This is a genomic window from Ferrovibrio sp., from assembly GCF_046297895.1.
GTDB lineage: Bacteria > Pseudomonadota > Alphaproteobacteria > Ferrovibrionales > Ferrovibrionaceae > Ferrovibrio.
On the sequence record NZ_JBKBHC010000007.1, the window covers coordinates 223212 to 278762 of the forward strand.

General features: G+C 64.7%; 56 protein-coding genes and 1 pseudogene (2 of these 57 running past the window's edge). 27 read left to right on the top strand and 30 right to left on the bottom strand.

From position 1 onward, the window contains the following. Positions 1 to 313, top strand: the 3' portion of a protein-coding gene (locus ACK4FK_RS14005) for an Lpg1974 family pore-forming outer membrane protein (protein WP_409745580.1). Its footprint begins 866 nt before the window's first position; 313 of the gene's 1179 nt are visible here — the last part of the coding sequence; the start codon falls outside the window, past its left edge; the stop codon is at positions 311 to 313. A 6-nt stretch (positions 314 to 319) separates the two neighbouring features. Here the strand turns inward: ACK4FK_RS14005 and ACK4FK_RS14010 are convergent, their stop codons facing one another. Beyond that, the gene (locus ACK4FK_RS14010; protein ID WP_409745581.1) at positions 320 to 709 is read right to left on the bottom strand and encodes an MAPEG family protein; all 390 of its coding nucleotides are present in this window, start codon (positions 707 to 709) and stop codon (positions 320 to 322) included. 58 nt (positions 710 to 767) lie between these two features. Continuing rightward, positions 768 to 2657, bottom strand: a complete 1890-nt coding sequence (locus ACK4FK_RS14015) for a methyl-accepting chemotaxis protein (protein ID WP_409745582.1) — start codon at positions 2655 to 2657, stop codon at positions 768 to 770. Positions 2658 to 2905: 248 nt separating this feature from the next. On the opposite strand from ACK4FK_RS14015, the gene ACK4FK_RS14020 reads away from it, so the two are divergent. Continuing rightward, positions 2906 to 4714 (top strand): ABC-F family ATP-binding cassette domain-containing protein, encoded by a 1809-nt coding sequence (locus ACK4FK_RS14020; protein WP_409745583.1) that lies wholly within the window; start codon positions 2906 to 2908, stop codon positions 4712 to 4714. A 4-nt stretch (positions 4715 to 4718) separates the two neighbouring features. On the opposite strand, the gene ACK4FK_RS14025 is transcribed toward ACK4FK_RS14020, so the two are convergent. The 6 genes from ACK4FK_RS14025 to ACK4FK_RS14050 form a co-directional block, all read right to left on the bottom strand. Beyond that, entirely contained in the window at positions 4719 to 5306 is a 588-nt protein-coding gene (locus ACK4FK_RS14025) for a PAS domain-containing protein (protein WP_409745584.1), read from the bottom strand. A 27-nt stretch (positions 5307 to 5333) separates the two neighbouring features. Next, complete coding sequence (locus ACK4FK_RS14030; RefSeq protein ID WP_409745585.1) at positions 5334 to 5918, bottom strand: PAS domain-containing protein; 585 nt, start codon at positions 5916 to 5918, stop codon at positions 5334 to 5336. A gap of 154 nt (positions 5919 to 6072) precedes the next feature. Next, positions 6073 to 7080 carry an ABC transporter substrate-binding protein gene (locus tag ACK4FK_RS14035; RefSeq protein WP_409745586.1) on the bottom strand — a complete coding sequence of 336 codons (1008 nt, stop codon included), beginning with the start codon at positions 7078 to 7080 and terminating at the stop codon, positions 6073 to 6075. Positions 7081 to 7103: 23 nt separating this feature from the next. Then, complete coding sequence (locus ACK4FK_RS14040; RefSeq protein WP_409745587.1) at positions 7104 to 7907, bottom strand: ABC transporter permease; 804 nt, start codon at positions 7905 to 7907, stop codon at positions 7104 to 7106. Next, the gene (locus ACK4FK_RS14045; RefSeq protein ID WP_409745588.1) at positions 7904 to 8830 is read right to left on the bottom strand and encodes an ABC transporter ATP-binding protein; all 927 of its coding nucleotides are present in this window, start codon (positions 8828 to 8830) and stop codon (positions 7904 to 7906) included. Before ACK4FK_RS14045 ends, ACK4FK_RS14040 begins: the two co-directional genes overlap by 4 nt. Before the next feature lie 608 nt (positions 8831 to 9438). Beyond that, a complete protein-coding gene (locus ACK4FK_RS14050) occupies positions 9439 to 9720 on the bottom strand; it encodes a hypothetical protein (protein WP_409745589.1) in 282 nt (93 codons plus the stop codon). 304 nt (positions 9721 to 10024) lie between these two features. Between ACK4FK_RS14050 and ACK4FK_RS14055 the strand changes: the two genes are divergently transcribed. After that, on the top strand, positions 10025 to 10600 hold the full coding sequence (locus ACK4FK_RS14055; protein WP_409745590.1) for a DUF938 domain-containing protein: 576 nt from the start codon (positions 10025 to 10027) through the stop codon (positions 10598 to 10600). 23 nt (positions 10601 to 10623) lie between these two features. Here ACK4FK_RS14055 and ACK4FK_RS14060 read toward each other — a convergent pair whose 3' ends face one another. Next, complete coding sequence (locus ACK4FK_RS14060; RefSeq protein WP_409745591.1) at positions 10624 to 11436, bottom strand: glutathione S-transferase family protein; 813 nt, start codon at positions 11434 to 11436, stop codon at positions 10624 to 10626. A 110-nt stretch (positions 11437 to 11546) separates the two neighbouring features. Between ACK4FK_RS14060 and ACK4FK_RS14065 the strand changes: the two genes are divergently transcribed. The 5 genes from ACK4FK_RS14065 to ACK4FK_RS14085 all read left to right on the top strand — a co-directional run bounded on the left by ACK4FK_RS14065 (position 11547) and on the right by ACK4FK_RS14085 (position 16164). Continuing rightward, on the top strand, positions 11547 to 12248 hold the full coding sequence (locus tag ACK4FK_RS14065; RefSeq protein ID WP_409745592.1) for a helix-turn-helix transcriptional regulator: 702 nt from the start codon (positions 11547 to 11549) through the stop codon (positions 12246 to 12248). Positions 12249 to 12340: 92 nt separating this feature from the next. Then, positions 12341 to 13420, top strand: coding sequence for a metal-dependent hydrolase (locus ACK4FK_RS14070; RefSeq protein ID WP_409745593.1), 1080 nt, complete (start codon positions 12341 to 12343; stop codon positions 13418 to 13420). Between the two features lie 262 nt (positions 13421 to 13682). Next, the gene (locus ACK4FK_RS14075; RefSeq protein WP_409745594.1) at positions 13683 to 13967 is read left to right on the top strand and encodes a hypothetical protein; all 285 of its coding nucleotides are present in this window, start codon (positions 13683 to 13685) and stop codon (positions 13965 to 13967) included. Positions 13968 to 14155: 188 nt separating this feature from the next. Continuing rightward, on the top strand, positions 14156 to 15484 hold the full coding sequence (locus tag ACK4FK_RS14080; RefSeq protein WP_409745595.1) for a hemolysin family protein: 1329 nt from the start codon (positions 14156 to 14158) through the stop codon (positions 15482 to 15484). A 344-nt stretch (positions 15485 to 15828) separates the two neighbouring features. After that, a complete protein-coding gene (locus ACK4FK_RS14085; protein WP_409745596.1) occupies positions 15829 to 16164 on the top strand; it encodes a hypothetical protein in 336 nt (111 codons plus the stop codon). Here ACK4FK_RS14085 and ACK4FK_RS14090 read toward each other — a convergent pair. From ACK4FK_RS14090 to ACK4FK_RS14140, 11 genes are all read right to left on the bottom strand, one after another. Continuing rightward, positions 16161 to 16319: a hypothetical protein gene (locus ACK4FK_RS14090; protein ID WP_409745597.1), complete on the bottom strand. Its 159-nt coding sequence runs from the start codon at positions 16317 to 16319 to the stop codon at positions 16161 to 16163. The two genes, ACK4FK_RS14085 and ACK4FK_RS14090, sit on opposite strands and share 4 nt — an antisense overlap. Then, on the bottom strand, positions 16282 to 16728 hold the full coding sequence (locus ACK4FK_RS14095) for a hypothetical protein (RefSeq protein WP_409745598.1): 447 nt from the start codon (positions 16726 to 16728) through the stop codon (positions 16282 to 16284). Before ACK4FK_RS14095 ends, ACK4FK_RS14090 begins: the two co-directional genes overlap by 38 nt. Beyond that, the gene (locus ACK4FK_RS14100; protein ID WP_409745599.1) at positions 16725 to 17453 is read right to left on the bottom strand and encodes a hypothetical protein; all 729 of its coding nucleotides are present in this window, start codon (positions 17451 to 17453) and stop codon (positions 16725 to 16727) included. The genes ACK4FK_RS14095 and ACK4FK_RS14100 overlap by 4 nt, the downstream gene beginning before the upstream one ends. Continuing rightward, positions 17450 to 18376 carry an IS1595 family transposase gene (locus ACK4FK_RS14105; protein ID WP_409745600.1) on the bottom strand — a complete coding sequence of 309 codons (927 nt, stop codon included), beginning with the start codon at positions 18374 to 18376 and terminating at the stop codon, positions 17450 to 17452. Before ACK4FK_RS14105 ends, ACK4FK_RS14100 begins: the two co-directional genes overlap by 4 nt. A gap of 513 nt (positions 18377 to 18889) precedes the next feature. Further along, positions 18890 to 19474 carry a peroxidase-related enzyme gene (locus ACK4FK_RS14110; RefSeq protein ID WP_409745601.1) on the bottom strand — a complete coding sequence of 195 codons (585 nt, stop codon included), beginning with the start codon at positions 19472 to 19474 and terminating at the stop codon, positions 18890 to 18892. 28 nt (positions 19475 to 19502) lie between these two features. Further along, positions 19503 to 20612, bottom strand: coding sequence for a chorismate synthase (gene aroC / locus ACK4FK_RS14115; protein WP_409745602.1), 1110 nt, complete (start codon positions 20610 to 20612; stop codon positions 19503 to 19505). 27 nt (positions 20613 to 20639) lie between these two features. After that, positions 20640 to 21485, bottom strand: coding sequence for an enoyl-ACP reductase FabI (gene fabI / locus ACK4FK_RS14120; protein WP_409745603.1), 846 nt, complete (start codon positions 21483 to 21485; stop codon positions 20640 to 20642). 152 nt (positions 21486 to 21637) lie between these two features. Beyond that, a complete protein-coding gene (locus ACK4FK_RS14125) occupies positions 21638 to 23083 on the bottom strand; it encodes a hypothetical protein (RefSeq protein WP_409745604.1) in 1446 nt (481 codons plus the stop codon). 63 nt (positions 23084 to 23146) lie between these two features. Next, the gene (locus ACK4FK_RS14130; protein ID WP_409745605.1) at positions 23147 to 23542 is read right to left on the bottom strand and encodes a hypothetical protein; all 396 of its coding nucleotides are present in this window, start codon (positions 23540 to 23542) and stop codon (positions 23147 to 23149) included. Between the two features lie 107 nt (positions 23543 to 23649). Next, positions 23650 to 25392, bottom strand: a complete 1743-nt coding sequence (locus tag ACK4FK_RS14135) for a cation:proton antiporter (RefSeq protein ID WP_409745606.1) — start codon at positions 25390 to 25392, stop codon at positions 23650 to 23652. Between the two features lie 182 nt (positions 25393 to 25574). After that, positions 25575 to 25865 carry an SCP2 sterol-binding domain-containing protein gene (locus tag ACK4FK_RS14140; RefSeq protein ID WP_409745607.1) on the bottom strand — a complete coding sequence of 97 codons (291 nt, stop codon included), beginning with the start codon at positions 25863 to 25865 and terminating at the stop codon, positions 25575 to 25577. Between the two features lie 217 nt (positions 25866 to 26082). Between ACK4FK_RS14140 and ACK4FK_RS14145 the strand changes: the two genes are divergently transcribed. The 6 genes and pseudogenes from ACK4FK_RS14145 to ACK4FK_RS14170 all read left to right on the top strand — a co-directional run bounded on the left by ACK4FK_RS14145 (position 26083) and on the right by ACK4FK_RS14170 (position 33564). Next, complete coding sequence (locus tag ACK4FK_RS14145; protein WP_409745608.1) at positions 26083 to 26970, top strand: SDR family oxidoreductase; 888 nt, start codon at positions 26083 to 26085, stop codon at positions 26968 to 26970. A gap of 4 nt (positions 26971 to 26974) precedes the next feature. Next, a complete protein-coding gene (locus ACK4FK_RS14150) occupies positions 26975 to 28594 on the top strand; it encodes an acyl-CoA carboxylase subunit beta (protein WP_409745609.1) in 1620 nt (539 codons plus the stop codon). A gap of 35 nt (positions 28595 to 28629) precedes the next feature. Then, complete coding sequence (locus tag ACK4FK_RS14155; protein ID WP_409745610.1) at positions 28630 to 29787, top strand: acyl-CoA dehydrogenase family protein; 1158 nt, start codon at positions 28630 to 28632, stop codon at positions 29785 to 29787. Between the two features lie 133 nt (positions 29788 to 29920). Next, entirely contained in the window at positions 29921 to 31885 is a 1965-nt protein-coding gene (locus ACK4FK_RS14160) for an acetyl/propionyl/methylcrotonyl-CoA carboxylase subunit alpha (RefSeq protein WP_409745611.1), read from the top strand. Between the two features lie 2 nt (positions 31886 to 31887). Further along, the gene (locus ACK4FK_RS14165) at positions 31888 to 32418 is read left to right on the top strand and encodes an N-acetyltransferase family protein (protein WP_409745612.1); all 531 of its coding nucleotides are present in this window, start codon (positions 31888 to 31890) and stop codon (positions 32416 to 32418) included. A 4-nt stretch (positions 32419 to 32422) separates the two neighbouring features. Continuing rightward, positions 32423 to 33564 (top strand): annotated as a pseudogene (locus ACK4FK_RS14170) (acyl-CoA dehydrogenase family protein). A gap of 6 nt (positions 33565 to 33570) precedes the next feature. On the opposite strand, the gene ACK4FK_RS14175 reads toward ACK4FK_RS14170, so the two are convergent. Further along, positions 33571 to 34800, bottom strand: a complete 1230-nt coding sequence (locus tag ACK4FK_RS14175) for a tetratricopeptide repeat protein (protein ID WP_409745613.1) — start codon at positions 34798 to 34800, stop codon at positions 33571 to 33573. A 181-nt stretch (positions 34801 to 34981) separates the two neighbouring features. On the opposite strand from ACK4FK_RS14175, the gene ACK4FK_RS14180 reads away from it, so the two are divergent. Then, a complete protein-coding gene (locus ACK4FK_RS14180) occupies positions 34982 to 35314 on the top strand; it encodes a DHCW motif cupin fold protein (protein ID WP_409745614.1) in 333 nt (110 codons plus the stop codon). Between the two features lie 7 nt (positions 35315 to 35321). Further along, positions 35322 to 36557, top strand: coding sequence for an MFS transporter (locus ACK4FK_RS14185; RefSeq protein ID WP_409745615.1), 1236 nt, complete (start codon positions 35322 to 35324; stop codon positions 36555 to 36557). Between the two features lie 4 nt (positions 36558 to 36561). Here the strand turns inward: ACK4FK_RS14185 and ACK4FK_RS14190 are convergent, their stop codons facing one another. After that, complete coding sequence (locus tag ACK4FK_RS14190; protein ID WP_409745616.1) at positions 36562 to 37128, bottom strand: PAS domain-containing protein; 567 nt, start codon at positions 37126 to 37128, stop codon at positions 36562 to 36564. A gap of 303 nt (positions 37129 to 37431) precedes the next feature. On the opposite strand from ACK4FK_RS14190, the gene ACK4FK_RS14195 reads away from it, so the two are divergent. Then, entirely contained in the window at positions 37432 to 38139 is a 708-nt protein-coding gene (locus ACK4FK_RS14195) for a phosphatase PAP2 family protein (protein WP_409745617.1), read from the top strand. Positions 38140 to 38156: 17 nt separating this feature from the next. Here ACK4FK_RS14195 and ACK4FK_RS14200 read toward each other — a convergent pair whose 3' ends face one another. The 8 genes from ACK4FK_RS14200 to ACK4FK_RS14235 all read right to left on the bottom strand — a co-directional run bounded on the left by ACK4FK_RS14200 (position 38157) and on the right by ACK4FK_RS14235 (position 46699). Beyond that, positions 38157 to 39890, bottom strand: coding sequence for a Na/Pi cotransporter family protein (locus ACK4FK_RS14200; protein ID WP_409745618.1), 1734 nt, complete (start codon positions 39888 to 39890; stop codon positions 38157 to 38159). A gap of 285 nt (positions 39891 to 40175) precedes the next feature. Continuing rightward, positions 40176 to 40850, bottom strand: a complete 675-nt coding sequence (locus ACK4FK_RS14205) for an amino acid ABC transporter permease (protein ID WP_409745619.1) — start codon at positions 40848 to 40850, stop codon at positions 40176 to 40178. A 1-nt stretch (position 40851) separates the two neighbouring features. Then, positions 40852 to 41532, bottom strand: a complete 681-nt coding sequence (locus tag ACK4FK_RS14210) for an amino acid ABC transporter permease (protein WP_409745620.1) — start codon at positions 41530 to 41532, stop codon at positions 40852 to 40854. Then, the gene (locus ACK4FK_RS14215; protein ID WP_409745660.1) at positions 41532 to 42266 is read right to left on the bottom strand and encodes an amino acid ABC transporter ATP-binding protein; all 735 of its coding nucleotides are present in this window, start codon (positions 42264 to 42266) and stop codon (positions 41532 to 41534) included. The genes ACK4FK_RS14210 and ACK4FK_RS14215 overlap by 1 nt, the downstream gene beginning before the upstream one ends. Before the next feature lie 52 nt (positions 42267 to 42318). Beyond that, positions 42319 to 43164 carry a transporter substrate-binding domain-containing protein gene (locus tag ACK4FK_RS14220; RefSeq protein ID WP_409745621.1) on the bottom strand — a complete coding sequence of 282 codons (846 nt, stop codon included), beginning with the start codon at positions 43162 to 43164 and terminating at the stop codon, positions 42319 to 42321. Between the two features lie 46 nt (positions 43165 to 43210). Then, positions 43211 to 44161, bottom strand: a complete 951-nt coding sequence (locus tag ACK4FK_RS14225; RefSeq protein WP_409745622.1) for an N-carbamoyl-D-amino-acid hydrolase — start codon at positions 44159 to 44161, stop codon at positions 43211 to 43213. 2 nt (positions 44162 to 44163) lie between these two features. Next, the gene (gene hydA / locus ACK4FK_RS14230; RefSeq protein WP_409745623.1) at positions 44164 to 45633 is read right to left on the bottom strand and encodes a dihydropyrimidinase; all 1470 of its coding nucleotides are present in this window, start codon (positions 45631 to 45633) and stop codon (positions 44164 to 44166) included. Between the two features lie 130 nt (positions 45634 to 45763). Next, positions 45764 to 46699, bottom strand: a complete 936-nt coding sequence (locus ACK4FK_RS14235; RefSeq protein WP_409745624.1) for a LysR substrate-binding domain-containing protein — start codon at positions 46697 to 46699, stop codon at positions 45764 to 45766. A 163-nt stretch (positions 46700 to 46862) separates the two neighbouring features. Here ACK4FK_RS14235 and ACK4FK_RS14240 point away from each other — a divergent pair, with 163 nt between their 5' ends. The 10 genes from ACK4FK_RS14240 to ACK4FK_RS14285 all read left to right on the top strand — a co-directional run. Continuing rightward, a complete protein-coding gene (locus ACK4FK_RS14240; protein ID WP_409745625.1) occupies positions 46863 to 47522 on the top strand; it encodes an aspartate/glutamate racemase family protein in 660 nt (219 codons plus the stop codon). A 5-nt stretch (positions 47523 to 47527) separates the two neighbouring features. After that, on the top strand, positions 47528 to 48178 hold the full coding sequence (locus ACK4FK_RS14245; RefSeq protein WP_409745626.1) for a flavin reductase family protein: 651 nt from the start codon (positions 47528 to 47530) through the stop codon (positions 48176 to 48178). After that, a complete protein-coding gene (locus ACK4FK_RS14250; RefSeq protein ID WP_409745627.1) occupies positions 48178 to 49590 on the top strand; it encodes an FAD-binding oxidoreductase in 1413 nt (470 codons plus the stop codon). Before ACK4FK_RS14245 ends, ACK4FK_RS14250 begins: the two co-directional genes overlap by 1 nt. Positions 49591 to 49617: 27 nt before the next feature. Next, entirely contained in the window at positions 49618 to 50541 is a 924-nt protein-coding gene (locus tag ACK4FK_RS14255; protein ID WP_409745628.1) for a dihydrodipicolinate synthase family protein, read from the top strand. After that, complete coding sequence (locus ACK4FK_RS14260) at positions 50541 to 51326, top strand: SDR family oxidoreductase (RefSeq protein ID WP_409745629.1); 786 nt, start codon at positions 50541 to 50543, stop codon at positions 51324 to 51326. The genes ACK4FK_RS14255 and ACK4FK_RS14260 overlap by 1 nt, the downstream gene beginning before the upstream one ends. A gap of 87 nt (positions 51327 to 51413) precedes the next feature. Continuing rightward, entirely contained in the window at positions 51414 to 51755 is a 342-nt protein-coding gene (locus ACK4FK_RS14265; protein ID WP_409745631.1) for a gamma-butyrobetaine hydroxylase-like domain-containing protein, read from the top strand. 97 nt (positions 51756 to 51852) lie between these two features. Then, the gene (locus tag ACK4FK_RS14270; protein ID WP_409745633.1) at positions 51853 to 53595 is read left to right on the top strand and encodes a fumarate reductase/succinate dehydrogenase flavoprotein subunit; all 1743 of its coding nucleotides are present in this window, start codon (positions 51853 to 51855) and stop codon (positions 53593 to 53595) included. A 29-nt stretch (positions 53596 to 53624) separates the two neighbouring features. After that, complete coding sequence (locus ACK4FK_RS14275; RefSeq protein ID WP_409745635.1) at positions 53625 to 53858, top strand: ferredoxin family protein; 234 nt, start codon at positions 53625 to 53627, stop codon at positions 53856 to 53858. Between the two features lie 7 nt (positions 53859 to 53865). Continuing rightward, positions 53866 to 54825 carry a HEAT repeat domain-containing protein gene (locus tag ACK4FK_RS14280; RefSeq protein WP_409745637.1) on the top strand — a complete coding sequence of 320 codons (960 nt, stop codon included), beginning with the start codon at positions 53866 to 53868 and terminating at the stop codon, positions 54823 to 54825. Between the two features lie 96 nt (positions 54826 to 54921). After that, positions 54922 to 55551, top strand: partial view of a Crp/Fnr family transcriptional regulator gene (locus ACK4FK_RS14285; protein ID WP_409745639.1) — the 5' portion only. It continues 159 nt past the right edge of the window; the window shows 630 of its 789 coding nt (coding positions 1-630); it begins with the start codon at positions 54922 to 54924; its stop codon lies beyond the right edge, outside the window.

Here is a 55551-nt window from a genome sequence, read left to right on the forward strand (position 1 = left end):
CAGCCTGCTGCTTGGCACCGGCGAGGTTGGCTCGCAAACCAACAACAACGGCACCACGCCGAATCTGTTCTACCGCGCCGAAAACCATCGTGCCGTGCCGGTGCTGGATGGCCGCATCGCGCTTGGCTGGGACGTGATCGAGGATGCCGGCGGCCTGGACGCGCTGGGAATCGAACTTGGCCTGCGCGCCCAGCACTGGATGGGATTGCAGGACTTTGTCTTCAGCACCGACACGCTGGTCGGTGCCGCCAATATCGGCAGCACCGACATGACCTTTGCCGGTCCCTATCTCAGCGTGAAGGCGCGCTGGTAGGCCGCATCATGTGACGATGCCATACAGCACCATGGCCATGCCGGCGAGGCCGCCGGCATAGGCCAGGGTGCGCAGCCAGGGCACGCCGAGGGTGTAGACCACGGCATGTGCCACGCGGCTGTAGAAAAACACCTGGGCGCCCAGCGCGGTCCAGGCATCGGCGCGGTTCATCACCGCCGCCGCCAGCACCAGGGCGGCAAACGGCACCAGGTTCTCCACCATGTTGAGATGGGCGCGGTGCGCGCGGCCGATCCAGCCGGTGCCGGGCGGAAAATCCTCGCGGTTGCCGGCCACCACGAACAGGCCGCGGCTGAAGATGAAGCCGAGCGAATAGGGAAACGCCAGCAGCAGGCAGAGTACGGCGCTGGCGATCAGCATCGTCATGTCGGTGGTCATGGCAGGCTCCGATTCGGGTTCCGGTGCCCGCCATGATCCCGCAAAAGCAGTGGCTTGACTAGGCCGTGCGGAAGAAACCGACCAACTGCGACAGTTCGCGCGCCTGGGCCGACAGCGACTGCGCCGAGGCCGAGGTCTGTTCCACCAGGGCACCGTTGCGCTGGGTCATCTCGTCCATGTTGCCCACTGCGGTATTCACTTCGTCCAGACCCGTGGCCTGCTCGCGGCTGGCCGCGGCGATCTCGGCCACGATGTCGGTGACCTTTTTGATTGCAGTCACGATCTCGGTCAGCGACTGGCCGGTGCGGTTCACCAGGCTCGCCCCGGTCTTGACCTGGGCATTCGATTCCGTGATCAGCGCCTTGATGTCCTTCGACGCATTCGCGCTGCGCTGCGCCAGCGCGCGCACCTCCTGCGCCACTACGGCAAAGCCTTTGCCCGCCTCGCCGGCGCGGGCCGCCTCCACACTGGCATTCAATGCCAGCAGGTTGGTCTGGAAGGCGATCTCGTCGATCAGCGACACGATGTCGGAGATCTTGCGTGCGCTCTCCTCAATCTGCGTCACGGCGGCAACGGCATCGCCCACCACGCTGCCGCCCTTCTCCGCCGTGTCGCGGGCCACCACCGCAAGCTGGTTCGCCGCCTGGGCATTGTCGGCATTCTGCTTCACCGTGGTCGTCACCTCGTGCATCGAGGCCGCCGTTTCCTCAAGCGCGGCCGCCTGCTGTTCGGTGCGGCTGGCCAGGTCCTGGCTGCCGGCCGAGATTTCGGCCGCCGCGCTGCTCTGCGCATCCACGGCGGTGGCGATGTTGCGCACCACGCCGGTCAGCGTGTCGGCCATGCCGTTCAGGTCGGATTGCAGGCTGGCGAACACGCCCTGATACTGGCCCTGCATGCGGCTGCGCAGATCGCCCTTGGCCAGTCCGGCCACGGTGGTCTGCACATTCGCGATGGCCTCGCTCAGGGTTGCCAGCATGCTGTTCAACTGGCTGCCGATCTTGGCGGTCACGCCAGCCAGCGCCGCGGTATCGATGCGCCGGCCCAGTTCGCCGGCCGAAGCCGCGGTCACCACCTGGCCGATGGCGCGGTCAAGGGCTGCTTCCTGTTCGGTGCGGGCTTCCTCGTTGCGCTTGCGCTCGGCTTCGATCTCGGCCTGCAGACGGTCGGCCGCCATGCCGTTATCCTTCAGCACGCTGACGGCGCGGGCGATGTCGCCCACCTCGTCGCCCCGGTCCTGGCCGGTCACGTCGGCATCCCAGTCCCGCTTGGCCAGTCGGCCCAGCGTATCGGTCAGTGCAGCCAGGGGCTGGCTGACGCTGCGCACCATGATCCAGCTCAGGCCCAGCAGGATCAGGATCACGACCGCGATGACACCGCCATTGGCGATCAGTAACTGGCGGAAGATCGCGTCGACATCGTCGATATAGATGCCGGTGCCGACGATCCAGCCCCAGGGCGCGAAGCCCTTCACATACGAGATTTTGGGCACGGGCTGGCTCAGGCCCGGCTTGGGCCAGAGATAGTCGACATAGCCGGCGCCGTCCTTCTTCACCACGTTGACGAATTCGACGAAGAGCCGTTTGCCGTTCGGGTCCTTGTTCTCGCTCAGATCCTTGCCGACGAGCTGTTTGGCGAAGGGATGCATCACCATCACCGGGCCCATGTCGTTGACCCAGAAGTATTCCTTTTCGTCGTAGCGCATGACTTCCAGGTCGGCGAGCGCCAGCCGCTTGGCATCGGCCTCGCTCAGTTCGCCCGCCTGGGCGCGGGCGTGGTAGCGCACGATCACGCTGTGGGCCACTTCGGCCAGGTTGCGCGTCTTGACCATGCGATCCTCAAGCAGGACGCCGTTCAGCCGGTGCAGGCCGATGGCGCCCACGAGGAGCAGGCCGATCACACTAATGCCGAGGATGATCCAAAACCTGGGCGCCAGGCGCAAATTCTTCATGTCGCTACCCCCTCCTTCTGGGGATGTCGCTGAAAAGATTGATATTTTCGGAGACGGTGGGGTAACGGGGTATGTTGTATTTGAACAATGATTATCTGTGCATGTTATTTTTTAGTAACTTTGATTAGTAAAATAATCCTCCTTATGAAGATGCTGCGTGTACGGAAGAATCGCCGCTTCCCGCCGCGGCCGGTCCTTCCCGCTGCCGCCGGGGGTTGCTATCACCCTGGCCTGATTGAAGGACTGCCATGGCCCCCCCGCTTCTGATCCTGCGCGACATCCACCTCACCTTCGGCGGCCAGCCCCTGCTGGACGGGGCCGAATTGTCGGTGCAGGCGGGCGACCGGCTCTGCCTGGTCGGCCGTAACGGTTCGGGCAAATCCACCCTGATGAAGGTGGCGGCCGGCATGGTACAGCCCGAAAGCGGCGACCGCGTGGTGCAGAGCGGCACCACCATGCGCTACCTGCCGCAGGAGCCCGATCTCTCCGGCTTCCCCGACACGCTGGCCTATGTGCTCGGCGGCCTCATGCCCGGCGACGACGCGCATCGCGCCCGCACCCTGCTCGAAGCGCTGGGCCTCACGGGCGCGGAAGATCCGAAAACCCTGTCCGGCGGCGAGGCGCGCCGCGCGGCGCTGGCCCGCGTGCTGGCGCCCGAGCCCGACATCCTGCTGCTGGACGAGCCGACCAACCATCTCGACCTGCCCGCCATCGAATGGCTGGAGTCCGAACTGAAGCGCATCCGCTCGGCGCTGGTGCTGATCAGCCACGATCGGCGCTTCCTCTCCAACCTCACCCGCGCCACGATCTGGCTCGATCGCGGCGCCACGCGGCGGCTGGACCAGGGCTTTGCCGCCTTCGAGGACTGGCGCGACGCATTGCTGGAGCAGGAGGAAACCGAACGCCACAAGCTGGACCGCAAGATCGTCGCCGAACTCGACTGGGTGCGCCATGGCGTATCGGGCCGGCGCAAGCGCAACATGGGCCGCATGCGCGCGCTGCAGGATCTGCGGCGCGAGCGCCGCGAACAGCGCAAGGTGGCCGGCAATGTCACGCTCACGGTGTCGGAAGCCGAAACCTCGTCGAAGCTGATCGCCGAGGCGAAGAACATCTCCAAGGCCTGGGGCGATCAGGTCGTGCTGCAGGATGTGTCGCTGAAGATCCAGCGCGGCGACCGCTTCGGCATCATTGGGCCGAACGGCGCAGGCAAGACCACATTGCTGAACATCCTCACCGGCAAGCTGAAACCCGATGCGGGCAGCGTACGGCTGGGCATGAATCTGGAACTGGTGGCGCTGGACCAGAAGCGCGATGCGCTCGATCCCGAAATGACGCTGCAATATGCCCTTGCCGGCGGCAGCGACAAGGTCACCATCAATGGCCAGCCGCGCCATGTGATGAGCTACATGAAGGATTTCCTGTTCACGCCGGAACAGGCCCGCACGCCTTTGCGCGTGCTGTCGGGCGGCGAGCGCGGCCGGCTGATGCTGGCGCGCGCGCTCAGCAAGCCGTCCAACGTGCTGGTGCTCGACGAGCCGACCAACGATCTCGATCTGGAAACGCTCGATCTATTGCAGGAAATGCTGGCCGATTATCCTGGCACCGTACTGCTGGTCAGCCACGACCGCGATTTCCTCGACCGCGTCTGTACTGCCGTGCTGGCTTTCGAGGGCAATGGACGCTGGCAGCTCTATGCCGGCGGCTATTCCGACATGGTGGCCCAGCGTGGGTCCGGCGTGCAGGCGAAGGCCGCGCCGGCGCAGAAAAAGGCGGAGGCGGATGACAGGCCCGCATCCTCAGCACCGCGTGCGGCACCGAAGCGCAAACTCAGCTTTAAGGAAAAACACGCGCTGGAGACCCTGCCCAAACGCATGGCCGACCTGCAGGCCGAGATCGCCGGGCACCAGGCGGCGCTGAACGATCCGCAGCTCTTCTCGCGCGACCCGGCGAAATTCCAGGCCGCCAGCGCCGGTCTGGAAAAAGCCACGTCCGAGCTGGCCGCTGCGGAAGACCAGTGGCTGGAACTGGAAATGCTGCGCGAGGAACTGGAAGGCTAGGGCTTCACTGCACCGGCCTTGCGGCCTGGCGCTGGCTCGGCACCAGCGGCGGCACGCCAAACCCTAAGTCGATGAAGCGCATGCCGTCGCCTTCCTCATACGAATCCGGGTCCATCGGCTGGCCGCGCATGTCGGTCTTGGCCAGGCCGGTGGCGCAGCACAGGATCAGGCTGGCGTCTTCGGCGCCATCCTCGCAATAGGGCGCGCCGCAGAATTCCACCGGCAGCACCGAGCCATCGGCGAAGCGCAGCCAGTAATAGATCACCACGCCGCAAGGCTGGGCGGCCTGGGCGATGGTGAGATGCGCGCGCCAGGAGCGGTTTTCGGCGCTGGTCAGGTCAAGATAGTTGAAGCCGGTCAGGTCATAGCCCAGATGGGCATTCACGGTGTTGCCGGCCATGGCCACGCGGATTTCGTCATGGCCGCGCAGCTCAAGCAGCACGCAGGTTTCAAAAAAGCTGCCCAGGATTTCCGGCGTGATGTCGCTGCGCTGCGGCAGTTTGCGCCCGCGGCGGCATTCATCCCACAGGGCGAAAAACTCCTTGGCCCGCTGCGACAGCGGCGCGGGCAAGGCATCCAGAAAACCGATCATCGCGACTCACTCAAGGGTATTGCTGATCTAATGGGTATGCTGCAGCCTGCGTGGTACATTCGGATTGGCCGGCGGAATGCCGAAGCCGATATCGATGAAACGCATGCCTTCGGCGATCATATAGGAATCCGGGTCGGCGACGCCATCGGCGGCAACACGGGCCAGCGGCGTCACGCAGCCCAGCAGCAGGTTGGGGATGGCATCGTCGTCACGGCAGATCGGCGCGCACACCACCTCCACCGGAAGTATGCTCTCGTTGGGATAGCGCAGCCAGTAATACAGCATGGCGCCGCAGGGCTGCAGGATCTGCTCCAGAACCAGTTCCGCGCGCATGGCGCGGTTATCCAGCGTGGTCATGTCCAGGTAATTGCCGCCGGTGGGATCGAAGCCGATCCGCTCGGCGATGCCGGGGCCGGCCTGCAGGATGGGCATGTCATCGCGGCTGCGGATTTCCAGCATCAGGCAGGTCCGTGCCTGTTCGCCCAGATCGGCCAGGTCGGCATCGTGGTATTCGGGCAGCGGGCGACCGCAGCGCCAGCGGTTCCATACCGCGAAGAACCGGCGGCTCGGCGCCGAGAGCGGTCCCGGCAGGCGTGCAAGGAAGTCGTCCATGGCTGTCCCCCCATGGCGCATGGAACAGATCCACCCGGCGGCCAGTATAGGCGCGTCCGGGCAGCGGGCAATTGCAAATAAAAATGGCGCAAACAAAAAGCGGCCGGGGCGTTTACCCCGGCCGCACGCCCGCAGGCTGTATTGATCGGCGTTTCTACTTCTTCACATTCTTCACGAACCTGTCGACGAAGGTCTTGTTCAGGTCGACATTGGATTTCGCCAGTTCCTCGTCGAACTGTGCCAGCATGTTGAAGGCGCTCTTCATGCCGCTTTCCGGAATCAGGCCGGTGCGTGAATAGGTCTCCAGCGAGTTTTTCACGGCAGCGATGTAAAGCGGCTTGTCGCCCAGGTAATAGGCCTCGGGCACGGTGGCGGCCACGTCTTCGGGCTTGGCGGTGGCCAGCCAGACCAGCGCCTTGTGGAAGGCGTTCACCAGCGCCTGGGTGGTCTGCGGGTTCTTGTCGATGAACTCGTTCTTCAGATACAGCACGGCGGCCGGGTTCGAGCCACCGAAGATCGCCTTGGTGCCGGCTTCGGTGCGCGAGTCGGCCAGGATGAACACGCTCTTGTCCATCTCCAGCTTGGAGATCACCGGATCGAGATTCGAGATCGCGTCGATCTCGCCCTTCTGCATCGCCGCCACCGAGCCGGCGCCGGCGCCCACGCCGATGAAGGCGCTGTCCTTGTAGTTGCCGCCGGACTTGGCGATCAGGTAGTTGACGAAGAAGTTGGTGGACGAGCCCGGCGCGGTGACGCCGATCTTCATGCCCTTGAGGTCGGCGGCCGTCTTCACCTTGCCCTGGTGTTCCTTCTTCACCGCCAGCACGATGCCGGGAAAGCGGCCCAGCTCGATCACCGCGCGGATATCCTGGCCCTTCTGCTGCATGCGGATGGTGTGTTCGTAGGCGCCGGTTACGGCATCCACGCTGCCGCCGACCAGGGCCTGCAACGACTTGGCGCCGCCGCCGAAATCGTTGATCTCGACATCCAGCCCTTCCGCTTTGAAATAGCCCTTCTGCTCGGCGATGGTGAGCGGCAGGTAATACAGCAGCGGCTTGCCGCCGACGCCCAATGTCAGCTTGGCCTTTTCCGGCGCGGCCTCTGTTGCGGCGGCCGTCAGCATGACGGCGGCGGCAGCGGCCAGAAGCATCTTGATCTTCATGTCGTTTCCTCCGTTTTGATAAGTCAGACGGTCTTTGCCGCCATGTCGGGCCGCCAGACCAGCAGCCGGTTCTCGATCATCGTCACCACGGTGTCGATCACGATCACGAAAACGGCGAGTATCAGCATGCCGGAAAACACGCCGGTCACGTCGAACACGCTTTCCGCCTCGTGGATCTTGTAGCCCAGGCCGCCGGCCGAGCCGAGATACTCGCCCACCACGGCGCCCACCAGCGCGAAGCCGACCGAGGTGTGCAGCGAGGAGAACATCCAGGTGAGCGCCGCCGGCCAGTAGACATGGCGCAGGAGCTGGCGCTCGTTCATGCCCAGCATGCGCGCATTGGCCAGCACGGTGGGGCTGACTTCCTTGATGCCCTGGTAGACGTTGAAGAACACGATGAAGAAGACCAGCGTGAAGCCCAGCGCCACCTTCGACCAGATGCCAAGGCCGAACCAGAGCGCGAAGATCGGTGCCAGCACCACGCGCGGCAGGGCGTTGGCCGCCTTCACATAGGGATCGAAGATCGCGGCCAGCAATTCGCGCCGGGCGAAGGCGAAGCCCACCACGATGCCGCCGATGGCGCCGAAGCCGAAGGCCAGCAAGGTTTCCAGCAGCGTGATGCCCAGATGGCGCCAGATCTCGGTGCCCGAGAAATCCTTCACCGTGCGGGCCAGCACGTCCAGCGGCGTGGAAAAGAAGAAGGGCGGCATCAGCGGCTTGCCGTCGGCCATCGGCACGGTGGTGAGCAGATGCCACACCACCAGGAAAGCCAGGCCCACCAGTACCTGCAGCACCAGCAGGGTGCCGCGATTGATCGGCGCCTTCATTGTTGCGCCTCCTCGCTCATCTCGTAGGTTTTCTGCACTTCCACGCGCAAGCTGGCCCAGATCGCCTTGTGGATCTGGTGGAAGGCGGGTTCGGTGCGGATTTCGGCGATGTCGCGCGGGCGCGGCAGGTCGACGCGGAAATCGCCGACGATGCCGGCGGCCGGACCGGCCGACATCACGATCACGCGGTCGGCCAGCGCGATGGCCTCTTCCAGGTCGTGGGTGACGAACAGCACGGCCTTGCGGTCGCCGCCCTGGTCTCCGGTCTGGTCGCTGGCGGACCACAGCGACAGCAGCAGGTTACCCATGATCTGCCGCGTCTGCGCATCCAGCGGGCCGAAGGGTTCGTCCATCAGCAGGATCTGCGGATCGCGGATCAGCATCTGCGCCAGCGCCACGCGCTTGCGCTGGCCGCCCGACAGCATGTGGGGATAGCGGTCGGCGAAGTTCTTCAGGCCCACGCGGGCCAGCCAGGCACGTGCGCGCTCCACTGCTTCCGCGCGTTTCACGCCCTGCGGCTCCAGCGCCACGGCCACGTTGTCGAGCGCCGTCTTCCACGGCATCAGGGCATCGGCCTGGAACAGGTAGCCGGCCCTGGCATTCAGTCCGACCAGCGGCGCGCCCAGAATCTCGACGCTGCCGGCCGAGGGTTTCAGCAGGCCGGCGGCGGCATTCAGCAGCGTGGACTTGCCGCAGCCGGTGGGGCCGACGATGGCGACGAATTCATGGCGCGCCACGGCAAGCTCGATGCCGGCCACGGCGCGATGGGTGCCACCGGTCTGCAATTGAAAGGTGATGTCCAGCCCGGCGAAGCGCACCGCCTGGGCGGCGGGGTTCGGCCGGGCGAAGGCGGCGGGCGCGCTCCCGGCGAATGAAGACTGGCCTGATGAAGACGGGCTCGAGGGCATGGCCTGAACGGACAAGGCCGGTTTCCTTCCCAAAATCGTTGTTGCGCCTACGAAAAAGCGGAAGGCGCAGACTAGCCAGCCGTCGCCGGTCGAGTAAAGGGGGGCAAAGTCAAAGGGGGCAAAGTCGAAGGGCCAAAAGCCAGAGCGGCGGCATGAGCGGCTGGCCACGAAACAGGCCGGCGCCGGCGCTGCCCGATCCGGCGCGCTGGGGTTGGTTCCGGTTCATTCCGGTTCGCCCAGGTTCGTTTCGGTTCGTTCAGGTTCATTCGGGTTCATTTCAGCCCGCCTGGGTTCGCCCGGGTTCGTTTCGCATAGCGCCGCTTATGGCCGCGTATCGGCACATATCCGCGGCGATCTGGCTGGGGCGATCTGGCATCGGGAAGGCCGTTTTCTGTTGCCCAAAGGGCACTGGGAGTACGGTTTTGGGGCTGGTTCCGCCCCGTCCGGCCCGAAATTCGCCGTTTACGGAGCAAAACCCGTATGCCGGCCCGGCGGGGGATGCCGGCGCCGGCATACGTTTTTATGCAATCTCACACTCGACTGCTCTGCCGGGTGGGGCGGCATTGAGAACAAATATAGTACATTCCATGGATTTGGCAAGGGCGCCATTGTTCCCTCCGCCCTCACACCGCACGCAGCAGCACCTGCGCCGCGCCGGCGGCGATGCGGATCGTGCCGTCAGACAGCCGCACGCGTTCCATGGCGTTGTCGATCGGGCGGTCGTCGATGCTGGTTTCGCCCAGGGTGATCAGCCGGCGCGCGGCATCGCGGTTCACCGCCAGGCCGGTCAGCACCAGCAGTTCGGCCAGCGACACGCCTTCGGCCAGATGCGATTTCTGCAATGCGACCTGTGGCAGGCCGAGGTCGGACGCCGGGTTCAGTTCGGGATTTTGCGGGGTTTGCATGAGAGGTCTCCTTGAGGGCCGGGTTCTGAGCCACCGGGCCGGAGACCTTCTGTGATGTTGCAAGCCGCCGACCTCGGCGGCTGCAATGGTTCAGACAATGACCAGCGCGCCGCCCGTATGGGAGGAGGTAAAATACTGCCAGAAGCGGTAGGTCGCGGTCATGGCACACAGTCTAAGCGCCCCTCCGCGCCGCCGTCAACCGGGCTTCGCCCCGGGCGGGCGCTTTGCCGCAGCCCTGTGATCCCGGTTACGATGGCAAGCATGAACCAGACCGCCGACCCGCGCCGGCCACGCCCCGGCCACCTTGCGCAACCGCGAGGCCATCCTGGCCGTGCTGCGCGATGTCTTACCAAAAGAAGGCCTGCTGCTGGAGATCGCCAGCGGCAGCGGCGAGCATGCCGCCTTCATGGCACCGCTTCTGGCGCCGCTGCTCTGGCAGCCGAGCGATTATGAGGCCGAGGCCCTGCCCTCCATCGATGCTCATGCGGCCGACAGCGGGGCCACCAATATCCGTCCGGCCCTGCGCATCGACGTGACGGCGGCGGACTGGCCTGTTGCAAAGGCCGATGCGCTGCTCTGCTGCAACATGATCCATATCGCGCCCTGGGCGGCGGCCGAAGGACTGGTGGCCGGTGCGGCGCGCGTGTTGAGTGCTGCAGATGCGCCGCTCATCCTCTATGGCCCGTTCAAGCGCAACGGCCAGCATACCGCGCCCTCCAACGTCGCCTTCGACGACAGCTTGAAGGCGCGCAATCCGGGCTGGGGCGTGCGCTGCCTCGATTTTGAAGTCGCGCCGCTGGCCGCGCGGCAAGGCTTTATCCGGATGCAGGCGGTTGAGATGCCGGCCAATAACCTGACGGTGATTTTCCGCCGCGGTTGATGCACAGAGGCTGACCGAAGAGATCAGGCCGCCTGCGAGGCCGTCTCCGCCATAATTTTTTCCGGTTGCCCCTTCTGACAGGCGCGCCAGGCGAAGCGCGGATAAAACCGCTCCATCATGCGCTCGACGTAATCGACCAGATTGTGGAATGCCTCGGCGCGGCGGCGCAGGGCATTGTCGAAATACGGCGAGAGGATGTTGGCGAGCTGGGCGAAGACAATGGCATCGGTGCCGGTGGCGCGTTCGCCGAACAGATAGGTCTTGCCGCCCAGCAGCACCGAGAGCGACCGCAGCGAGCGCGCGCCCAGCAGCAGGATCTCGTCATGGCTGTGGCGCGTGATGCCCACGGCGAACAGGTTGGCCATCACCTTCTCGCGCAGGGCGCGGCGCAATTCGCTGCGCTGCGGTTCGGGCATGGCGTCAAACCAGCGGGCCGGGCCCTTCTCGAAGCTCGCATCGTCGGCATAGCGGAAGTAATTCATCACCCAGCCGAGCTGGTTCTCGGCCATGCGCTCCACCGCCCAGGCTACGGCACGCTGCTCGGGCGACAGGCAGGCATCGAGATCAAGGCCGTATTTCTGTTCGATATAGCTGCGGATGAAGGTGGAATCGGCCACCGTCACCCGACCATCGGGGACGTCGCCGTCGATGATGAAGGGCAGTTGCCCCTTGGGCGAGTCGGCGGGCTGGGCGCGCACATGGATATAGGGCAGGCCGGCAAGCTGAAGCTGCACCTCGGTCTTCATCGTGTAGGGGCTCACCTCGGGCAGGCCGAAGGCGGGGCCGCCACCATGCAGGCGGATCGGCTGGCGGGCGGCGGGCGGCAGATGGGTCATGGCGGCTCCGGAAGCGGGCGGGGAGGAGAACGGCGCAGCGCCGTGGAAAAACCTTGTAGCGAACCCCTGCTGCCACCATGCTGTCAGCATTGCTCCGCTAGACATGGCCCATGCGAAAAGCCGACCGCCTGTTCCAGATCGTGCAGATCCTGCGCCGCGCCCGCCGCCATCCGGTGACGGCCGAGGCGCTGGCGCAGGAGCTGGAGACATCCAAGCGCAGCGTCTATCGCGACATCGCCGCCCTGATGGCCCAGCGTGTGCCGATCCGCGGCGAGGCCGGCATGGGCTACGTGCTGGATCACGGCTTCGACCTGCCGCCGCTGATGCTCACGCCCGACGAGATCGAGGCGGCGGTGCTGGGCGCGCAATGGGTGTCGCGCCGCGCCGATCCGCTGCTGGCGCGCGCGGCGCTGGACCTGATCGCCAAGATCGGCCAGGCCGTGCCCGAACGCCTGCGGCCCTATGCCGCCGAACCGGCGGCCACCGCGCCGCCGAGCTGGAACCTGCAGCCCGATGCCATCGACATGGCGCAGACGCGACAGGCCATCCGCACCGGGCGCAAGATCGCGCTGGATTACCGCGACGAGCAGGGCCGCGAGACCAAGCGCCTGATCTGGCCCGTCACTATCGGCTATTTCGACACCGTGCGCATGATCGTGGCCTGGTGCGAGCTGCGGCGGGATTTCCGCACTTTCCGCACCGACCGCGTGCTGGGCGCACAATTCCTCGACGAACGTTATCCCGAACGCCCCAGCCTGCTGCGCGCGAAATGGCAGAAGGCGCAGCGCAGCCAGCCGTCCTGCGAGGCCTGACACCCTGAAAACCGGTGCCTTGAAATTCATGGGCGGCATGCCAGATTGTCGCGGCATGTCCTTGTTCCCTTTCCTGCATTCCGGTTCTTCCGATGGATAGCGTCACCCAACTTCTGTTCGGCGGCGTCGTCGCCCAGGCCGGCGCGCGCCGCATTCTCGGCCGCCGCGCGGTGGCCGCCGGCGGCCTGATGGCCACCCTGCCGGATCTCGACGTGCTGTCGGGCCTGTTCGGCCACGAGGCCATCACCGATGGCTGGCTGTATCATCGCGCCATCACGCATTCGATTCCGGCCACGCTGGTCTACGGCACGGCCATCGGCTGGTTGATCTGGAAGGCCGAGCGCCTGCGCCGCAAGCCGGCCGACACCGAGGAGGACCGCAACCGCCGCCATTGCTGGATGTGGCTCGGTGCGCTCTGCTGCGTCACCCATCCCGTGCTCGATCTCTTCACCGCCTATGGCACGCAGCTTCTGGCGCCCTTCAGCCAGGCGCGCTTTGCCATCGACGCGATGCCGATCATCGATCCGCTCTATTCGCTGCCGCTGCTCGTCGTGTTCCTGTTCGGGCTGTTCAGCCGCGAGAAGGCACGCCATGTGCAGCGCATGGCGCGCATCGCACTGGTCTACGTGGTGCTCTACACCGCCATGGCCTGGGGCGTCGGCCTGCACATGCAGGACCGCGCGCGCCAGGAGTTGCGCGCGCAGTATCCGGTCCAGGCCGATGTGGCGCGCATGGCCGCCTATCCGGTGATCTTCCAGCCCTGGTGGCGCCGCGTCGTGGTGGATCTGCCCGATACGATCCTGATCGGTTTCGCCTCGCCGTTCGCGAAAGAGCCGATCCGGTGGCAGAGCATTCCGCGCCCCGACCGCAGCGCCGCGCTGAAAGCCGCCGAGGCGACCTACGAGGCCGGCGTATTCCGCTGGTTCGCCGACGGCCGCCTGCACTGGACCCTGAAACCCGATCCGCGCCCCGACAATGCCGGCGGCCTGATCGCCGAGGCGCGCGACTATCGGTATGGCATGCCGGGCGAGAGCATCCTGGGATTCTGGGGCCTGCGCTTCCGCCTGGATGCGCAGTATCGCGTGCTGGGTGAACCCGAAAGGCTGGCCGAACGGCCCGGATTCAGCCGCGCGGGCTTTGCCGAATTGTGGAACGGCGTGCTGGGGCGTTGATTCCGTTGGCCAAATCGGCCTGGGTCGCGCCTGACTGGCTTATTGGGACAATCCACGCTATAATAATGCTTATTACTGATGCCGGCCGTCATTCATCCTGCCGGCGCATGCTTCGTCGGACAAGGCCGCGAGGCACGCTCATCACGGCCGTTGTTGCCTTCACGCCATAAGGCCGCCGCGCGCATTTCCGCCACACTGTCCGTTATGCTTGCCGTCCATCGTCGGCAGGGCGAATAGCGGCCGTTGCCAACCGAGGATCTATATGTCGACTGCCACCGCCTCCGAAGTCGCCCGCCTTCGCGCCGAAGAGCGTTTCAAGAAAACCGCGCTGCGCGAGCGCGAGGCGGCGGAAGCGCGCCGCCACGAGGAAGAGCGCGGCCGCGCGGAAACCGCCAAGGTCGAGCGCCTGCGCGCCTTGCGCCTGGCCCGCGATGCCGAACAGGCCGCGGCAGCCGCCCTCCGTCTGGAGGAAAAGCGCGCGGCGGCCGAGCTCGCGGCGCAACAGCCGGCCCCGGCGAAACGCCAGCGCCGCAGCGCGCAATCCTGACGTCTTCCGCATACATTCCTATAACGGCGGCATCCCGTAACAGCCGGCCCTAGCAACGGGCCGGCCGCTCGCCTATATTCCCCCGGCTATGCCAGACCGACCTTGTCCGGGCGTTTCGCCCGCTCTCGCCGGCCGCGCCTGTCTTTCCGCTGCCCCGTCCCGAATCCTGCTCCGCCTGAAGGCCCGTCATGCTGGCGCTTGAGCTGCTCCTCATCGCCGCGCTGATCGTGCTGAACGGTCTGCTCGCCATGTCCGAACTCGCCGTGGTGTCGGCGCGGCGCGCGCGGCTGGAGGCTCTGGCGCGCAAGAAAGGCCCCGCCGCACGCGGGGCGAAGCTGGCACTGAAGCTCGCCACCGAACCGGGCCGTTTTCTGTCCAGCGTGCAGATCGGCATCACCTTGGTCGGCATCCTGGCCGGCGCCTTCTCGGGCGCCACGCTGGCCGACCGCTTCTCCACCTGGATCGAAGCCACCTATCTGCTGGCCGAACCGATCGCCGACGGCATCGCCTTCACCGTTGTGGTCGGCAGCGTGACGTATCTGTCGCTGATCATCGGCGAACTGGTGCCCAAGCAGCTTGCGCTCAAAAAGCCCGAACCCATCGCCGCCGCCATGGCGCCGCTGCTGGCGGGCCTGGCCTGGATCGCCAGTCCCGTCGTGTCGCTGTTGGATGTCTCGTCGAAGATCGTGCTGCGCCTGCTCGGCGCTGGTGCCAGCAACACGGAAGCCGTGACGGAAGAGGAAATCCGCCATCTGGTGGCGGAGGCCGAAAGCGCCGGCACGGTGGAGCCGGCCGAGCGCCAGATGATCGCCGCCGTGCTGAAACTGGGCGACCGCGCGGTGCGCAGCGTGATGACGCCGCGCCACGACGTGGACTGGCTCGATCTCGACGCGCCGCATGACGAGTTGGTGCAGCGCCTGCGCCAGACCATGCATCTGCGCCTGCCGGCGGCCCATGGCTCGATCGACGAGCCGGTCGGCATCGTCGGCGTGAAGGACGTGTTCGATGCGCTGCTCGATGGCGGCCGCGACCAGATCGCCACCCGGGGGCTGGCCAGCTTCGTGCAGCCGGTGCCGGCCGTGCATGAAAGCGCCGATGTGCTGGATGTACTGACGCTGCTGAAGGCCTCGCCGGCCGGCATGGCCTTCGTCGTGGACGAGTTCGGCAGCCTGGAAGGCGTGGTGACCGCCAACGACATCCTGCAGACCATCGCCGGCGATTTCGCCTTCCCCGACGGCGAGGCGCCCGGGCTGATGCAGCGCGAGGACGGCTCGTGGCTGATCGACGGCAGCCTGCCGCGTGAGGACATGGCAGAAAAACTCGGCCTGCACCTGCCCGAGGAGGAGGGCCACACCGTGGCCGGCTTCCTGCTGGCCCGCTTCGGCCGCCTGCCGGTGGCCGGCGATGCGGTGGAATGGCGCGGCTGGCGTTTCGAGGTGATGGACATGGATGGCCGCCGCATCGACAAGGTGCTGGCGGTGCCGCCGCGCGAGCCGGTAGCGGCGCACGATTCCTGATCCCGGTCCTGTCCTGATCCCGGTCCTGATCCCGGCAGTTTTGGGAAACCGCAGGATCTTTCCGGTAATTTTCGGTCGCGAGGGGCTCGCCGTGAAATCCGGCGGTCCTGTATGGACGGCAGGGATTCGGGCAAAAAAAGGGCGATTATATACTTTGCAAACCACAGGACTCCGGGCCTGCGTTAACCACTCTCTCGTGGCCTGCAGTCCTAACCTGTGGTTTATTGACTTGCGGTTGTGTTAGCGCGACCGCAAGGCGATCCATAGCCGCTATCAGCAGATCAACTTTCGACTTTGCGTCGTCTTTCCTGTCACACATTTCGATCTCCTAGGGGGTGGGCATCATGAGTGCACTGTACGCAATGCGCTATTTGGGGCAGACCGGCGTTGGGATGGGCTCGGTCTATATCGGCAAGGGCGTGATCGTTGGCGTTGATGTTGCCAACGGCCGATATCATGGGACTTACAAAGAAGAGAACGGTCGCGTCAAAGCGACGCTAACCTTATCTGCGCCGCCCGGCGGGGCCGTGCTTGTGACAGGCCAGCAACTGCCAGCGGGTCAGGCGATTCCGCTCACAGCGGACTGGCCGGCGAATTTCGCAAACGGCGCTGCGCAAACCGTTTCGGTTATGGGGAACCCTGTGCAAGTCACGTTCGAGAAAATCGGGGACGTGCCCTAAGCCTTCTCGCCTGCGCCTTTCGGCTCGGGCTTGGTTTCCGCCAGCTTCTTCAGCTTTGCCTCAAACGCCGCTTCGTCCGTGTCGCACTCGGCACGGCGGGCGGCGGCTTTGAACTTGTCAGCCTGACTTTTTCCGCTTTTCTGGTTGTTGCTCAACGGAAATTACCTCTTTGAATTCGCCGCGCAGGCCGCCAGGAACCCACCAGCACTTCTTATCACCCCGCTCAATGATGGTCCGCATCTCAGGCCACCACTTTATTAGGTGCCCGCACTTGTAGGCGAGATCGAACTCACTCCACTTGTGAGTACAAAAGAAGCCGACGAGTCCACACTTGCGAAACGCCGCAATTTGGTGCGGCCTTTTGGCGATATTCTTATCGCCGGTGATGACGACGCTCCCGCCGAATCTCTGGAATGCAGCGGCCCAAAATTCATCTTCGGCAGATGCTGGGGCAAAACTCGGCTCCCAGTGGAACTCGTAACCAGTGTCTTTGAATCCGCTGTTTAACATCCGAACTACGCGTTCTGGGATGTTTGCGTCGAGGGCTACTTTGACCCTTCTCAAGCTGCCACAACGTTTGGAATAGGCTCATCAAGTGCTTGCTCGAAATTCACAGCTTCAAGCACTTCTTTCGCCGTTATTCCAAACGCTTCCGCAACAGGGTCGGCTTTACGGCCCTCCACGCGCCATGCGTCCCGCAGCGTTTCTGTCGGGATCCCCTTGGCAATGATGGGGCGACCAAATGCACGAAGCGGATCGACAACAATCTCGGGGAATCGATCCGGCATTGGTCGCCACTGCTTAGCCAAATGGGAGGTGGCGTCGAACTCTATTCCCGGCACCAAAGATTGTTTGATTGCTTCGTACATGACGTAGTTTCGAGTAGTGAGAGAGCGCAGACGGGGATCACCCTCAGCCTTCGCTGCCTTACGGAGCGTCTCCACCACGAAAACATCGGCCTTGTCAGCAGCAAGGAGAACCTTGCTGAGCGCGAAAGGGTGATCGGTCTTAAATTCTGCCTTTAGCTCTTCCGCAGCCCTGCGGAGGCTGCCAACTTTGACGCCGTATTCGCGGAAATGTTCAACGAAGCGAACCTCCATCAGATCAAGGAAGCTCAGCTCTTCATATCCGTCTACAGGTTCAAAATCGCGGGTCAGCAGAGGTCCGACATTCCTGCCGGGGTAACCCTTCAGCCAGCCATAAATTCGGCGCGCACTGCCCACCCGTATGAGGCGGGCCGCCTCTGGAACGGTATAGAAGCCAACTACAAGCGGGTTCCTGCCCTTCACGTGCGCGCCTCTTGCGAGTCCCGGTAGGTCAAACGCCTCCCGATAATACCACGTAGGGCAGTTTGTGCACGGTCAATATCAGACCGCTCTCGTTCACTGTAGCGAAAGTCAAATTCCGCGAGATAGCGGTGCAAATGCTGCTGGCCGCAGTGCTGGTAAACACCCTTCATGCCACGCTTGAAGATGCTGAAAAAGCCCTCAATCGTGTTCGTGTGAATCTCACCGCGACCGTATTCGCCCTGCTGGTGGCGCACCACGCCATGGGAAGCGAACTCCCGGCCTAGCTTCGTGTACTGAGAAGCCTCGTCGGTCATCAACTGCGCTTCCTTGGCAAGGTTCTCACGGACAATCGGGGCAAGCGTGGCGGCTTTCAGATCGTCAACCACGATGCTACGGGCACGGCCAGTGCTACGCTCTACCAGAGACAGCACCTTGAACTTGTGGTGAGCGCCACGGCCCTTCTTCTGGCCCTTGGGCTTCACGGTCTTGTCGTTGCCGATGAACGTCTCGTCCACTTCCACAATGCCGCCATCCTGACCGAACGGGGCCAGATCGCCGGAGCGCAGGGCCTCACGGATACGATGGTGCATGAACCACGCGGTCTTGTACGTCACTTCCAAGGTCCGGTGCAGTTGATGGGCGGAAAAGCCCTTCTTGCTGGACACGACCAGATAGACGGCCTGAAACCACTTATGCAGCGGGACATGGCTGGACTCGAAAACCGTGCCGACTTTGACCGTGAACTGCTTCCGGCAATGGCCGCACTTCTTCAGGCCCATGCGGGCGGTCTTGCCCTTGATCTCGCCAATACGGTCGCAGGCTCCACAATGCGGGCAGGTCGGGCCTTCCGGCCAAACGATGCTTTCCAGCTTGGCGAAAGCCGCCGCTTCATCGTGGAAATATTCTTTCGTAAGAATGCTCATGGTCGTCTCGCTTTCTGACCATGATCCTATCGTTCCGGCGTGGGTTTGTAAAGTATATAATCGCCAAAAAAAGGGGCCGCATCAGAGATGCGGCCCAAGTCTAGGGAGGAAACGCCCGAGAAGGGCATGCAACAAACCGGAAGCTTGTTGCGATGCACAAACTAATCCCTTCGCCTTTGCAGCGCAAGAGGGAAAAGCCGTGTCGGCTGTCACATTAACAAAAACATATACTTGGGACATTTTTTGAGCCGAATCGGGCGCTTTCGCGACAGATTGTTAGCCTGCATTCTATTGTGCGGGCGCGAAAAACCGGCGAGTGTTGCGCCCGGAACACAGGCAGCCGTTTTTTTGATCAGCATGTGACAGGGCGACAGAAGGCCGTAGGCGGACGAATCGGCCGGTCCCATCCGACCCGCAGGCGGTTTCGGCCCGACAACAACGGGGCAGCATAAAAGCCCGCTCCGGACGAGGGAGCGGGCCTGCGATGCGCCCTGATTTTGCGGGCGGGGCCGGTCAGCGGAAGCTGCCGTGGTATTCGTCGTTGGGTCGCATCTCGATGGCGGCCGCCATGCGGTTGGACATGTTGAAGAAGCTGATCGTGGCGGCGATGTCCCAGATGTCGCGGTCGCTCCAGCCGGCATCGCGCAGGCCCTGACGATCAGCCTCTACGATCTTGTCCGGGCTCTCGGTCAGCTTGGTGGCGAATTCGAGCGCCGCGCGCATCTTGGGCGTCAGATCGGCGGCGCGCCAGTTCATCACCATCAGCTCGCCCAGCTTCGGATCGCCCGAGAGCTGGCGCACGGCGGCGCCATGGGCGGTGAGGCAGTAGAAGCAGTGGTTGATGCTGCTGACCACCACGGCGATCATCTCGCGTTCCAGCTTGGAAAGCCCTGAGGGCGCCAGCATCAGTTCGTTATACATCTCCGAAAAGCCGCGCAGCTTCTTGGCATCGAAGCTGTAGCTGAGCAGCACATTCGGCACGAAGCCGATCTTCTCGTCGCATTTGGCGAAATAGGCCTGGGTGTCGGGATCGAGATCCTTGCGCGCAGGCACCGGGATGTTCAGCGCATGGGGATGCGCGGTCTTGGGCTGGCTCATGCTGTTTCCTCCGTTGCTGGAGGAAAGCCTAGCGCGGATCGAAGCCCTGTTTAAAGCCCCCGACCTGGCCGCGATGGCGCAGCAGGTGGTCGGCCAGCACCAGCGCCAGCATGGCCTCGCCCACCGGCACGGCACGGATGCCAACGCAGGGATCATGCCGGCCCTTGGTGACGATCTCGGTCTCAGCACCGAAACGGTCGATGGTGGCGCGCGGATTGAGGATCGAGGAGGTGGGCTTCACGGCGAAGCGCACCACGATCTCCTGGCCCGAGGAAATGCCGCCCAGGATGCCGCCGGCCTGATTTGACGTGAAATCCGCGCGGCCATTCTTCAGCCGCATCTCGTCGGCATTCTGCTCGCCGCTCAAACGTGCTGCGGCAAAGCCCGCACCGATCTCCACGCCCTTCACGGCGTTGATGCTCATCATGGCGGCGGCGAGATCGGCATCCAGCTTGCCGTAGATCGGTTCGCCCAGCCCGGCGGGGATGCCGGATGCACGCAGCTCAACGACGGCGCCCACAGAGGAACCCGCCTTGCGAATGCCATCCAGATAGTCTTCCCATTCCATGGCCATCTTCGGATCGGGGCACCAGAAGGGATTCTGCGTTACGCTGTCCCAGCTCCAGTTCGCCGGGTCGATGGTTTTCTCGCCCACCTGCACCAGGGCGCCACGGATCTGCACCTGCGGACCGATCAGGGTGCTCAGCACATTGCGCGCCACCGCGCCGGCCGCCACGCGGGCCGCCGTCTCGCGCGCCGAGCTGCGCCCGCCGCCGCGATAGTCGCGGATACCGTATTTGCTCCAGTAGGTATAGTCGGCGTGACCGGGACGGAACTTGTCCATGATCTCGCCGTAATCCTTCGAGCGCTGGTCGACATTCTCGATCAGCAGCGAAATCGGCGTGCCGGTGGTCTGGCCCTCGAACACGCCCGACAGGATCTTCACCTCATCGGGCTCGCGCCGCTGGGTAACGAAACGCGAGGTGCCCGGCTTGCGCTGATCCATCCAGTGCTGGATGTCGGCTTCGCTCAGCGGCACGCGCGGCGGCGCGCCGTCGATCACGCAGCCCAGCGCCGGCCCGTGGCTTTCGCCCCAGGTGGTGACGCGGAAGAGCCGGCCGAAGCTGTTGTCAGACATGGCGGCTGTTATCCGGCATAGGCCTGCTTACTCGGCCTTCTTGCCGCCGAGCGACAGCAGCAGGTCGGCCACCTGGGCGGCCTGGTCGGTCGCCACCATGCCGACGGCGTGATAGCCGCTGTCGACGTGATGGGTCTCGCCGGTGACGCCCGAACCCAGATCCGACAGCAGATACAGGCCGGCGCCGCCAACCTGCTCGATGGTCACGTTCTGGCGCAGGGGCGCATTCAGTTCGTTCCACTTCAGGATATAGCGGAAATCGCCGATGCCGCTGGCCGCCAGCGTCTTGATCGGACCGGCCGAGATGGCGTTGACGCGGATGCCCTTCTTGCCGAGATCGGCGGCGAGATAGCGCACGCTGGCTTCCAGCGCGGCTTTCGCCACGCCCATCACGTTGTAATGCGGCATCACGCGTTCGGCGCCGTAATAGGTGAGCGTGATGGCGCTGCCGCCATCGGTCATCAGCTTCTCGGCGCGCTGCATCACGGCGGTGAAGCTGTAACAGCTCACGTTCATGGTCAGCGCGAAATTCTCGAAGCTGGTGTCGATATAGCGGCCCTTCAGCTCGTTCTTGTCGGAAAAGCCGATGGCATGGACCAGGAAATCGAGTTTGCCCCAGGCCTTTTCCAGCGCAGCAAAAGTGGCGTCAATCGAAGCGGGGTTGGTGACGTCGCATTCCAGCACATGCCGGGCGCCGATGGTCTGGGCCAGCGGCTTCACGCGCTTTTCCAGCGCCTCGCCCTGGTAGGTGAAGGCCAGTTCGGCACCCTGGGCATGCACCGCCTTGGCGATGCCCCAGGCCAGCGAACGGTCGTTGGCGACGCCCATGATAAGGCCGCGTTTGCCATGCATGAGCGGTTGCGGTTGCGACATGAATCCCCCGGTAAGGCTGTGGCGAAACGGCCGGTGCAGCCGCTCGGGCGCTCCTGGCGCGAAACACAGGTATGAAACACTGGGCGGCGAGAGTAGCCCAAAGCCGGGTTTTGGCCAAGTCGCCTAAGCCATTATGATGAAAAAGAAATCGGCTACGGATCGGGTTGGTATCCTGGCTGCTGCGACAGGAGCATCTCCCGCATGGCGGCGACCTCGGCTTCCCGATCCGGCCGTGCCTGCTCGTGAAGGTGCTGCAGCAGGTCGCCGGCATAGCCGTCTTCAGGCGGCAGCATGAAAATCCCATGTGGCACCGCGCGGATGCGGCGGCCCATCTTTTCCCGCAGCGGCGGCAGCAGCCCTTCGGCCTCGGCGCGGTCGAGCGCCTGCGCCGTCACCGGCCCCAGATCGCCATCCACCAATACGGGGCCGCCGCGATAAGGCCCGCGCGCCGCCTGTTGCGGCCGTGGCGCGGACTGGTTGGGCCATAACAGGTCGTTCAGGCCATCCTGCATCAGTTTGACGAGTTCGTTTCCGGCCTCGCCGATATAGTGGGGCGATTGTTTCATCGCCTTGTACCAGTCATCGAGTTCGCGGCCGAAGGCGCGCAGCGAATCCTCGCGCTGGATTTCCTGGCGATGGCGGCGCGAATCTTTGGGCAGGTCGCGCTGCGGCAGGCCACGCAAGGGCCGGCCGGTGGCATCGGTATCCTGCGGCGCATTGCCATAGAGATGACGATAGGCGCCGCTGACCAGGCGAAAAGCGTCGTCATGGCGCGGATGCTGGGATTTCAGATAGGCGTCATGGGCCTGCAGGGCATGCAGATCGGCGCGCGACAGATCGGCGGGCTGCTTGCCCAGCGTGAAATCCAGCCAGCGTTCCGGCGCGGGCGGCAGTGCACTGAGGCGCGCTTCGAAGGATGTCGTGCTTGCCTTCGCATCGCCGCGCGGCGCGTCCGGGGCTTGCTGCTGCTGCGGATCGCCGTGAAAACCCTCGATCTCCATCAGGCCCTGTCTGGGCAGGGTTTTCGCCTGCTCGGCGATGGTCTCGCGCAGCAGCTGATCGCTGGCCGGTTTCCAATCCTTCTGAGCCCAGTTCTGTATTTCCCCGCCGGGTATATCGAACAGGTTTATGCCCGACGGTGCATCGGGCAGGCTGATGAAAGCGCCATAACCCCAGTTGCTGCCGCTGCTGGGTTGCAGCACGGCGGGGAAATAGGCCTCTTTCGGCACGCCATGCGCCTCAAAGACGCTGCCATGGTAATCCACGCTTTGCTGGCCGGTGATGCGGTGGTCGCCGGCCTCCGACAGATTGCGTTCGCGCTGCGCCAGATCGGCGGCGGCGACATCGCGCCGGATGGCATCGCGCTCGGCCTCGTTCAGTGGCCTGCCGCGCGTCTCGCGCACGAAGCGTTCCAGCCGACCATTGGCGGTGCGGCCCAGTTCGCCGCGGTTGGCTGCCGCGTCGCGCGCCAGCCCGGCATAGGAATCCTGTTTCTCCAGCGCGGCCCAGTAGCCATCGATGTCGTTGTCTTTCAGGCGGGCGCGGGCGGCATCCAGTGCGTTGCGCTGCTCGGTGGAAGAGGGGCGGCGAGTGGGCATCGGAGTATACGTCCTTTCAAATGATCTCTATTTGTTCTGAAGGGCAAAAATAAAAAACGGCCTTCACCGTGCGAAAAGCGCGAATGTGGATATGACGATAAAAGCCAGGAGGTACATGCTGCTCCAGGGCAGCAACAGCAGGGTGCCGGCAACACCAAGGCCGATCCAGTAGGGCCGGCGCCGGCCCGCCACCACGAAGCGGCGGATGGCAAGAGCGGTCAATCCCAGCGGCAGTCCATAGGCCGGTACACGGATGGCCCAGTAAAGCGGGCTTTCATAGCTGGAGCCTTCCGTGACGAGACCGACATTCACTTCGACAATGACGATGTAGCAGGCCAGAAAGGCGAGGCCGAGCAGACTGGCGAGCAGGATGGTCAGCAGCCCCCAGCCTCGGTTGACGCGGGCTGGCGGCGACCCTGCTGCTGGTGACGATGCGGCGTCCGGGCTGAGGTCTGGCATGGGCTCTGCTGGTTAACAGATGCCTGAATATACGGGTAGTCTGATCGATTGTCAATACATAAAGAGAACAAAACTGGATATTATTCCTGTATTCAGGCCCAGCCCGCTCATTCCGCCGGTTGCTGTCCGGTGCTGCGGGCCCGCTCCAGCCGTTGGCGTATCGCATCCTCGGGCAATCCAGCCTGCTCAAGCGCCAGGGCGCCGAGCTGCAGCGAGGCTTCGGCGGCCTCGGCGATGACCTGGGCCGCACCCAGCTTGCGCAGATGCTCGGCATGGCCGTGGTCGCGGGCGCGGGCGAAGACCGGCAGATGCGGCCAGGCGCGATGGGCGGTGGCGACCAGATGACCGGCGGCGGCCGGATCGTCCAGCGTCACCACCAGGGCCTGGGCGTGGCCGGCCGACAGCTTCTCCAGCAGTTCGACGCGGCTGGCATCGCCATAATGCACCGGCCGTCCGGCGCGGCGTTCGGCCGCCACGGTTTCGGCCTGGGCATCCAGCGCCACCCAGGGAATCTGTTCGGCATCCAGCAGGCTGGCGATCATGCGGCCGACGCGGCCGTAGCCGCAGATCACCACATGGCCCTCCTGCCGTTCCGCATTCTCGCCGATGCCATGCGTCGCCTGCGCGACGCCATCGGCCAGCGTCTGCGCCATCCGTCGCGCCGCCTGGGCGATGAAGGGCGTGGCCAGCATGGAGAGCGAGACAACCAGCAGCATGAACTGCGCCGTCTCGGTTGGCAGCAGGCGATACCGTTCGCCCAGGCCCACCACGACGAAGGCGAATTCGCCGCCCTGGCCGAGCAGCAAAGCCATTTCCAGCGCGGTGCTGCGGCTCTGGCCGAACAGCAGCGCCAGCGCGGCGATGATGACGCCCTTGACGACGAACAGGCCGGCCACCGACAGCAGGATCCACAGCGCATGATCGGCGGCGACGCGCAGGTCGATGCCCATGCCGACCGACAGGAAGAACAGGCCGAGCAGCAGGCCCTTGAAGGGCTCGATGCTGACCTCGACGGCATGGCGGTATTCGCTCTCCGCCAGCAGCAGGCCGGCCAGGAAGGCGCCCAGCGCCATGGAGAGGCCGGCGATGCCGGTGGCCGCCGCCATGGCGATCACCACCAGCAGGATCAGCGCCATGAACATCTCGGGGCTTTTGGCGCCGCCGGCCAGGCGGAACAGCGGCCCCAGAACGCGCCGACCGATCACGATGATCGCCACGATGGCGGCGATGGCGATCGCCAGCGTCTCGCCCACCTGCAGCATCATGTTTTCGCCGCTGATATTGCCGGCGGTGGCGAGGAAGCCGATCATGAACAGGATCGGCACCACGGCCAGGTCCTGCATCAGCAGGATGGCGAAACTGGCGCGGCCGACCGGCGTTCCGCCGCGTCGGCTTTCGATCAGAAGCTGCATCACGATGGCGGTGGAGCTGAGCGCCAGGCAACTGCCCAGGATGATTGCCGCCGGCGCGCTGTTGCCGAATGCCATGGCGATGCCGCCGATGGCGGCGGCGGCGACCAGCACCTGCGCCAGGCCCAGGCCCAGCACCAGTCGCTTCATCTGCCACAGCCGGTCGAGCGAGAGCTCCAGTCCGATCATGAACAGCAGGAAGATGATGCCGAACTCGGCGATCAGCCGCACGCCGGCGATGTCACCGATGGTGACGTATTGCAGCCAGGGCAGGCTGTCGGCGAACAGCGCCAGGCCATGGGGACCGATCAGCAGGCCGACGGCGAGGAATCCCAGCACCGGGCTGAGCCGCAGGCGGTGGAAGACCGGCACGACGATGCCGGCCGCAGCCAGGAAGACGATCAGCTCGCGGAAATAGGGGATGGTCTCCGAATGCTCCATGCCTGACCTTCGCTTACCCGGGCCGGATCGTCAAACAATGGCTTCGGCGGGATGTCGCCCCGCCAATCCCGTTCGGCGCCGCGGGCTGGCCGCGCGCAAAGGCTGGACATGAAAAAAGCCGGGGAGCGCCGCCGCCCCCCGGCTTTTGACTGCTGCGGCCTTATCGCCGCCTGCCGCTTGGTTCAGCCGAGGATCGACTGCAGTTTCATCGCCACGCCCATGTTGCCCTTCACCTTCAGCTTGCCCATCATGAAGGCGGTGGTGGGATCAAGGTCGCCACTGCTCAGCGCGATGAAATTGTCCATTGAGATAGTGATGGTGCAGTCGGCCTCGTTGTCGTCGTTGCTGACGGTGCCGGCATTGCCGTCGACGAAGATCTGGCCGTCGTCGCCGAAATCGAATTTCACCGTGGCGTCGATCGCGCCCGGCTTCACGCGCTGGCTCATCTGCTGGGTGATCTGGTCGAGCGACATGTGGCCTCCCTGGCTCGTGTGAATCGCTGAGAAATGATGCAGGTTTCCGCTGGGGCATCGACAACGCAAATCGACAACTGCGAATTGACGCAACGTCAACAGCCACGCGGCTTTGGCGGCACCCTATATTGACGTTTACGTAAGCGTCAAGTAGCGTCGCTGCAACGCATAAAAACAGCATGCAGTCTTGTTTGGCTGCTGTCAGGGAGTGAAACGGATGGCGGCGGGTTCGGGTCCGTATCGTTCGGTATTTCGCGATGGCCTGTTCGCCGGTCAGACGGTTGTGGTCACCGGCGGTGGCTCGGGCATCGGCCGCTGCACAGCGCATGAGCTGGCGAAACTGGGGGCGACGCTCGCGCTGATCGGCCGCAAGCTCGACAAGCTGCAAAGCGTGGCCGAGGAACTGCGCGCCGACAATCCCGGCTGCGACGTCGACATCTTTTCCTGCGACATCCGCGAGGAAGACAAGGTGGCCGAGACGGTGAAGGCCATCCTCAAACGCTTCGGCCGCATCGACGGCCTGGTCAACAATGCCGGCGGGCAGTTCCCCGCGCCGCTCAGCCAGATCAGCCAGAAGGGCTGGGATGCCGTGGTGCGCAACAACCTCACCGGCGGGTTCCTGATGGCGCGGGAATGCTACACTCAGTGGATGGCCGATCACGGCGGCGCCATCGTCAACATCGTGGCCGACATGTGGAACGGCATGCCCAATATGGGCCATTCAGGCGCGGCGCGTGCCGGCATGGTGAATTTCACCGAGACGGCGGCTTGCGAATGGGGCGTCTCGGGCGTGCGGGTGAACGCCGTGGCGCCGGGCTGGATCGCGTCCAGCGGCATGGACACCTATCCCGACTGGATGAAGCCGCTGATCCGTGGCATGCGCGACCATGTGCCGCTGCAACGTCTGGGCACCGAGGCGGAGGTCTCGGCCGCCATCGTCTACCTGCTGTCGCCGGCGGCCGGTTTCATCTCGGGCACGACCTTGCGTGTGGATGGCGGCGTGCCCAATGCCCGGCGGCATTACCCGCTGCCCAAACATGACAAATCGCAGGCTTTCGACGGCTTTCACCGTTCGGTGATGCCCAAGGTCCTGCAGGAGAAATAATCCGATGGCGGTGCTGCGCTCGCAGATCGACACAGGCTCGGAAAACTTCCGGCAGAACCGCGCCGACATGCTGAAGCTGATCGAGGGCTTCCGCGCCCTGGAGCAGCGCGTGCGCGATACCTCCGATGCCCGCAAGCCGGTATTTGAGAAACGCGGCCAGCTTACGCCGCGCGATCGCCTGGCCCATGTGCTGGACCGCGGTGCGCCCTTTCTCGAAATCTCCACGCTCGCCGGCTACAGGATGCATGACGACGACGGCGCCGAGAACATCATGGGCGGCGGCTTCATCGCCGGCATCGGCTGCATTGCCGGCATCCGCTGCATGGTCACGGCCTCCGATTCCGGCATCAAGGGCGGCACGATCGCGCCGATGGGCCTGCGCAAGAGCCTGCGCGCCCAGGAGATCGCCTTGCAGAACAAGCTGCCGGTGGTGAATCTGGTGGAATCCGGCGGCGCCAACCTGAATTACCAGGCCGAGATCTTCGTCGATGGCGGTCGTGGCTTCGCCAACCAGGCGCGGCTGTCGGCCGCCGGCATTCCGCAGATCACCGTGGTGCATGGCTCCAGCACCGCCGGCGGCGCCTATGTGCCAGGCATGAGCGATTATGTCGTGGTGGTGAAGGGCCGGGCGAAGATTTTCCTGGCCGGGCCGCCACTCTTGAAATCCGCCACCGGCGAGATCGCCACCGACGAGGAACTGGGCGGCGCCGAGCTGCATGCGCAGGTGTCCGGCGTGGCCGAATTCCTGGCCGAAGACGATGCCGACGGCCTGCGCATCGCGCGCGAGATCATGGCGCGCCTGCCCTGGAACGAGCGCGGCCCGCAGCTTCGGAAAAAGAGCTGGACCGCGCCGCTTTATGATCCCGACGAACTCTGCGGCGTGGTGCCGGTGGATTACCGCAAGCCCTATGACATGCGCGAGGTGGTGGCCCGCCTGGTCGATGGCAGCGAGGCGGTGGATTTCAAGCCGCTGTATGGTTCGCATACCGTCTGCCTGCAGGCCGCCATCGAGGGCGAGGCGGTGGGCATCATCGGCAATAACGGCCCGATCGATACCGAAGGCGCGGTGAAGGCGGCGCAGTTCATCCAGCTTTGCGACCAGGCCGATATGCCCATCGTGTTCCTGCAGAACACCACCGGCTACATGGTGGGCAAGGACGCGGAACGTGGCGGCATCGTCAAGCACGGCTCGAAAATGATCCAGGCCGTGACCAATGCGCGCGTGCCCAAGCTGACGCTGCATATCGGCGCCAGCTTCGGCGCCGGCAATTACGGCATGTGCGGCCGGGCCTACGATCCGCGCTTCATCTTCGCCTGGCCCAACAACCGCATCGCCGTGATGGGCCCCGAGCAGGCCGCCGGCGTGCTGGCCATTGTGGCGGAGGAAAAGTTCCGCCGTGCCGGCGTCGAACCCGATCCGGTGGCGCTGGACGGCATGAAGGCGAAAGTCATCAGCAAGATGGAGGCCGAGAGCACGGCCCTGTTCGCCACCGCGCGGCTGTGGGACGACGGCCTGATCGATCCGCGCGACAGCCGCCGCGTGCTGGGGATGTGCTTAAGCGTCTGCCGCGAAGGCGATGCGCGGGTGGTCAAGCCGAATGCCTTTGGCGTCGCCCGCATGTGACAGAACAAAAAAGAAAGACCCGAGGAGCGCAGAGAATGGACTTCACGCCGGAACACAAGAGCATCCACGACAACATGAAGAAGTTCATCGAGGCGGAGATCAATCCGCATGTCGATGAATGGGAAAAGGCCGGCATCTTCCCCGCCCACGAGCTGTTCAAGAAGATGGGCAACATGGGTTTCCTCGGCATTCACAAACCGGTGGAATATGGCGGCCTCGGCCTCGATTATTCCTACCACATGGTGATGACCGAGGCGCTGGGCTACATCAACTGCGGCGGCGTGCCGATGGCGATTGGCCTGCAGACCGATATGGCGACGCCGGCGCTGGCGCGCTTCGGCTCGGACGAGCTGCGCAAGGAATTCCTCGCTCCCAGCATCAGTGGCGACTACGTCGCTTGCCTGGGCGTTTCCGAGGTCGGCGCGGGTTCCGACGTGGCCGGCATCAAGACCACGGCGAAAAAGGACGGCGACGATTACGTCATCAACGGCGGCAAGATGTGGACCACCAGCGGCACCCAGGCCGACTGGATGTGCCTGCTGGCCAATACCGGTGAAGGCCCGGTGCACCAGAACAAGTCGCTGATCTGCGTGCCGATGAAGACCAAGGGCGTGCAGGTGGCGCGCAAGCTCGACAAGATGGGCATGCATTCCTCGGATACGGCGCAGATCTATCTCGACGACGTGCGCGTGCCGCGGCGCTACCTGATCGGCCAGGAAGGCCACGGCTTCATGTACCAGATGGTGCAATTCCAGGAGGAGCGCCTGTGGGCCGCGGCCTCCAGCCTGATCGGCCTGGAGCGCACCATCGAGCAGACCATCGAATACACCCGCCAACGCAAGACCTTCGGCCAGCCGATCCTGGACAATCAGGTGGTGCATTTCCGCCTGGCCGAGCTGCAGACCGAGATCGAGCTGCTGCGCGCGCTGACCTACCGCGCCGCCGACCTGCTGGTGAAGGGCGAGGATGTGACGCGGCTGGCCTCGATGGCCAAGCTGAAATCCGGCCGTCTGGCCCGCATCGTCACCGATGCCTGCCTGCAATATTACGGCGGCATGGGCTTCATGAACGAAACACCGGTCAGCCGTGCCTATCGCGACACCCGCCTGGGCTCGATCGGTGGCGGCGCCGATGAGATCATGCTGGGCATCATCTGCAAATACATGGGCATCCTGCCGGGCAAGAAGAAGTGAATGTGGCGACCGAATCCAAAAGAGAATCTGTCATGCCCGGGCTTGTCCCGGGCATCCACGATTTCCTGTGGAGCGGGAAGGCAAAGACGTGGATGGCCGGATCAAGTCCGGCCATGACGATGAGGGGTAAAGGATGACAAGGCCCTTCGACACCATCCTGATCGCCAATCGCGGCGAAATCGCCTGCCGGGTGATCCGTTCGGCCCGCGCGCTGGGCTTTTCCACCGTGGCGGTCTATTCCGAGGCCGATGCCGGCGCGCCGCACACATTGCTGGCCGACCGCGCCATCTGCATCGGGCCGGCGGAGGCCAAGCAGAGTTACCTCAGCATCGCGGCGATCATCGATGCGGCGCGGCGGATGGGAGCACAGGCCGTGCATCCGGGTTACGGCTTCCTGTCGGAGAACGAGGCTTTCGCCCAGGCCTGCGCCGATGCCGGGCTTGTCTTCATCGGGCCGCCCGCATCGGCGATTGCCGCCATGGGCAACAAGGCGGCCGCCAAGCGGCGCATGATCGAGGCAAAAGTGCCCTGCGTGCCGGGCTATCAGGGTAGCGATCAGTCTGATTCCGTCCTGCTGCATGAAGCGGAAAAGATCGGCCTGCCGGTGATGGTGAAGGCGGCGGCCGGCGGCGGCGGACGCGGCATGCGGCTGGTGCGCCAGCATGCCGAATTGCTGCCCGCCATCCAGTCGGCCCGCTCGGAAGCCGAAAACGCCTTCGGTTCGCCCGAGTTGATCCTGGAAAAGGCGGTGGTGGATGGCCGCCATGTGGAGATCCAGGTTTTCGCCGATGGCCATGGCAACGTGATCCACTTAAGCGAACGCGACTGTTCCGTGCAGCGCCGGCACCAGAAGGTGATCGAGGAAGCGCCCTCGCCGGCGGTGAATGCCGAGCTGCGCGCGAAGATGGGCGCCGCCGCCGTGGCGGCGGCCAGGGCGATCGGTTATGTCGGCGCCGGCACGGTGGAATTCCTGCTGGATGGCAATGGCCGCGACTTTTATTTCCTGGAGATGAACACCCGCCTGCAGGTGGAGCACCCGGTGACCGAGATGATCACCGGCCTCGATCTGGTGGCCCTGCAGATCCGCGTGGCCGCCGGCGACCGACTGCCGTTGACGCAGGAAGATGTGCAGCTGCATGGCCACGCCATCGAGGTGCGGCTTTATGCCGAGGCGCCGCACAACGGCTTCCTGCCGCAGAGCGGCGAGCTTGTGCTGTGGCGGCCGCCGGTGGGCGAAGGCATTCGCGTGGATCACGGCTTGCATGAATCCGGCCAGATGATCTCGCCCTTCTACGATCCGATGATCGCCAAGGTGATCGCCCATGGCGCCACCCGCGAGGAAGCGCGTCACCGGCTGATCGTTGCGCTGGAGCGCTGCGTGGCACTGGGGATCGAAACCAACCGCGGTTTCTTGGTCGATCTGCTGCGGCATGAGGAGTTTGCCGCTGGCCGCGCCACCACACGCTTCATCCCGCAGTATTTCGAGGCGCCCGCCGCACCGATGGCCGACGATACGCTGCTCAACATCGCCGCCCTGCTGTGGTTCGAGCGCGCGGCTGCCGCCTGCGGCCATGATCCGGCTTGTGCGTGGTCCTCCACCGGGCGGCTCGCCTCGCCAGTGCTGCTGCAATATGGCGAAGCGAAGACGAAGCGGGTCGTCGCCCCGCTGGGCCGCGACCGGTATCGCATCGACGGCCAGGAGATCGCGGTGCTGCGCCGCGACGGCTGCCGGCTGCGCCTGCAGGTGGGCGGGCAGGAATGCGATGCGGCTTTCGCCTTCGCTGGCGATACGCTGAATCTGGCGCTGGGCGTGCAGGACTTTGCCTGTCGCGACATCACCTACCAGCCGCCGGCCGAGGCCGAAGGGGCGGCCGAGCGCGAGTTGCGTGCGCCGATGAACGGCAAGATCGTCGCCGTGCTGGCCGCCGAGGGCGAGGCCGTGAAGAAGGGTCAACGCCTGGTGATCATGGAAGCCATGAAGATGCAGCACGAGATGGTGGCGCGCGTGGATGCCGTGGTCGAGAAACTGCCGGTGAAGGTTGGCGACCAGGTGTCGACGCGGCAGCTTCTCGCCGCGCTGAACCCGGCGGCGGAATAGTCATGTCGGAAACCCTGCCCGCGCTGGTCCGGCCGATCACCCAGGAAGACGCGGATTCCTATCGCGACTGCCTCGACCGCGTGGCGCGCGAGCGGCTGTATATCGCCTTCACCGAGGCGCCTTCGGCAGCCGAGGCGCGCTTTTACGTGAAGGCGATGCTGCAGCGGAACCTGCCCTTCGTCGTCTCGGTGGATGCCGAAAACAGGGTGGTCGGCTGGTGCAACATCCATGTCGCGCCCGACAATCCGCTGCGGCCGGGCTTCCAGCATGTCGGTACGCTGGGCATGGGGCTGGACGAGCCCTATCGCGGCAAGGGCCTGGGCACGCGGATGATGCAGGCCTGTTTCGACTGGGCCGGCCGCATCGGGCTGGAACGCATCGATCTGCAGGTCTATGCCAGCAACACAGGCGCCATCGCGCTCTATCGCAAATTCGGCTTCGTCACCGAGGGGACGCGCATCCGCGCCCGCAAGCTGGACAACCATTACGACGACATCGTGCTGATGGCGCGGCTGCGGCCGCCGCAAGGATGACCCCATGCTGACCAGATCGCCGTACTACACGCCCGACCACGAGGCCTTCCGCGATCAGGTGCGCCGTTTCGTGGCCAACGAGATCGAACCCTTCGCAGATGCCTGGGACGAAGCCGGCGAGTTTCCGCGCGTGCTGTATAAAAAGGCCGCCGAAATCGGCCTGCTCGGGCTGAACTTCCCGGAAGAGTATGGCGGCATCGCGGCCGACCGCTTCTATGCCATCATCGCCGGCCAGGAACTGGCCCGTGCCGGCTCGGGCGGCGTGGCCGCCTCGCTGATGAGCCATACCATCGGTTCGCCGCCGATCGCCAAACTGGGCTCCGATGCGCTGAAGGAGAAGGTGCTGCGCCCCGTTCTGGCCGGCGAAAAGATTTCCGCGCTGGCGATCACCGAGCCGGGCGGCGGCTCGGATGTGGCCAACCTGAAAACCGTGGCCAAGCGGGACGGCGAGCATTACATCGTGCGCGGCGAAAAGACTTTCATCACCTCCGGCATGCGCGCCGATTTCTATACCGTGGCGGTGCGCACCGGCGGGCCGGGCATGGGCGGCATCTCGCTCTTGCTGATCGAGCGTGACACGCCCGGCTTCACCCGCACGCCGCTCAAAAAAATGGGCTGGTGGGCATCCGATACCGCGACGCTGCATTTCGACGACTGCCGCGTGCCGGCCGGCAACCTGATCGGGGCGGAAAACCAGGGCTTCATGGGCATCATGCTCAACTTCAACGACGAGCGGCTGGGCCTGGCGGCGTCTTCCATTGCCTTCGCCCGCACGGCCTATGAGGAGGCGCTGGACTACGCGAAGCTGCGCGAGACTTTCGGCAAGCCGATCATCAAGCACCAGGTCATCCGCCACAAGCTGGTCGACATGGCCCAGCGCATCGAGGCCAGCCAGGCCATGCTGGAGCGCATCGCCTGGGCGCTGGACCAGGGCGAGCATCCGATCCCCGAATTGTGCATGCTGAAGAACCAGGCACCCAAACCATGGCCTTCTGCGCCTCGGAAGCCGTGCAGATCCTGGGCGGCGCCGGCTTCATGCGCGGGGCCAAATCCGAGCGCATCTACCGCGAGGTGAAGGTGAATGCCATCGGTGGCGGCACCGAGGAGATCATGAAGGATCTGGCCAGCCGGCAGATGGGGTGGTGAAAGGCGCTAGCCGGGGCTCTGCTGCTGCCGACCCTTTGCCACGTCAATATGTGCCACCAGAGTATCAACGGTGTCCTGGATTGCGGGTGTCATTGTCGCCTCATAATCCGGTCCAAGTCCGTCCATGATCCGGCGGGCAATTTCAAGACCATCATCCGGATGGCCTTTCACGCACCGCATTATGCCCCGGACCGACAGGACGCTCACGACGAATTCGCGCTGCGCGGCTGAAGCCTGCTGCAGGTCGGCGTAATCGACATCGATACCCGCCAGCGCGTCGTCGGCCTCGTCGTAACGCTTGAGCATGAACAGGCACTGGGCCTTTGTCAGGCGAACGGTGTGGAGGTTGCGGCGGAAATAATCCGCATCGGCGGGACCCGGCGGCGGCGATGCTTCACAAGCAGCCCGATGGCGGGTTTCGTAAACTGAGGCGGTCGCTATGCCTTCATCGTAACGATCCAGATCGAATAAGATCTCGCATTTGCGGGCGAGCGCCGCGCCCTGTATCGAACTGATGAAGCGGCCAAGCTTCAGATCTGCATATTCGATGGCAGAATCGAGCTGACCCAGCGACTCGGGCTTCGTGTCCGGATCGGTCGTCAGCAGATAGGCCTGGAGAAATCTGGTATGGGCGACCAGGCGAAGAACCTCCTCGTTTTTATGGTCGGACCAACGCTGAATGATCTGCTCCTGCATTGCCCTTACAGTGTCAAAGTCTTTCCGGTCGGCGTATATGTTCGCCTGCTCGGACAGGGCGGATGCGACGTGATAGGCAATGACGGGCTCATCGTCATCCAGGAAGCGGCGGACAACCTTTTCGAACCACAGAAGGGCGCCCTGTTCGTCTTCCTGTCGGCAGCAAAGCTTTCCCGCCTCGTAATATGCACCAGCGATAACCTTGCGTAATTCAGGGTCATCGTTGCGGCCATAACGCTTCTCGATCTCTTCGTAATCCCAGACGGCTTCCCGGATGCGTCCGGTATTCGCCAGAATCTGGGCCCGCCGCAGAAGTGCGCCGCCGACATATTGCTGAACCTCGGGCGCCGGGTTATCCCATAGGCGCATCAGCACGGCGCGCAGGCAGTAAAAAGCATGAGCCAGATTCAGCATGGCGTTGCTGTCATCAGACTCCAGGGCCGTGTCGCAGGATTCGATCAGACATCGATCCACATTGGCCGCCTTATCGCAGCCGGTCATCGCGATCATTTCTTCTGGAGTTGGATCTCTTTCGCCCATTGTATCCTCTTGTCGCGACAGACTAGAACATTAGGCAATATTATAAAGAACAAAGATGGCATACACCGGTAATAAACCTGCCTGATGCCTCGCCTGATTTGTCAGGCTGCAATTCTCCGCTGGCTGCTGCGCCGCCTACTGCCTAAAAGCGGAGCACGTATACAGATTGAAAGTCCCGCCCATGCAGATGTCAGACATTCCCTTCGGCACCACCGACTGGTCCTCAGTCGAGCCGACGCAGCATAAGGGCGAGACGGGCAGCGCCACCTGGCGCACCCGCAATTTCGGGCCCATCCGTGTGCGCCGCGTCGACTACACGCCCAACTACCTGGCCGACCACTGGTGCGTGAAGGGGCATATCCTGTTCGTGCTGGAGGGCGAGCTGGTCACCGAGCTGGAAGACGGCCGCGTCTTCACGCTGAAAGCCGGGCAGTCCTACCAGGTGGCCGACAATGCCGAGCCGCACCGCTCGCGCACCGGTGCCGCCGGCGCAAAACTCTTCATCGTCGACTGAGCCGCGGATGACCAAGACCAGCGTGATCGAATCGCCCTATGCCTGGCTGCGGCTGGGCGCGGCCGTGGCTTTGAGCACCATCGGCGGCGTCGGCATGTGGTCCATCGTCGTGGCCCTGCCGGCGGTGCAGGCGGAATTCGGCGTCACGCGCGGCTCGGCGTCACTGCCCTACACGCTGGCCATGGTCGGCTTCATGGCCGGCACGGTGCTGATGGGCCGGCTGGCCGACCGCTTCGGTATCATGGTGCCGATGCTGCTGGGCACCGTGATGCTCAGCATCGGCTATGTCCTCACGTCCTTCGCCGGCGGCATCACCAGCTTCGCCATCCTCTATGGCCTGCTGGTCGGCCTGCTCGGCGGTTCGGCCATGTTCGCGCCTTTGCTGGCCGACACATCGCTGTGGTTCGACCGCCGGCGCGGCCTTGCCATCGGCCTGTGCGCCAGCGGCAATTATTTCGCCGGCACTTTGTGGCCGCCGGTGATCGAGCATTTCATCGCCGAGATCGGCTGGCGCGAAACCCATGTCTGGATCGGCGTCTTCTGCCTGGTCACCATGCTGCCGCTGGCCCTGGTGCTGCGCCGCCGTCCGCCGGCCCAGGCGCCGCCGCCGGCGGCCGTCAACGGCGCGGCGGCCTTCGGCACGCGACCGCTCGGCCTGCCGCCCAATCTGGTGCAGGGCCTGCTGGTGGTGGCGGGCGTGGGCTGCTGCGTCGCCATGTCGATGCCGCAGGTGCATATCGTGGCCTATTGCGTCGACCTGGGCTATGGCCCGGCGCGCGGTGCCGAGATGCTGTCGCTGATGCTGGGTTTCGGCATCGTCAGCCGGCTGGCCTCGGGCTGGATTCTGGATCGCATCGGCGGGCTGGCGACGCTGCTGCTCGGCGCCACGCTGCAGGGGCTGGCGCTGGCCTTCTATCTGCCCTTCGACGGCCTGGCCTCGCTCTACATCATCTCGGCGATGTTCGGCCTGGTGCAGGGCGGCATCGTGCCCAGCTACGCCTTCATCATCCGCGAGCTGTTTCCCGCCAGCCAGGCCGGCTTCCGCGTCAGCCTGGCGATTTCGGCCACCATGGCCGGCATGGCTTTGGGCGGCTGGCTGTCGGGCGCGATCTTCGACCTCACGGGGTCGTACAAGGCCGCGCTGGTGAACGGCATCGCCTGGAACATCGTGAACGTGACGATCACGGCGTTTCTGCTGCGCCGCATGCTGCGGCAGGAGAAGGCCGCGGCCGCCGCGGCCTGACCGCTCAGGCGGCCGCGCTGCGTGGCGCGGCCTCGGGCGGTGGCGGATCGAGCAGCCGCTCGGTGTGGGTGGCGTGTTCGCCGCTGGTGGCCGGCCGGATCATCTGGAAAAATTCCGGCAGGCTGAAGGGATAGCTCGGGAAGGTCTGGCCCGCCAGCGCCATGGTGATCTCGCCATCCTGCGCCAGCGGCAGGTAGAGCCGGCAGGTTTTGGCGATCACCTCGGGCGCGATGCGGAACAGGCTCTCGACATAAACGGGCTTGCCGTGGTCGCGCATACGGCCATAGAGATCCTGCAGCAGGTCGCGGTAATGCGGTCCTGAGACCTCGTCGAGATAACGACCGGTGAAATCCTCGCCGTAGCGCTCGCTGATCGCGGTGCCGATCAGACGATAACGGATGCGCGGGCGGGCGCCGTGCAACTCCACCAGCAGCAGATGCGGCAGCAGGTTGCGCGGCATGTCGAGCGGGTCGATGTCGCGGCGTTCGGGCACGGCACGGCCGTGGCGGCGGCCGAGCCAGTATTCATACAGGCTTTGCAGCAATGGATCAGGCAGGACGGAGGGAGACATCGGGCACATTGGTTCGGACTCAGGGGACACAACTGAACCGATTATGCGTTACGGCCTTGTTATTTTAGAAGTTAAGAACCGATAATCAGGCCAGCACGGTCTGCGGCATCCTGCCGCAGTCAGGAAGCGGCACTGGGCGTGTCCGCAGGGCGTGCGGCCTTCGTGCCGGCCACGGCCTTCTGACATATTCCGCAACACAGCGTCACATCGCCGACATCGGCTGCGCTGGCCGGCCTGCTAAACGGGCGGGCGGCGGGAAAGGATGCGCAGCCCGTGCATCGGCCCGCCGCGAAAGGATGCTGCGTGTCGGGAATACCGGATGCAAAACGTGGCCTGGCGGCGCGACCGTTGCGCCTCTATGCCGTGGAGATCGCGATGATTGGCATGGTGGCCGCCCTGCTGATCCGCTATGTCGATCTGCCGCTGGCTTTGCGGCTGTCCGGCGCCCAGGCAGGCACAGCCGAACTCGGCGCATTGCTGCAGGCGATCCGCCATCTGGGCCGTGCGGAATATTATCTGGCCGTCGCGCTGCCGGCGCTGCTGCTGGGCGGCTGGCTGGTGCGGCAGGGATTGTGGGTCATGCAGGGCCGGACATTGCTGCGGGCCGGTGCGCTGGTTGCGGGCACGCTGGCGCTGGGCCATTTGCTGGTCTTCCTGCTCAAGCAGGGTTTCGCGCGGCTGCGGCCGTCTGAACTGGCGCGGGGCGGCGGATATGGCTTCGCCGATCCGTTCAGCGGCGAGCCTTTCACGTCGCTGCCGTCATCGCATGCCTTCACGGCCTTTGCCATGGCGGCGGCCTTTTCAAGGCTGCAGCCGGAACTGCGCGCGGTATTTTTTGGTGCGGCCATGCTGGTGGCGGTACAGCGCATGCTGACGCAGCACCATTTCCTGTCCGACATCTTCGTCAGCCTGTTCCTGGCGCTGATGGTGAGCGAGGTAATGCATGTCGCCTGGTACCGGATCGAGCCGATCCTCGCCAGGCGACTGCCATGCCGGATTCAGTCAGGTTAGGATCAAGCCAGGCCGCATCAAGCTAAACCGGCCCGCCCGGTCTTGCCGTTGCCCAGCACCTGGCGCGTTGTGGTGTCGGCGCGCTCGTCGGCGCGCAGGCGCGTGGCGGCCAGTTCGCCGGCCTGTTCCAGGATCGGATAGGCCACAGCGGTGAGGTGGCTGTTGATCCGCTTCAGGTCGCGGATGATGTCGAGATGGATCGAGCTGGTCTCGATGCTCTCAGTGCGGCCATCGCGGATGCGCTGGTAATGGCTCTCGGCGGCCTGCTGCTCGGCGGCGCGCAGGTCGGCCTTTTCCTGCAGCAGTTGGCGCGCCAGCTTCACGTCGCCCGACATGAACAGGTTGCAGGCCATCTGCAGGTTGGCGGCCACGCGATGGTGGAAGCCGGTCAGTTCGGCCAGGCCCTCCTTGCTGAAGGCCAGCTTGTTCCTGATCTTCTTCTGCGCCAGCTCCATCAGGTTCTTATCGATGATGTCGCCGATATGCTCCAGATTGGTCGTGAAGGTGAGCACGTCGACATAGCGCCGGCTTTCCGTCTCATCCAGGCCGTGCTTGCTGATCTCGGTGAGATACAGCTTGATCGCCTCGTGCAGGCCGTCCACCGTATCGTCGGCCTGTTCCACGGCCTTGGCCAGCTTGGCATCGTCGCGGCTGAACACCGTCATGGTATCGTCCAGCATGCGCGCCACCGAATCGCTCAGCCGCAATGTCTCGCGGGCGGCGGCGGCCAGCGCCACACTGGGCGTTTCCAGCGCCGACTTATCCAGATAGCGCGGTTTGGCCGCATTCTCGGCGGCCGGCGGATCGGGCAGCAGGCGCCGCGCCAGCTTTTCCAGCGGCGTGACGAGCGGCAGGAAAACCAGCGCCAGCGCCAGGTTGAAAGCGGTGTGGGCATTCACCGTCAGACGCACCGCGTCGCCGCTCAGATAACCCAGCCAGTGCGGCAGCTGCGCCAGGAAGGGCAGTACGGCCAGCGTGGCGATCACGCGGGCGATCAGGTTGGCGAGCTGGGCGCGGCGCGCGGCCGGCGGCTGCCCCGAGCTGGCCACCAGCGGCGAGATCGCGGTGCCCAGGTTGGCGCCCACCACCAGCGCGATGGCCAGCGTGGCATCCACCGTGCCGGCCTTGGCCAGCGAGGCCGCCAGCAGCACGGTGGCGAGGCTGGCATGGGACAGCCAGGTGAGCAGGGCGAAGATCAGCACGCCCAGCAGCGGCTCGCGTTCCAGCGGCTGCAGCACGATTGTGAGCCCCGGCGCATCGCGCATCGGCGTGGAGGCGGCCGTGATCATGTCCAGCGACAGCAGGATGAGGCCAAGGCCGATCAGCAGGCGGCCGACATGGCGCGGCATGCCGCTTTCGGAGGCGAAGAATCCGATCACGCCGAGGATGATGGCGAGCGCGCCGAGCCAGTGCAGGTCGAGCGAGAGATACTGCGCGGTGATCGAGGTGCCGATGCCCGCGCCGAGCAGCACGGCGATCGCCGCGCCGCCGACGATCAGGCCGCGGCCGGCAAAGGACGACACGATCATCGCCGTTGCCGTGCTGGATTGCAGCAGGGCGGTGACGCCGATGCCGGCGAGGAAAGCGGAGACCCGGTTGCGCAGCGCGCCGCTCATGTAGCGCCGCAACTGGGCGCCGAAGGCGCGCGTCATGCCGGTGCGCACCATGCGCACGCCCCAGAGCAGCAGCGCGATGCCGGCGGCCAGGTTGAGCAGAAGTTCGGTCGCGCCGGGATTTGCACTCATCATCATCGCGTTGCCCCCTACCCGCGGCGCGACATCAAAGCGGGGGGCCGGCCCTCGCCGCTGGCGCCGTCAGGGTCAGGATCAGGATCGCGGAAAACAGCCATTTATTCTAAATCCAGTCGGGCAGGGGTGTGATTGTTACAGAATCATTACACCTATATGACAGCGGCTCCAAGCCTTTTTGCCGAGGCGCGGGTGTCTGTGTGAGAGGGCCGTATGCGCGCCGTCGGCGCTTCATTGCCGCCGAGCACCGCGAGCGTCTTTGAGCGCCGACTTCCGGCGCATGCAGCGTCAGCGGGACATCATGCCCTTATGTTCCAGCCGGCTCAGCCAGCGGACCAGCGGCCAAAGCAGGGCCAGGTAGATCAGGGCAGCCAGGACAACCGGCGAAGGATTATACAGCAGCGACTGTGCATCGCGGGCGACGCGCAGCAGTTCGGGCAAGGCGACCACGCTGGCCAGCGTGGTGAGCTTGACCACCTCGATGCTGTTGCCGATCAGATCGGGCAGCACGTTGCGCGTCGCCTGCGGCACGATCACCCAGGTCAGCGCTCCCAGGCGCGTCAGGCCGGTGGAGCGTGCCGCTTCCATCTGGCCTTGCGGCACGGCCATCAGGCCGGCGCGGAAGATCTCGCCGTAATAGCTGGCATTGTTGAGCAGGAAGCCGAGCGCCACCGCCAGCAGCTTGGGCATGTCGATGCCAAGGAACGGAAAACCGAAATAAATGAAGATCAGCAGCACCAGGGGCGGCAGCGCGCGAAAGACATCGACATAGATCGCAACCAGCACCCGCACCAGGCGGCTTTCCGTCTGGGTGGCGGCCAGCGCCACGAAAAGGCCGCCGACCAGGCCAAGTGGTATCACCAGCAGCGACAGGCCGATGGTGGTGAGTAGGCCCTGCAGCAGGAAGGGCAGCACCTGCTGGAAGACGTCGATGTTGAAGAAGTTGCGCAGCAAGGCGTCCATGTCACACCCGCCACTGCCAGCCGCGTTCCAGGCGCCGCGACGCCAGGATCACGGGGATGAAAATCACCAGATAGGCCGCCGCCGCCATGGTCAGGGGCGTCGGGTTGCCGGCGTTGCTGGTGGCGGAATGGGCATTGTTCAGCACTTCGCTCAGCGCCACCACGGAACCAAGCGCGACATTCTTGCTGATGGCGATCACGCGGTTGGTCAGCGGCGGCACGGCGATGCGGAAAGCCTGCGGCAGGATCACCGAGGTCATGGTCTGCCACCAGGTCAGGCCGGTGGAACGCGCGGCTTCCGACTGGCCGCGCGGCAGGCTGATCATGCCGCCCCAGATGCATTCCTCGGCATAGGCCGCCAGCACCAGCGAAAGCGACAGCCAGGTGGCGGTCAGCGCCGACATCGACAGGCCGATCAGCGGAAAGGCGAAGAACAGGATGATGATGACCACCAGCGGCGGCAGGGCGCGCATGATGTCAACGAAGGCTATGATCGGCAGCGAAAGCCACGGCTGCTGCAGGGCGCGCAGGATAGCAAGTGCAAGCCCGAGCGCCAGTCCGGTCAGTGTGACCAGTATGCCGACGCCGGCCGTAACGCCCATGCCGGCAACGATGTCGGGCCAGTAGCGCGCCGCCACCTCGGCATTGAAGAAGGTGTGCAGAAAGCGGTCGAGGCCGTCCATCACTGATGGCCGTTCGTATAGCGTGCCAGGAAGGCCTTGGTCCGCTCGTGTTTCGGCGCGCCGAACACCTCGGCCGGTGTGCCCTGCTCGACGATCACCCCGCCATCCATGAAGATGATGCGGTCGGCGGCGGCGCGGGCGAAGCCCATCTCATGGGTCACCACCAGCATGGTCATGCCGTTCTCGCGCAAGCCGCGCATCACCTTCAGAACCTCACCCACCGTTTCGGGGTCGAGTGCGCTGGTCGGCTCGTCGAACAGGATGATCTTGGGCTGCAGCACGATGGCGCGCGCGATGCCGACGCGCTGCTGCTGGCCGCCGGACAGCTGGCCCGGATGGACCTGCGCCTTGTCGGCCAGGCCGACGCGCTCGAGCGCGGCCATACCGAGCCTGTCGGCCTCGGCCCGCGACTTGCCCTGCACCTTGCGCAGGGCGAGCGTCACGTTGCCCAGCGCGGTGAGGTGCGGGTACAGATTGAACTGCTGGAAAACCATGCCGATATGCTGCCGCACGGCATTGATGTCCACGTCGGGCCGGCTGATATCGGTTTCGCCGACCATGACCTGGCCGGCCTGGAAACTCTCCAGCCGGTTGCAGCAGCGCAGCATGCTGCTCTTGCCCGAACCGGACGGGCCGATGACGCATACCATCTCGCCGGGAAAGACCCGCAGGTCGATCCCGCGCAGGACATCAAGGGAGCCGTAGGCCTTGCGCAGGCCTACGAGCTCCAGGATCGGTGATGTACTCATATTGACAATCGCAGAAACACCTTTTGCTCAGAAACGCTCACGAGCATTTCAGGGTAACCGGCGTCGGATCGTAGCCTTCCATGTTCGGCACGCCATGGCCCGGCGCGATCACCACGGCCGCGGCATCCGGACCAGGCTTGAAGCCGAACCACTTCTCGGCGATCTTGGCCACGAAGCCGTCCTTCTTCATGCATTTCAGGGCCATCGAAGCGGCATCGCGGCCCGCCTTGTCGTCGCCGCGGAAGGCCAGCGCCCAGACCAGCCCGGTCGTGATGGTATAGCTGGTCTTCACTTCCGGGTTCTGCTTTGCCGCCCAGGCCGAGACGGTGTTGCCGCCCAGATTGGCGTCGGCGCGGCCGGCCTGCACTGCCTGAATGGCGTCGGAGTTGCTGCCATAGACATCGTACTTGAAGCCGTACTTCTCGGCATTGTCGCGCGCCCAAGTCTCATAGGCCGAGCCCTTGTTGACGGCGATGGTCTTCCCCTTAAGGTCGCTCAGCGCCTTGATGCCCGGGGCCGACTTCTTTTCCACGAAGGTGAAGTCGGTGTTGAGATAGCCTTCGGTAAACAGCAGCGCCTTGGCGCGTTCCGGTGTCACCGTCACCGGTGCCAGGACGAAATCGTACTTCTTGGCATTCAGGCCGGGAATGAGGCCGGAGAATTCGGTGCCCTCGACCTCCAGCTTCTTGCCCATGCGCTTGGCCAGTTCTTCGCCCAGTTCGATGTTGAAGCCCTGCAGGCCGCCGCCCAGCTTGACCATGGCATGGGGTGCGAAGGTGGCGTCCACGCCGGTCTTCAGCGCCTGGGCCATGGCCGGCATGCCCGTGGTCAGGACCAGTGCGCCGAGCGCTGCGAGCCCGAGTTTCGTTTTGAATGACGTCATGATTACCCCCTCTGTTGGATCGATGGTTGCAAAGCGGAAAGATGGGTCAGTCCGGCGGCATGCCAAGCGGCGCGCCGGCGCCGGTGCGTTCGACGATGAGTCGGTAATGCTCCGGCCGGCGATGCTTGGCGAAGTTGAAGACATGCTCGCGGAAGGTCTCGCCCAGGGCCAGATCGGCATTGGTGAAGATCAGTTCGTCTTCCTCGCTCTGCGCCTGGGCGGTGATCTCGCCGGTCGGCGCCACGATGGCCGAGCCGCCGATCATGTGAAACCCGTCCTCCTTGCCGCATTTCGCCGCCGCCGCCACCCAGATACCGTTCTGGTAGGCATTGCCCTGCAGGGACAGCAGGTGGTGGAACATGCGCAAATGCGTCGGTTCGTTCCAGTGGATGTTCAGGCTTGGCGTGTTGTAGCCCAGCGCCACGATCTCGGCGCTCTGCAGGCCCATCACGCGATAGGTCTCGGCCCAGCGGCGGTCGTTGCAGATACACATGCCGATGCGGGCGCCAAGCGCTTCCCAGACCCTGAAGCCCTCATTGCCGACCTCGAAGAATTTCTTTTCCAGGTGCTGGAACGGCGCGGTTTCAATGTGATGCGAATGGCCGGGCAGGTGAATCTTGCGATAGCGGCCGACGATCTTCGCCTTCTCATCGGTCAGGATCGCGGTGTTGAAGCGGCGTCCGTCCGGCGTCAGCTCGGCATAGCCAAGATAGAAGCCGATCCCGTATTCGGCGGCGAGATCGAACAGCGGCCGCGTCTCCGGCCCCGGCATGCTGCGCTCAAAGAAGCGCTCGATGGCTTCCTCCTCGCTCATCCAGTAGCGCGGAAAGAAGGTGGTCAGCGCGAGCTCGGGGAAGACGACGAATTTCGCGCCGCGGCCCTTGGCCTCGCGCAGCAGTTCGATCAGTCGTTTGACGACGGCGGCACGGGTGTCGGCCAGGTGGATTGGGCCAAGCTGGGCAACGGCAATGCCATAGGGGCGTTTCAGCGTGCTCATCTTCAGCCCCCCATGCCGACCAGGCCACGCAGCATCTGGCGGGCCACGGCGGCCGAGATGCCGGTGGGATTGGCCAGCATGTCGGAGGCCTTGCGCTTGAGGAATTGTCCCGAGCCGCGCGCCACCTTCAATTCGTTGTTCTCGACCACGATGCGGCCGCGGTTGATCACGACCTCCGGCCAGCCTTTCAGCTTGCGGCCCTCATAGGGGGTATAGCCGACATTGTCGTGCAGCATGGAGGCCGTGATGGTGACCTCGCGTTCGGCATTCCAGATGCCCAGATCGGCATCGGCGCCAACGGCGATCGTGCCCTTGCGGCCGGACAGGCCATACATCTCGGCATGGTTGGTGGCGGTCAGCGCCACGAATTCCCGGATGCTGATGCGGCCGGCCATCACGCCCTCGGAAAACAGCAGCGGCAGGCGCAGTTCCAGGCCCGGCACGCCGTTGGCCATTTCCTTGAAGGTCGTGGCATCGCCCTTGGGCAGCTTGCCGCTCTTGTCGAAGCGGTAGGGCGCGTGGTCGGAGGAATAGGTATAAAGCGTGCCGTCCTTCATGCCGGCCCAGACCGCTTCCTGCGATTCCTTGTCGCGCGGCGGCGGCGAGCAGCAGAACATCGCGCCCTGCAGGCCGTCGCGATCCAGGTCTTCCTGGGTGAGGAACAGGTATTGCGGGCAGGTTTCGGCATAGACGGCGGCGCCGCGCTGCTTGGCGCGACGGATGGTGTGGATCGCCTCCTGTCCCGACACGTGCACGATCAGCAGCGGCACGCCCAGCAGGCGCGACAGCGCGATGGCACGGTTGGTTGCCTCGCTCTCGGCAATCGGATCGTGCGCCACGGCGTGGTATTTCGGCGCGGTATGGCCCTGTTCCAGCAGGCGGTGAGCCAGCCAGCGGATCATGTCGTGGTTTTCCGCATGCACCATCACCAGCGCTTGTTCGCGCGCCGCCACGCTCAGCACGTCGAGCAGCTGGTGATCGTCCAGCTTCAGCTTGTCGTAGGTCATGTAGACCTTGAGCGAGGTGATGCCGTCGCGGATCGCCTTGGGCAGATCGGTCTGCAGCGCGGTATCGTCCGGGTTGGCGAGGATCAGGTGAAAGCCGTAATCGATTACCGCCTTCTCGGCGGCACGTTTGCTGTAATCCGCCACCACGGCCGGAATCTGCATGTCGCGATGCTGGGCCGCGAAGGGAATGATCGTGGTGGTGCCGCCGAAGGCGGCCGAAACCGTGGCGGAATAGAAGTCGTCGGCGCACATCACGCCCATGCCCGATAGCTGCTCGACATGGCAGTGGCTGTCGATGCCGCCTGGCAGCACCCAGCGGCCGGCCGCGTCGATCTCGCGCTTTGCCGGCCCGCAACCCCGGCCGATGGCGGCAATCACGCCGTCGCGGACGGCAATATCGGCTTCGAACACGTCGCTTGCGGTGGCGATGCGGCCGTTGCGCACCACCAGGTCAAAATCGCTCATTGCGCCCCACTCGGATGCTGGTCAGACACAGCGCTTCGGAAAAAATTCTCGCAATGCAGCACCAGAATGTCGCATGCCGGTTTGTCATCCGCCCTTAACACGATGTTAAGGGCGGGAACGGCCGGGCCGATCAGTGCCGCAGAGAGCCCTCGCGCATGTCTTCCTGCAGGGAAAAGCCGTTGGCAGCCATCAGCTTGCGAAGAATCTTCACGAAGGACTGGGCAAGCTGCGACATCGGCTCAAAGCGCAGGAAAGCCAGATTGGCCATCATCACCGGCGCATCCATGACGGGACGCGCCACCAGATGGCCGTTCGGCCAGTTATGCAGGGAAAATTCGTCGATCAGCGCCACGCCGGCACCGGCCTGCACCAGGGCGCAGGCGCTCTGCGGGGAACCGACCTCGATGGTGGTCCTCAGCGGCAGGCCGGCACGCTCGTACATCTGCGTCACCATGCGGCCATAAGGCGTGTCGCGGTCATAGGCGACCAGCGGGTAATCGGCCAGGTCGGCCAGGGTCAGCATGGCCTTCTGCGTCAGCGGATGATCCTCCGGGCAGACGCAGCAGACCGGGCTCTGGCCCAGCGGCTTGGTCTCCAGATTCGGATGGTCGATCGGCGTGCTGATCACGCCGATATCGGCCTGGTGGTTGAGCAGCCGATCCTGCAGCGGCGCATAATTGAGGAAATTGAAGGTCACCTTGGCATCGGTGTACTGGCTGCAGAGTCGGGCAATTGCCTGTGGAATCAGCACATGGCCGATACTTGGGCTGGATACCACATGCAGCACGCCCTGGCGCCGTTCGGCCAGCGAATGTGCCACCTCATTCACGCGCTGCACGCCGAGGTAGACATGATCCACTTCGCGGAACAGGCGTTTCGCCTCGGGGGTTGCATAAAGCCGGCCCTTGATGCGCTCGAACAGCGGAAAGCCGACCCGCGTCTCGGTATAGGACAGCAGCCGGCTGACGGCGGGCTGCGAAACATGCAGCACCTTCGATGCGCCGCTGATCGAGCCGGTGCTCATGACGGCGCGGAAAACTTCGATTTGTCTGAGATTCAAGGACATGCGGGCCTCCCATGTGCCGTTTCTTATGGTCATCGCATGATGCACCGAAAAGCGGCCATCCCATAACATCGCGTTAAGGGCGCAAGACAAATAAGCAAGGAGCATGCCACTCACAGCAAGCGCGGACTCGCATAGACTGGCGGCGACTTCTGGAGGTCGCGCCATGACGCCCACAATCGTTGTGATCAATCCGAATTCCAACGAAGCCGTGACGGCCGGCATCGATGCCGCGCTGGAACCCCTGCGCATGGCCGGCGGCCCGGCGATCCGCGCCCTGACGCTGAAGGAAGGTCCGCCCGGCGTCCAGACCCAGTACGATGTGGAAAGCGTGACGCTGCCATTGGCGCGGCTGGCGAAATCGCTGGAAGCGGAAGCGGCCGCCTTCGTCATCGCCTGCTTCAGCGATCCCGGCCTGCATGTGGTGCGCGAGGCCGTGCGGCGTCCGGTGCTTGGCATCGCCGAATGCGGCGTGCTCACCGCTCTGACCATGGGACACAGCTTCGGAGTCATCGCCATCCTCGATGGCTCGATTCCGCGACACCTGCGGCTCTGGGGCGCCATGGGCGTTGCCGATCGGCTGGCCGGCGAGCGGGCCATCGGCCTGACGGTCGCCGAGCTGGCCGACCGCGAATGCACGCTGAAGCGCATGATTGAAACCGGCCGGTATCTGCGTGACGAGCGCCAGGCCCATACCATTGTGATGGGCTGTGCCGGCATGGCGGTTTTCCGCGATCCGCTGCAGGACGCGCTGGGCATCCCGGTGATCGAGCCGACCCAGGCGGCGGCCACCATGGCGCTTGGGCGCGTGCGTCTGGGCTGGTAGCCGCGATGGATATCGCCGCCTCGGAGCTTTCGCCCGACCGCATCTACAAGCTGCTGGTCAGCACCGTGATGCCGCGCCCGATCGCGCTGGTTTCCACCCTGAATGCCGATGGCGGCCTGAATGCCGCGCCGTTCAGTTTCTTCAATGTCTTCAGCAACGCGCCGCCGCTGCTGGTGATCGGTATCGAGGGCAACAAGCGCGCCGATGGCCAGCCGCACAAGGACACGGCACGCAACATCGCCGCGCGCGGCGAATTCGTGGTCAATCTCGTCAGCCACGCCATGGCAGTTCCCATGGTCGCCTGTGCGATCGATTTTCCCGCTGGCGTCAGCGAGTTCGATCAGGCCGGCTTCACGCCCCGCGCCTCGAAGCAGGTGGTCGTGCCGGGCATCGCGGAGTCCCCGGTCAGCTTCGAATGCCGCCTGTTCAATACGGTATCGCTGCCTTTCAATCGCAGCCTGGTCACGGGTGAAATCGTGCATCTGCATGTCGCCGACAGTGCCATTGACGACAAGCTGCATGTCGATCCCGACGCCCTCGATCTTATTGGCCGCATGCATGGGGCGGGCTGGTACACCCGCACGCGCGACCGGTTCGAGGTGCCGCGCATGACGCCGGCCGAATGGCAGGCCCGCAACGAGCAGGCCCGGCGCTGATGAACGCGACCCTCGATCGGCTTCGCGCCATTGTCGGCGCCGGCCATGTGCTGACCACACCGGATGACCAGCAGGCCTTCGTGGTCGACTGGATGAAGAAATACCGCGGCCGGGCGCTTGCGGTGGTGCGGCCGGGCAGCACGGAGGAAGTTGCCGCCGTGCTGCGCTGCTGCAACAAAGCCGGCGTCACCGTGATTCCCCAGGGCGGCAATACCGGCATGGCGGGCGGCGCGACGCCAGATGACAGCGGCGAGCAGGTGATCCTGAGCCTGACCCGCATGAACAAGATCCGTGCCCTAGACCCGGTCGGAAATACCATGACGGTGGATGCCGGCTGCGTTCTGGCGACGATACAGAAGGCTGCGCAGGATGCCGGTCGGTTCTTTCCTCTAAGCCTGGGTGCCGAAGGCAGCTGCACCATCGGTGGCAATCTCGCCACCAATGCCGGCGGCATCGCCGTGCTGCGCTATGGCAATGCGCGGGAACTGGCGCTCGGCCTGGAAGTTGTGCTGGCCGATGGCCGCATCTGGGACGGGCTGCAGGCCCTGCGCAAGGACAATACCGGCTATGACCTGCGCGACCTGTTCATCGGCTCGGAAGGCACGCTGGGCGTGATCACCGGCGCGGTGCTGAAACTGCATGCCGCCCCGGCTGCGCGCACCACGGCGATGGTGGCCCTGCCGGGCCGCGACGCGGCGCTGGCGCTGTTCACGCGGCTGCGCGGCCGGGCCGGCGACCGTCTGACGGCCTTCGAGTTCATGACGCGCAACTGCGTCGATCTGGTGCTGAAGCATGTCGGCGGCGCGGTCTTGCCTTTCGCCGCGGTGCCGCTGGCCATCGTGCTGGCCGAACTGAGCGATACCGATGCGGAAGCCGACCTGGCCGCCTTGCTGGAGGATATGCTTGCCGCGGCGATTGACGCCGGCGAAGCAATGGATGCGGTGATTGCCCAGAGTGGCGAGCAGGCCAAGGCGCTGTGGCGCATCCGCGAGGGCATTTCGGAGGCGCAGGTGCGCGCCGGCAAAACGATCAAACATGACATCGCCCTCCCCATCGGCCAGCTTGCCGCATTCATGGACGAGTGCGAGCGCGTCGTGGAAACCGCCTATCCCGGCCTCAACTTCCTGGTCTTTGGCCATCTCGGCGACGGCAACCTGCATTACAACCTGCAGCGCGCGCCACAGATGGACGATGACGCCTTCTATGCCCTGACCGGGCCGTTGAATGCCCTGGTGCATGATCTGGTGCATCGCTATCGCGGCAGCATCAGCGCCGAGCACGGCGTCGGCCAGCTTCGGCGCGACGAGCTGCCGCGCTACAAGTCCGGCGTGGCGCTGCAGATGATGCTGGATCTCAAGCGCCTGTTCGATCCCGGCAACATCCTCAATCCGGGCAAACTCCTGCAATCCTGACGTCTCGCCACAAGAGGTTATCCAAAAATGGCCAAACTCGACGAAACCGCCAAGGGCGTATTCATTATTTCGGTCACGCCGTTCACCGATACGGGCGCGCTAGACCTGGAGAGCACCGACCGCATGGTCGATTTCTATATGGAGAAGGGCGTCACCGGCTTCACATTGCTCGGCATGATGGGCGAGGCGCCGAAGCTGACCATGGCGGAATCGCGCAGCTTCGTTCAGAGGGTCCTGAAGCGGCTGAACGGCAGGGTGCCGGTGGTGGTGGGTGCCTCCAGCCCAGGCTTCGCCTCGATGGCGGAACTGGCCAAGGCGGTGATGGATGACGGCGCCGCCGGCGTGATGATTGCGCCGCCGGGCACGCTGAAGACCGACGACCAGATCGTCGCCTATTACGAAAATGCGGTCGAGGCCATTGGCGCCGACGTTCCTTTCGTGGTGCAGGATTTTCCGCAATCCACCAATGTGCACATGGCAGTCGGCGTCATCGCCCGCATCATCAAGGGGTTGCCTTCCTGCGTGATGCTGAAGCATGAAGACTGGCCCGGCCTGGCCAAGCTGAGCGCACTGCGCGCCATGGCGGATCTGCGCCGGGTCAGCATCCTGGTCGGCAATGGCGGCGTCTTTCTTCCCGAAGAGATGGAGCGCGGCGCCGACGGCGCCATGACCGGCTTCGCCTATCCCGAGATGATGGTAGACGTGGTGGCGGCCTATCAGCAGGGCAAGCCGGACCGCGCCCGCGACATCTTCGATGCCTACCTGCCGCTGGCGCGTTACGAGCAGCAGCCGGGGCCAGGCCTTGCCATCCGCAAATACGTGCTGCAGAAGCGCGGCGTGATCGCCTCTGCCGCACTGCGCAAGCCGGGCCCGAAGCTGTCGGCGCTGGATATCGCCGAGACCGAGAAGATGATTGCGCGGCAAGCCAAGCGCCTGCGGGAGATCGGCTGATGGATCTGGGTCTGAACGGCAAGCGCGCACTGGTGCTGGGGGCCAGCCGCGGTCTGGGCGCAGCCTGCGCGAAGGCGCTGGCGCGCGAGGGCGCCGTGGTTTTTGCCGCGGCGCGCAGCATCGACGATACCAAAACATGGATCGCGGCCGAAGATGCGCCGGTGGCGGCGCGGCTGACGGCGGAGAAACTCGACCTTTCCGATCGCGGATCGGTCGATGCGCTGGCTGATCGCCTGTTGCATGACGGCGGCGTCGATATCCTGGTCAACAACAGCGGCGGCCCGCCGCCGGGCGCTGCGGCCGAGATCGGCCTCGATCTGTGGCAGCAGCAGTTCGCCGCCATGGCAGGGCATGTCTTCCATCTGACCGGCCGTCTGCTGCCGGCGATGCTGGAGCGCGGCTGGGGCCGCATCATCACCATCGCATCGTCGGGCGTGGAGCAGCCGATCCCGAATCTGGCGCTGTCCAACAGCCTGCGCATGGCGGTGCTGGGTTGGTCGAAGACGCTGGCCGCAGAGGTCGCGGCGAAGGGCGTGACCGTCAATCTCGTGCTGCCCGGCCGGATCCACACCGACCGGGTCGATCAGCTTGACGGTGCCGCCGCGGCGAAACAGGGCAGGAGCCGCGAGGAGATCGCCAGGGCCTCCCAGGCGGCCATCCCCGCCGGACGCTATGGCCGGCCCGAGGAGTTCGCCGATGCCGTGGCGTTTCTGGCCAGCACCCGCGCCAGCTACATCACCGGCAGCAAGCTGCGCGTCGACGGCGGCATGGTCCGGGGCGTGTGAAGGCCGCAGCCCCTGCATTTTCGGCAATTAATTGCTTGCCGGTTTCGCCGCCGGCCCGTGTGATGCCTCCATCACAGGAGAGTCATCATGCTGCTTGCCATGGCCGCCGCCGCCGTCCAGCCCGATTTTTCCGGCGCCGACGCGCCCGATGAAATCATCCTGGGCGATGATGGCAGGCGGCTGGAGCTTCGCTTTCCGGACGATGCCGGCCTCGCGGTCGACGCCGATACGCTGCGGGCGGCCTGTCGCTGCGCCTGGTGCACCAAGGCGAAAGTCGAAGGCGCATTTCCCGGCGGCTTTTCCGGGCTGCGCATAACCCAGATCCGGCCCATCGGCACCTATGCCGTGAACCTGCATTTTTCCGACGGGCATGACCGCGGCGTCTTTCCCTGGTCCTATCTGCGCCAGATCGCTGCGCCCGGCGGTTGACCAATCCGGGATTTGATGCGGCGCGGCAACTAATTGCTTATTTCGCCGGCGCCCCTGCGTGAAGCTGGCATCAGCCCCAGCCAAGAACGGTGCCAGCATGACAGCCTTCCAGAACAAGACCGAAATCGTGGAAACCGACCTCCTGGTCATCGGCGGGGGAACCGCTGGCCCGATGGCGGCGATCAAGGCCAAGGAGCGCAATCCGAAGCTGCGCGTCTTCCTGATGGAAAAGGCCAACGTCAAACGCAGCGGCGCCATCAGCATGGGCATGGATGGCCTGAACAATGCGGTGATACCGGGTTATGCCACGCCCGAGCAGTATGTGAAGGAAATCACCATCGCCAACGACGGCATCGTGCACCAGAAGGCGATTCTGGCCTATGCCAACGGCAGTTACGAGATGATCCAGTATCTCGACTCGCTCGGCGTGAAGTTCGAGAAGGACGGCTCCGGCGAATACAACGTCCGCAAGGTGCACCATATGGGCACCTATGTGCTGCCGATGCCGGAAGGGCATCATGTCAAGAAGGTGCTGTATCGCCAGCTGCGCCGGCTGCAGGTGGTGATCAGCAACCGCTATATCTCCACCCGCCTGCTCACTGACCGCGACGGCCGGGTATCAGGCGCGGTCGGCGTCAACACGCGCACCGGCGAATTCCTGATCGTGCGCGCCAAGGCCGTGATCCTGGCCTGCGGCGCCGCCGGCCGGCTGGGACTGCCCAGCTCGGGCTATCTGTTCGGCACCTACGAGAACGCAGCGAATTGCGGCGATGGCTATGCCATGGCCTATCACGCCGGCGCCGAGCTGGCCAATCTCGAATGCTTCCAGATCAATCCGCTGATCAAGGACTATAACGGCCCCGCCTGCGCCTATGTCACCGGGCCGTTCGGCGGCTACACCGCCAACAACAAGGGCCAGCGCTTCATCGAATGCGACTACTGGAGCGGCCAGATGATGATGGAATTCTGGCGCGAGCTGCAGAGCGGCAATGGCCCGGTCTTCCTCAAGATCGACCATCTGGCCGAAGAAACCATCAGCGAGATCGAGACGATCCTGCATACCAACGAACGTCCCACGCGTGGCCGTTTTCACGAACGGCGCGGCACCAATTATCGCAACCGCATGATCGAGATGCATATCTCGGAGATCGGCTTCTGCGGCGGACACAGTGCCTCGGGCGTCTGGGTCGACGAATTCGCCAGAACCACGGTGCCCGGCCTTTATGCCGCCGGCGACATGGCCAGCGTGGCGCATAACTACATGCTGGGCGCCTTCGTGAATGGCGGCATCGCCGGGCGGGATGCCGCCGACTATTGCGCTGAGATCGACTTGCCCGGCTATGACGAGGCTTTTGTTGCCGCCGAGCAGGCCCGCGTGATGGCGCCGACCAAGCTGGAAGACGGGCTGACCCCGCACGAGATGGAGTACAAGACCCGCCGCATGGTCAACGATTACCTCCAGCCGCCGAAGGTCACGGCGAAGATCCAGATCGGCCAGGAGCGCTTTGCCGAGATTCGGGAAGACCTTGGCCAACTGATGGCGCGCGATCCGCACGAATTGCTGCGGGCTCTGGAGGTGCATTCAATCCTCGACTGCGCCGACATGGCCGCCGCCGCCTCGCTGTTCCGCACTGAAAGCCGCTGGGGACTGTATCATTACCGCGTGGACCATCCGGAAACGGATAACGAGAACTGGTTCTGTCACACCGCCCTGTACAAGGATGCCAGTGGCGCCATGGCGCATCGCAAGCGCCCGGTCGATCCCTATGTCGTTCCGATCGGGGATACCGAGAAGGATGCCTATCACCGCCTGCGCGTGAAGGCCGAGGCTGCCGAATAACCGTAACCAGAATCGACCAGGAGCCCCTCATGCCGATTGCCAATCATGCCACCAGCGTTCCTGTCGTCGTCGATGACGAGAAATGCATCGCCCACAAGGGCTGCCGGGTCTGCATCGACGTCTGCCCGCTCGACGTGCTCGCCATCGATGAAAGCCGCGGCAAGGCCTATATGAAATACGACGAATGCTGGTACTGCATGCCGTGCGAGGCGGATTGTCCCACCGGCGCGGTCAAGGTCAACATTCCCTATCTCCTGCGGTGAGGCGGCGATGGTGGCGCAATTCGAATCCTTCAGCGACGACATCGACGTTCTTCGCCTGCGGTGCCAAAGCGACGATGCCGGCATCCGGCGCGTGGCCATGCTTGAACTGGGCGAGGCCTTCGATCCCCTGGCGATAGATCTTCTGGTGGCGGGCCTTGCCGACGGAGATGCCGGCGTGCGCGAGGCGGCGGCCAAGTCGCTGGACGAACATGACGGTCCCGAGGTCGTCCGTGCATTGGTGGCGGCGCTGGAAGACTCCGTGCCCGCCGTGCGTTCCGCAGCCGCCGAATCGCTGGCGGAAAAGAAGGAATGCGGTTGCAACGATCTGCTGATCGAGCGGTCTGGCCATGCCGATCCCTTTGTCCGCTCGGCTGCTTTGCGCGCGCTGCGCCAGTTGCGCGATCCCGAGGCGATGGCAGCCTCTTTGCGCGCATTGCAGGACCCGGTGCCCGAAGTGCGCCGCGAGGCGCTAGGCGTGCTGGGCTATCTGAAGGCGGAGGAGGCGCTGCCGGCACTGATGAACGCGGCACAGGACAGCGATCCGACCGTACGCCGAACCGCAATGGCTGCGCTGGTCTTCAGCAAGCCCGGCAGCCATGGCGCGGCCTCGCTGATCAGGGGGTTGTCCGACGGTCACTGGCAGGTGCGCGAGGAGGCGGCCGCATCCATCGGCAAGGCCAGACTTACCGAGGCGGTGCCGGCACTGATCGAGCGGATGGCGGATGAATACTGGCAGGTCAGGGCCAAGGCAGCGAATGGGCTCGGCCGCCTGAAGGCGCGGGATGCCGTCGGCGTGCTGGGGCAGGCGCTTCAGCACAGTATCAGCAACCTGCGCAAGGAAGCGGCCGCCGCCCTGGGCGAGATCGGTGACGCCCAGGCGGTTCCTGCGCTCAATGCCGCCGCGAATGATCCCGACCCGGATGTTCGCAAGCTTGTCCGCTGGGCCCTGGATCGCTGCGCCGCGTAAACGCGCTGCCATCGGCATGGCATGCCATTTGCTACTTCCTGAGACAGGCCGCGCGGCCCCAGATGCGCGGCATTGTCCGCGCCGCGGAGGCCAGACATGCAGGAAGGTACCAGCGCCATTCCATTCCCCCGGTCGGTCGGCCATCGCCCGGATCCGGCCGGTTCCGATCCTTCCTCCTCGGCCCTGATACTGGCCGAGAACCAGACGGTTATCGGAAAGCTTCCATCCCTTCTGGCCCATCTATCTGCGCGTGAGCGCGAGATCGTTCTCTCGCATGGAAGGCGAAAGGTCTACTACAAGGGCGCGACGCTGTTCAATCAGGGGGCGCCCCATGACGGCATCTATCTGATCGAAAGCGGCCGCATCCGGGTGTTCTATGTTTCGCCGTCGGGGCGTGAGATCACCCTGGCCTACTGGTATCCGGGAAATTTCGTCGGCGGACCGGAAGTCTTTGGCACCGGCATACATAGCTGGACCGGTGTCGCCGCCAGCAACAGCAGCGTCGTCTGGCTGCCCGGCAAGCAGCTCAAGGCGCTGATCACCGAAATTCCCGCCCTGGCCATCGGCATCATCGAAGGCCTGGCCTTCAAGGGCAAATGCTATTCGACCATGGCCCAGATGCTGGGCACGCGCTCGGCCACCGAACGCCTGGTGCATCTGCTGCTGCACCTCACCGACACCTACGGCATTCCCGATCAGGCAGGGATATTCATCGGCGCCGCGTTC

Coding starts and splice junctions, on each gene's coding strand:
- ACK4FK_RS14010 (WP_409745581.1), bottom strand. CDS start 709: ATGACCACCGACATGACGATGCTGATCGCCAGCGCCGTACTCTGCCTG.
- ACK4FK_RS14015 (WP_409745582.1), bottom strand. CDS start 2,657: ATGAAGAATTTGCGCCTGGCGCCCAGGTTTTGGATCATCCTCGGCATT.
- ACK4FK_RS14020 (WP_409745583.1), top strand. CDS start 2,906: ATGGCCCCCCCGCTTCTGATCCTGCGCGACATCCACCTCACCTTCGGC.
- ACK4FK_RS14025 (WP_409745584.1), bottom strand. CDS start 5,306: ATGATCGGTTTTCTGGATGCCTTGCCCGCGCCGCTGTCGCAGCGGGCC.
- ACK4FK_RS14030 (WP_409745585.1), bottom strand. CDS start 5,918: ATGGACGACTTCCTTGCACGCCTGCCGGGACCGCTCTCGGCGCCGAGC.
- ACK4FK_RS14035 (WP_409745586.1), bottom strand. CDS start 7,080: ATGAAGATCAAGATGCTTCTGGCCGCTGCCGCCGCCGTCATGCTGACG.
- ACK4FK_RS14040 (WP_409745587.1), bottom strand. CDS start 7,907: ATGAAGGCGCCGATCAATCGCGGCACCCTGCTGGTGCTGCAGGTACTG.
- ACK4FK_RS14050 (WP_409745589.1), bottom strand. CDS start 9,720: ATGCAAACCCCGCAAAATCCCGAACTGAACCCGGCGTCCGACCTCGGC.
- ACK4FK_RS14060 (WP_409745591.1), bottom strand. CDS start 11,436: ATGACCCATCTGCCGCCCGCCGCCCGCCAGCCGATCCGCCTGCATGGT.
- ACK4FK_RS14065 (WP_409745592.1), top strand. CDS start 11,547: ATGCGAAAAGCCGACCGCCTGTTCCAGATCGTGCAGATCCTGCGCCGC.
- ACK4FK_RS14070 (WP_409745593.1), top strand. CDS start 12,341: ATGGATAGCGTCACCCAACTTCTGTTCGGCGGCGTCGTCGCCCAGGCC.
- ACK4FK_RS14075 (WP_409745594.1), top strand. CDS start 13,683: ATGTCGACTGCCACCGCCTCCGAAGTCGCCCGCCTTCGCGCCGAAGAG.
- ACK4FK_RS14080 (WP_409745595.1), top strand. CDS start 14,156: ATGCTGGCGCTTGAGCTGCTCCTCATCGCCGCGCTGATCGTGCTGAAC.
- ACK4FK_RS14085 (WP_409745596.1), top strand. CDS start 15,829: ATGAGTGCACTGTACGCAATGCGCTATTTGGGGCAGACCGGCGTTGGG.
- ACK4FK_RS14105 (WP_409745600.1), bottom strand. CDS start 18,376: ATGAGCATTCTTACGAAAGAATATTTCCACGATGAAGCGGCGGCTTTC.
- ACK4FK_RS14110 (WP_409745601.1), bottom strand. CDS start 19,474: ATGAGCCAGCCCAAGACCGCGCATCCCCATGCGCTGAACATCCCGGTG.
- aroC (WP_409745602.1), bottom strand. CDS start 20,612: ATGTCTGACAACAGCTTCGGCCGGCTCTTCCGCGTCACCACCTGGGGC.
- fabI (WP_409745603.1), bottom strand. CDS start 21,485: ATGTCGCAACCGCAACCGCTCATGCATGGCAAACGCGGCCTTATCATG.
- ACK4FK_RS14125 (WP_409745604.1), bottom strand. CDS start 23,083: ATGCCCACTCGCCGCCCCTCTTCCACCGAGCAGCGCAACGCACTGGAT.
- ACK4FK_RS14130 (WP_409745605.1), bottom strand. CDS start 23,542: ATGCCAGACCTCAGCCCGGACGCCGCATCGTCACCAGCAGCAGGGTCG.
- ACK4FK_RS14135 (WP_409745606.1), bottom strand. CDS start 25,392: ATGGAGCATTCGGAGACCATCCCCTATTTCCGCGAGCTGATCGTCTTC.
- ACK4FK_RS14140 (WP_409745607.1), bottom strand. CDS start 25,865: ATGTCGCTCGACCAGATCACCCAGCAGATGAGCCAGCGCGTGAAGCCG.
- ACK4FK_RS14145 (WP_409745608.1), top strand. CDS start 26,083: ATGGCGGCGGGTTCGGGTCCGTATCGTTCGGTATTTCGCGATGGCCTG.
- ACK4FK_RS14150 (WP_409745609.1), top strand. CDS start 26,975: ATGGCGGTGCTGCGCTCGCAGATCGACACAGGCTCGGAAAACTTCCGG.
- ACK4FK_RS14155 (WP_409745610.1), top strand. CDS start 28,630: ATGGACTTCACGCCGGAACACAAGAGCATCCACGACAACATGAAGAAG.
- ACK4FK_RS14160 (WP_409745611.1), top strand. CDS start 29,921: ATGACAAGGCCCTTCGACACCATCCTGATCGCCAATCGCGGCGAAATC.
- ACK4FK_RS14165 (WP_409745612.1), top strand. CDS start 31,888: ATGTCGGAAACCCTGCCCGCGCTGGTCCGGCCGATCACCCAGGAAGAC.
- ACK4FK_RS14175 (WP_409745613.1), bottom strand. CDS start 34,800: ATGGGCGAAAGAGATCCAACTCCAGAAGAAATGATCGCGATGACCGGC.
- ACK4FK_RS14180 (WP_409745614.1), top strand. CDS start 34,982: ATGCAGATGTCAGACATTCCCTTCGGCACCACCGACTGGTCCTCAGTC.
- ACK4FK_RS14185 (WP_409745615.1), top strand. CDS start 35,322: ATGACCAAGACCAGCGTGATCGAATCGCCCTATGCCTGGCTGCGGCTG.
- ACK4FK_RS14190 (WP_409745616.1), bottom strand. CDS start 37,128: ATGTCTCCCTCCGTCCTGCCTGATCCATTGCTGCAAAGCCTGTATGAA.
- ACK4FK_RS14200 (WP_409745618.1), bottom strand. CDS start 39,890: ATGATGATGAGTGCAAATCCCGGCGCGACCGAACTTCTGCTCAACCTG.
- ACK4FK_RS14205 (WP_409745619.1), bottom strand. CDS start 40,850: ATGGACGCCTTGCTGCGCAACTTCTTCAACATCGACGTCTTCCAGCAG.
- ACK4FK_RS14210 (WP_409745620.1), bottom strand. CDS start 41,532: ATGGACGGCCTCGACCGCTTTCTGCACACCTTCTTCAATGCCGAGGTG.
- ACK4FK_RS14220 (WP_409745621.1), bottom strand. CDS start 43,164: ATGACGTCATTCAAAACGAAACTCGGGCTCGCAGCGCTCGGCGCACTG.
- ACK4FK_RS14225 (WP_409745622.1), bottom strand. CDS start 44,161: ATGAGCACGCTGAAACGCCCCTATGGCATTGCCGTTGCCCAGCTTGGC.
- hydA (WP_409745623.1), bottom strand. CDS start 45,633: ATGAGCGATTTTGACCTGGTGGTGCGCAACGGCCGCATCGCCACCGCA.
- ACK4FK_RS14235 (WP_409745624.1), bottom strand. CDS start 46,699: ATGTCCTTGAATCTCAGACAAATCGAAGTTTTCCGCGCCGTCATGAGC.
- ACK4FK_RS14240 (WP_409745625.1), top strand. CDS start 46,863: ATGACGCCCACAATCGTTGTGATCAATCCGAATTCCAACGAAGCCGTG.
- ACK4FK_RS14245 (WP_409745626.1), top strand. CDS start 47,528: ATGGATATCGCCGCCTCGGAGCTTTCGCCCGACCGCATCTACAAGCTG.
- ACK4FK_RS14250 (WP_409745627.1), top strand. CDS start 48,178: ATGAACGCGACCCTCGATCGGCTTCGCGCCATTGTCGGCGCCGGCCAT.
- ACK4FK_RS14255 (WP_409745628.1), top strand. CDS start 49,618: ATGGCCAAACTCGACGAAACCGCCAAGGGCGTATTCATTATTTCGGTC.
- ACK4FK_RS14260 (WP_409745629.1), top strand. CDS start 50,541: ATGGATCTGGGTCTGAACGGCAAGCGCGCACTGGTGCTGGGGGCCAGC.
- ACK4FK_RS14265 (WP_409745631.1), top strand. CDS start 51,414: ATGCTGCTTGCCATGGCCGCCGCCGCCGTCCAGCCCGATTTTTCCGGC.
- ACK4FK_RS14270 (WP_409745633.1), top strand. CDS start 51,853: ATGACAGCCTTCCAGAACAAGACCGAAATCGTGGAAACCGACCTCCTG.
- ACK4FK_RS14275 (WP_409745635.1), top strand. CDS start 53,625: ATGCCGATTGCCAATCATGCCACCAGCGTTCCTGTCGTCGTCGATGAC.
- ACK4FK_RS14280 (WP_409745637.1), top strand. CDS start 53,866: ATGGTGGCGCAATTCGAATCCTTCAGCGACGACATCGACGTTCTTCGC.